General features: G+C 64.7%; 54 protein-coding genes and 3 pseudogenes (1 of these 57 only partly in view). 31 read left to right on the plus strand and 26 right to left on the minus strand.

Annotation, left to right across the window (positions count from 1 at the left end; all coding sequences use genetic code 11):
* Both XI08_RS25410 and XI08_RS25415 read left to right on the plus strand, forming a co-directional pair.
* Window positions 1-253, plus strand: a pseudogene (locus tag XI08_RS25410) (DUF308 domain-containing protein); the annotation flags it as partial.
* 138 nt (window positions 254-391) lie between these two features.
* Complete coding sequence (locus XI08_RS25415) at window positions 392-808, plus strand: MucR family transcriptional regulator (RefSeq protein WP_027544165.1); 417 nt, start codon at window positions 392-394, stop codon at window positions 806-808.
* Window positions 809-944: 136 nt separating this feature from the next.
* On the opposite strand, the gene XI08_RS25420 is transcribed toward XI08_RS25415, so the two are convergent.
* Together XI08_RS25420 and XI08_RS25425 are read right to left on the minus strand one after the other, a co-directional pair.
* On the minus strand, window positions 945-1373 hold the full coding sequence (locus tag XI08_RS25420) for a SufE family protein (RefSeq protein ID WP_027544166.1): 429 nt from the start codon (window positions 1371-1373) through the stop codon (window positions 945-947).
* 68 nt (window positions 1374-1441) lie between these two features.
* The gene (locus tag XI08_RS25425; protein ID WP_027544167.1) at window positions 1442-1876 is read right to left on the minus strand and encodes a DUF5330 domain-containing protein; all 435 of its coding nucleotides are present in this window, start codon (window positions 1874-1876) and stop codon (window positions 1442-1444) included.
* 389 nt (window positions 1877-2265) lie between these two features.
* On the opposite strand from XI08_RS25425, the gene XI08_RS25430 reads away from it, so the two are divergent.
* The 3 genes from XI08_RS25430 to XI08_RS25440 are packed head-to-tail and all read left to right on the plus strand — an operon-like array spanning window position 2266 to window position 5282.
* A complete protein-coding gene (locus tag XI08_RS25430; RefSeq protein ID WP_271576456.1) occupies window positions 2266-4182 on the plus strand; it encodes a PAS domain-containing sensor histidine kinase in 1917 nt (638 codons plus the stop codon).
* Window positions 4175-4882, plus strand: coding sequence for a peptidoglycan-binding domain-containing protein (locus tag XI08_RS25435; RefSeq protein ID WP_271576457.1), 708 nt, complete (start codon window positions 4175-4177; stop codon window positions 4880-4882). Before XI08_RS25430 ends, XI08_RS25435 begins: the two co-directional genes overlap by 8 nt.
* Before the next feature lie 55 nt (window positions 4883-4937).
* Window positions 4938-5282, plus strand: a complete 345-nt coding sequence (locus tag XI08_RS25440; protein WP_027544170.1) for a DUF1491 family protein — start codon at window positions 4938-4940, stop codon at window positions 5280-5282.
* Between the two features lie 199 nt (window positions 5283-5481).
* Here the strand turns inward: XI08_RS25440 and XI08_RS25445 are convergent, their stop codons facing one another.
* A complete protein-coding gene (locus XI08_RS25445; protein ID WP_271576458.1) occupies window positions 5482-6459 on the minus strand; it encodes a DUF2336 domain-containing protein in 978 nt (325 codons plus the stop codon).
* A gap of 256 nt (window positions 6460-6715) precedes the next feature.
* Between XI08_RS25445 and XI08_RS25450 the strand changes: the two genes are divergently transcribed.
* The 6 genes from XI08_RS25450 (at window position 6716) to XI08_RS25475 (ending at window position 13016) form a co-directional block, all read left to right on the plus strand.
* The gene (locus tag XI08_RS25450) at window positions 6716-6904 is read left to right on the plus strand and encodes a hypothetical protein (RefSeq protein ID WP_027531082.1); all 189 of its coding nucleotides are present in this window, start codon (window positions 6716-6718) and stop codon (window positions 6902-6904) included.
* A gap of 14 nt (window positions 6905-6918) precedes the next feature.
* On the plus strand, window positions 6919-7680 hold the full coding sequence (locus tag XI08_RS25455) for a hypothetical protein (RefSeq protein WP_271576459.1): 762 nt from the start codon (window positions 6919-6921) through the stop codon (window positions 7678-7680).
* 482 nt (window positions 7681-8162) lie between these two features.
* Window positions 8163-11579, plus strand: a complete 3417-nt coding sequence (locus XI08_RS25460; protein ID WP_271576460.1) for a CHAT domain-containing protein — start codon at window positions 8163-8165, stop codon at window positions 11577-11579.
* 29 nt (window positions 11580-11608) lie between these two features.
* Window positions 11609-12055 (plus strand): hypothetical protein, encoded by a 447-nt coding sequence (locus XI08_RS25465; protein ID WP_271576461.1) that lies wholly within the window; start codon window positions 11609-11611, stop codon window positions 12053-12055.
* Window positions 12052-12249 (plus strand): hypothetical protein, encoded by a 198-nt coding sequence (locus XI08_RS25470; RefSeq protein WP_027547280.1) that lies wholly within the window; start codon window positions 12052-12054, stop codon window positions 12247-12249. The genes XI08_RS25465 and XI08_RS25470 overlap by 4 nt, the downstream gene beginning before the upstream one ends.
* Before the next feature lie 2 nt (window positions 12250-12251).
* A complete protein-coding gene (locus XI08_RS25475; RefSeq protein ID WP_271576462.1) occupies window positions 12252-13016 on the plus strand; it encodes a hypothetical protein in 765 nt (254 codons plus the stop codon).
* 36 nt (window positions 13017-13052) lie between these two features.
* Here XI08_RS25475 and XI08_RS25480 read toward each other — a convergent pair whose 3' ends face one another.
* Complete coding sequence (locus XI08_RS25480; protein ID WP_271576463.1) at window positions 13053-13925, minus strand: LysR family transcriptional regulator; 873 nt, start codon at window positions 13923-13925, stop codon at window positions 13053-13055.
* Window positions 13926-14018: 93 nt separating this feature from the next.
* Between XI08_RS25480 and XI08_RS25485 the strand changes: the two genes are divergently transcribed.
* A complete protein-coding gene (locus XI08_RS25485; protein ID WP_271576464.1) occupies window positions 14019-14846 on the plus strand; it encodes an MBL fold metallo-hydrolase in 828 nt (275 codons plus the stop codon).
* 34 nt (window positions 14847-14880) lie between these two features.
* Here the strand turns inward: XI08_RS25485 and XI08_RS25490 are convergent, their stop codons facing one another.
* The 3 genes from XI08_RS25490 to XI08_RS25500 form a co-directional block, all read right to left on the minus strand.
* Entirely contained in the window at window positions 14881-15888 is a 1008-nt protein-coding gene (locus XI08_RS25490; protein WP_271576465.1) for a methyltransferase, read from the minus strand.
* A 78-nt stretch (window positions 15889-15966) separates the two neighbouring features.
* The gene (locus tag XI08_RS25495; protein ID WP_027547275.1) at window positions 15967-16374 is read right to left on the minus strand and encodes a GFA family protein; all 408 of its coding nucleotides are present in this window, start codon (window positions 16372-16374) and stop codon (window positions 15967-15969) included.
* Between the two features lie 184 nt (window positions 16375-16558).
* A complete protein-coding gene (locus tag XI08_RS25500) occupies window positions 16559-17638 on the minus strand; it encodes a Cj0069 family protein (RefSeq protein ID WP_271576466.1) in 1080 nt (359 codons plus the stop codon).
* 293 nt (window positions 17639-17931) lie between these two features.
* Here XI08_RS25500 and XI08_RS25505 point away from each other — a divergent pair, with 293 nt between their 5' ends.
* The 3 genes and pseudogenes from XI08_RS25505 (at window position 17932) to XI08_RS25515 (ending at window position 19288) form a co-directional block, all read left to right on the plus strand.
* Window positions 17932-18078, plus strand: coding sequence for a hypothetical protein (locus XI08_RS25505; protein WP_271576467.1), 147 nt, complete (start codon window positions 17932-17934; stop codon window positions 18076-18078).
* A gap of 59 nt (window positions 18079-18137) precedes the next feature.
* Window positions 18138-18371, plus strand: a complete 234-nt coding sequence (locus XI08_RS25510) for a hypothetical protein (RefSeq protein ID WP_271576468.1) — start codon at window positions 18138-18140, stop codon at window positions 18369-18371.
* Between the two features lie 37 nt (window positions 18372-18408).
* Window positions 18409-19288, plus strand: a pseudogene (locus XI08_RS25515) (DUF1259 domain-containing protein).
* A 197-nt stretch (window positions 19289-19485) separates the two neighbouring features.
* Here XI08_RS25515 and XI08_RS25520 read toward each other — a convergent pair.
* Both XI08_RS25520 and XI08_RS25525 read right to left on the minus strand, forming a co-directional pair.
* Complete coding sequence (locus tag XI08_RS25520) at window positions 19486-20178, minus strand: glutathione S-transferase family protein (RefSeq protein WP_271576469.1); 693 nt, start codon at window positions 20176-20178, stop codon at window positions 19486-19488.
* A 30-nt stretch (window positions 20179-20208) separates the two neighbouring features.
* A complete protein-coding gene (locus XI08_RS25525) occupies window positions 20209-20445 on the minus strand; it encodes a DUF1127 domain-containing protein (protein WP_271576470.1) in 237 nt (78 codons plus the stop codon).
* Window positions 20446-20571: 126 nt separating this feature from the next.
* On the opposite strand from XI08_RS25525, the gene XI08_RS25530 reads away from it, so the two are divergent.
* Complete coding sequence (locus tag XI08_RS25530) at window positions 20572-21552, plus strand: transcriptional regulator GcvA (RefSeq protein ID WP_049823760.1); 981 nt, start codon at window positions 20572-20574, stop codon at window positions 21550-21552.
* A 30-nt stretch (window positions 21553-21582) separates the two neighbouring features.
* Here XI08_RS25530 and XI08_RS25535 read toward each other — a convergent pair whose 3' ends face one another.
* Window positions 21583-22383, minus strand: a complete 801-nt coding sequence (locus XI08_RS25535) for an IclR family transcriptional regulator (RefSeq protein ID WP_271576471.1) — start codon at window positions 22381-22383, stop codon at window positions 21583-21585.
* Between the two features lie 181 nt (window positions 22384-22564).
* Here XI08_RS25535 and XI08_RS25540 point away from each other — a divergent pair, with 181 nt between their 5' ends.
* The 5 genes from XI08_RS25540 (at window position 22565) to XI08_RS25560 (ending at window position 27011) form a co-directional block, all read left to right on the plus strand.
* Window positions 22565-23725 (plus strand): aminotransferase class V-fold PLP-dependent enzyme, encoded by a 1161-nt coding sequence (locus tag XI08_RS25540; RefSeq protein ID WP_271576472.1) that lies wholly within the window; start codon window positions 22565-22567, stop codon window positions 23723-23725.
* A 19-nt stretch (window positions 23726-23744) separates the two neighbouring features.
* Window positions 23745-24653, plus strand: a complete 909-nt coding sequence (locus tag XI08_RS25545; RefSeq protein ID WP_271576473.1) for an amino acid ABC transporter substrate-binding protein — start codon at window positions 23745-23747, stop codon at window positions 24651-24653.
* A gap of 70 nt (window positions 24654-24723) precedes the next feature.
* On the plus strand, window positions 24724-25518 hold the full coding sequence (locus XI08_RS25550; RefSeq protein WP_271576474.1) for an amino acid ABC transporter permease: 795 nt from the start codon (window positions 24724-24726) through the stop codon (window positions 25516-25518).
* Window positions 25515-26204, plus strand: coding sequence for an amino acid ABC transporter permease (locus tag XI08_RS25555; RefSeq protein ID WP_271576475.1), 690 nt, complete (start codon window positions 25515-25517; stop codon window positions 26202-26204). The genes XI08_RS25550 and XI08_RS25555 overlap by 4 nt, the downstream gene beginning before the upstream one ends.
* Before the next feature lie 36 nt (window positions 26205-26240).
* Window positions 26241-27011, plus strand: a complete 771-nt coding sequence (locus XI08_RS25560) for an amino acid ABC transporter ATP-binding protein (protein WP_271576476.1) — start codon at window positions 26241-26243, stop codon at window positions 27009-27011.
* Between the two features lie 37 nt (window positions 27012-27048).
* Here the strand turns inward: XI08_RS25560 and arsC are convergent, their stop codons facing one another.
* From arsC to XI08_RS25595, 7 genes are all read right to left on the minus strand, one after another.
* Entirely contained in the window at window positions 27049-27450 is a 402-nt protein-coding gene (gene arsC / locus XI08_RS25565; RefSeq protein ID WP_271576477.1) for an arsenate reductase (glutaredoxin), read from the minus strand.
* Window positions 27447-28148, minus strand: coding sequence for an aquaporin (locus XI08_RS25570; protein ID WP_271576478.1), 702 nt, complete (start codon window positions 28146-28148; stop codon window positions 27447-27449). Before XI08_RS25570 ends, arsC begins: the two co-directional genes overlap by 4 nt.
* Window positions 28148-28675: an arsenate reductase ArsC gene (locus XI08_RS25575; protein ID WP_271576479.1), complete on the minus strand. Its 528-nt coding sequence runs from the start codon at window positions 28673-28675 to the stop codon at window positions 28148-28150. Before XI08_RS25575 ends, XI08_RS25570 begins: the two co-directional genes overlap by 1 nt.
* Complete coding sequence (locus XI08_RS25580; RefSeq protein ID WP_271576480.1) at window positions 28668-29030, minus strand: ArsR/SmtB family transcription factor; 363 nt, start codon at window positions 29028-29030, stop codon at window positions 28668-28670. Before XI08_RS25580 ends, XI08_RS25575 begins: the two co-directional genes overlap by 8 nt.
* Before the next feature lie 120 nt (window positions 29031-29150).
* Entirely contained in the window at window positions 29151-29693 is a 543-nt protein-coding gene (locus tag XI08_RS25585; RefSeq protein ID WP_271576481.1) for a hypothetical protein, read from the minus strand.
* Entirely contained in the window at window positions 29690-30913 is a 1224-nt protein-coding gene (locus XI08_RS25590; protein WP_271576482.1) for an MFS transporter, read from the minus strand. The genes XI08_RS25585 and XI08_RS25590 overlap by 4 nt, the downstream gene beginning before the upstream one ends.
* 55 nt (window positions 30914-30968) lie before the next feature.
* The gene (locus tag XI08_RS25595; protein ID WP_271576483.1) at window positions 30969-31295 is read right to left on the minus strand and encodes an ArsR/SmtB family transcription factor; all 327 of its coding nucleotides are present in this window, start codon (window positions 31293-31295) and stop codon (window positions 30969-30971) included.
* 148 nt (window positions 31296-31443) lie between these two features.
* Here XI08_RS25595 and XI08_RS25600 point away from each other — a divergent pair, with 148 nt between their 5' ends.
* From XI08_RS25600 to XI08_RS25620, 5 genes are all read left to right on the plus strand, one after another.
* A complete protein-coding gene (locus XI08_RS25600) occupies window positions 31444-31683 on the plus strand; it encodes a GDCCVxC domain-containing (seleno)protein (RefSeq protein ID WP_442869860.1) in 240 nt (79 codons plus the stop codon).
* Between the two features lie 81 nt (window positions 31684-31764).
* On the plus strand, window positions 31765-32082 hold the full coding sequence (locus XI08_RS25605; RefSeq protein ID WP_212233681.1) for an ArsR/SmtB family transcription factor: 318 nt from the start codon (window positions 31765-31767) through the stop codon (window positions 32080-32082).
* Window positions 32083-32131: 49 nt separating this feature from the next.
* Window positions 32132-33502, plus strand: a complete 1371-nt coding sequence (locus tag XI08_RS25610; RefSeq protein WP_271576485.1) for an NAD(P)-binding domain-containing protein — start codon at window positions 32132-32134, stop codon at window positions 33500-33502.
* On the plus strand, window positions 33499-34719 hold the full coding sequence (locus XI08_RS25615; RefSeq protein ID WP_271576486.1) for an MFS transporter: 1221 nt from the start codon (window positions 33499-33501) through the stop codon (window positions 34717-34719). Before XI08_RS25610 ends, XI08_RS25615 begins: the two co-directional genes overlap by 4 nt.
* 28 nt (window positions 34720-34747) lie before the next feature.
* Window positions 34748-35926, plus strand: coding sequence for an MFS transporter (locus tag XI08_RS25620; protein WP_271576487.1), 1179 nt, complete (start codon window positions 34748-34750; stop codon window positions 35924-35926).
* A gap of 254 nt (window positions 35927-36180) precedes the next feature.
* Here the strand turns inward: XI08_RS25620 and XI08_RS25625 are convergent, their stop codons facing one another.
* The 3 genes from XI08_RS25625 to XI08_RS25635 are packed head-to-tail and all read right to left on the minus strand — an operon-like array spanning window position 36181 to window position 39635.
* A complete protein-coding gene (locus tag XI08_RS25625) occupies window positions 36181-36765 on the minus strand; it encodes a DUF1254 domain-containing protein (protein WP_135172554.1) in 585 nt (194 codons plus the stop codon).
* On the minus strand, window positions 36762-37340 hold the full coding sequence (locus XI08_RS25630; RefSeq protein ID WP_027547263.1) for a DUF1214 domain-containing protein: 579 nt from the start codon (window positions 37338-37340) through the stop codon (window positions 36762-36764). Before XI08_RS25630 ends, XI08_RS25625 begins: the two co-directional genes overlap by 4 nt.
* 9 nt (window positions 37341-37349) lie before the next feature.
* On the minus strand, window positions 37350-39635 hold the full coding sequence (locus XI08_RS25635; protein WP_271576488.1) for a transglycosylase domain-containing protein: 2286 nt from the start codon (window positions 39633-39635) through the stop codon (window positions 37350-37352).
* 294 nt (window positions 39636-39929) lie between these two features.
* Here XI08_RS25635 and XI08_RS25640 point away from each other — a divergent pair, with 294 nt between their 5' ends.
* Both XI08_RS25640 and XI08_RS25645 read left to right on the plus strand, forming a co-directional pair.
* A complete protein-coding gene (locus tag XI08_RS25640; protein WP_271576489.1) occupies window positions 39930-40445 on the plus strand; it encodes a YcgN family cysteine cluster protein in 516 nt (171 codons plus the stop codon).
* Window positions 40446-40596: 151 nt separating this feature from the next.
* Complete coding sequence (locus XI08_RS25645; RefSeq protein WP_271576490.1) at window positions 40597-42183, plus strand: MDR family MFS transporter; 1587 nt, start codon at window positions 40597-40599, stop codon at window positions 42181-42183.
* Between the two features lie 3 nt (window positions 42184-42186).
* Here the strand turns inward: XI08_RS25645 and XI08_RS25650 are convergent, their stop codons facing one another.
* From XI08_RS25650 to XI08_RS25660, 3 genes are all read right to left on the minus strand, one after another.
* Window positions 42187-43830 (minus strand): alpha/beta hydrolase, encoded by a 1644-nt coding sequence (locus XI08_RS25650; protein WP_271576551.1) that lies wholly within the window; start codon window positions 43828-43830, stop codon window positions 42187-42189.
* A gap of 79 nt (window positions 43831-43909) precedes the next feature.
* Window positions 43910-46399 (minus strand): GAF domain-containing sensor histidine kinase, encoded by a 2490-nt coding sequence (locus XI08_RS25655; protein ID WP_271576491.1) that lies wholly within the window; start codon window positions 46397-46399, stop codon window positions 43910-43912.
* 106 nt (window positions 46400-46505) lie between these two features.
* Window positions 46506-48173 (minus strand): thiamine pyrophosphate-requiring protein, encoded by a 1668-nt coding sequence (locus XI08_RS25660; protein ID WP_271576552.1) that lies wholly within the window; start codon window positions 48171-48173, stop codon window positions 46506-46508.
* A gap of 340 nt (window positions 48174-48513) precedes the next feature.
* Here XI08_RS25660 and XI08_RS25665 point away from each other — a divergent pair.
* Window positions 48514-48687: pseudogene (locus XI08_RS25665) on the plus strand ((2Fe-2S)-binding protein); the annotation flags it as partial.
* Between the two features lie 25 nt (window positions 48688-48712).
* Window positions 48713-49390, plus strand: coding sequence for a type 1 glutamine amidotransferase domain-containing protein (locus XI08_RS25670; RefSeq protein ID WP_271576492.1), 678 nt, complete (start codon window positions 48713-48715; stop codon window positions 49388-49390).
* A 241-nt stretch (window positions 49391-49631) separates the two neighbouring features.
* On the opposite strand, the gene XI08_RS46065 is transcribed toward XI08_RS25670, so the two are convergent.
* Window positions 49632-49826, minus strand: a complete 195-nt coding sequence (locus XI08_RS46065) for a hypothetical protein (RefSeq protein WP_333928194.1) — start codon at window positions 49824-49826, stop codon at window positions 49632-49634.
* A 460-nt stretch (window positions 49827-50286) separates the two neighbouring features.
* Window positions 50287-53040, minus strand: a complete 2754-nt coding sequence (locus XI08_RS25680; protein WP_271576494.1) for a beta strand repeat-containing protein — start codon at window positions 53038-53040, stop codon at window positions 50287-50289.
* A gap of 343 nt (window positions 53041-53383) precedes the next feature.
* Between XI08_RS25680 and XI08_RS25685 the strand changes: the two genes are divergently transcribed.
* Window positions 53384-54829 (plus strand): hypothetical protein, encoded by a 1446-nt coding sequence (locus tag XI08_RS25685; protein WP_271576495.1) that lies wholly within the window; start codon window positions 53384-53386, stop codon window positions 54827-54829.
* Window position 54830: 1 nt separating this feature from the next.
* On the opposite strand, the gene XI08_RS25690 is transcribed toward XI08_RS25685, so the two are convergent.
* A protein-coding gene (locus XI08_RS25690; protein WP_271576496.1) for a class I SAM-dependent methyltransferase crosses the window boundary here: on the minus strand, window positions 54831-55410 show its 3' portion. It continues 104 nt past the right edge of the window; 580 of the gene's 684 nt are visible here — the last part of the coding sequence; the start codon falls outside the window, past its right edge; it ends in the stop codon at window positions 54831-54833.

A 55410-nucleotide genomic window follows, 5' to 3' on the forward strand; every position in this document is an offset into this window, starting at 1 on the left:
GCCGGCTGCCTCGCGCCGCCCGCCGCCGCGCTCGCCCTCGACCTTTGTCGAGGCGGCCCCGCCGCCTGCACCCGAGCCGGAGCCGCCGCCGGCGGTCGAGCAGGCGCCCGTGACCGTGCTCAAATCCGGCATCGTCGACGGCATGGCCTATTCGCTCTATTCCGACGGCTCGATCGAGGCGCAGATGCCGGAAGGTATGATGCGCTTTGCCTCGATCGACGAGTTGCGCGCGCATCTCGACCAGCGGTCCTGAGGACTTCCGCGGCCAAGTAAAGCCGCCACCGTTCTTGTCACTTTGTCAGTCGTCGCATTTTGGCCGAACGTATTGTTGACACGGAATACTTCGGCGTCGTCAATCCCGTGAGACGCCAGGCGGAGAAAGGTCGGGCCCATGTCGGATGCCGGGGCTAAGAATTTCATTGAGCTGACGGCCAGCATCGTCTCGGCCTATCTCGGGAACAATCCGACGCCGGCCGCCGAGATCCCGAACCTGATCAGCCAGGTGCACGGCGCGCTGGTGCGGGTCTCGTCAGGCCGCGTCGAGACGGCGCAGCTCGAGCCGGCCAAGCCGGCGGTGTCGCTGAAGAAGTCGATCGCGCCGGACTATCTGGTCTGTCTGGAAGACGGCAAGCGCTTCAAGTCGCTGAAGCGCCATCTGCGCACCCAGTACAACATGACGCCGGAACAATATCGCGAGAAATGGGGCCTGCCGGCCGACTATCCCATGGTCGCGCCGAACTACGCGGTGGCGCGCTCGCAATTGGCAAAGCAGATGGGTTTGGGACAGCAGCAGCGGAAGCGGAAGTAGAGCTGCATTAGCCTACAGCTTACTCGACCCTCATCCTGAGGAGCCCGCAAAGCGGGCGTCTCGAAGGATGGCCGCGGGCGAGAGCGGGGGCCTGCATGGTTCGAGACGCGCTTCGCGCTCCTCACCATGAGGGTCTTCAGGTGGCTTCCGCCAGCGCCTCTTTCGCGTCGGTCTTGATGCGTTCGACCATCGAGCGCAGGCCGTTGGAGCGCTGCGGCGTCAGGTGATCGCGAAAGCCGAACTCGTCGAACACCGCGATCGCGTCGGTCGCGAGGATTTCCTGCGGCGTGCGGCCCGAATAGAGCGCGAGCACGATCGCGACCAGGCCGCGCACGATATGAGCGTCGCTGTCGCCGCGATATCTGAGGATCGGCGCGCCGCCATCGCGCGCGACCAGCTTCTGGAGCCAGACCTGGCTGACGCAGCCATTCACCTTGTTGGCGGCGGAATGCTCGGCCTCGGGCATCGGTTCCAGGGTGCGGCCGAGCTCGATGACGTACCGGTAGCGGTCGTCCCACTCGTCCAGAATCTCGAAATTGTCCCTGATTTCGTCGATCGTCGTCATGCTGGCCCACAGTTCCTGTTCAGGCCAATATAGGGACGCGAAGCCGCGAAATCGATAGGGTTTGGGGGCTAATTCGCCGGCCCCGGTCCGCGCCATTCCAGCGCGAGGTCGTCCTGGGTCAGCGTGTCGCGCGGCGTCTCGCTCGCAGCAGTGTCGCCTTCGCCGGCCAGCGCGATCGAGCCGGTGTGGTCGGGCGCCTTCTTGTCGCTCTTGTCGTTCTTCTCGTTGGTGATGTGCTCTTTCTTGTCGTTGATGATCTGATAGATCTTCTTCGCGCCGTCCTGGGCGCGCTGGCCGATGATGGTTGCGGCCTGTCCGCCGACCTCGCAGGCTGTGGGCTGGCGCTTGCAGAACTGGGTCATGTCGGAGACGGCCGCGGTCGCAGCCTGCACCGCGTCGGCGGCGCCGATCTGCGGCAGCTTCTCCGATTCGGGCGTCTTGTCCCGCGGCAGGAGCACCAGCACCAGCCCGAGCCAGAATGTGATGCGGAGCAGAAAGCGCATCTTATCGACCTGTATGTTAGATCCCGCCGCGGCGATTTCCGCAGAGCGCGTCGGACCTAGCAACTCTCGATAAATCGCAAGTGATTGCCTTGAGCTTAATTCGCGGAAAATTTACGCAAAAAACTTCGAAAATGGCGGCCTCGTAAATTTTTCATTGATGCCGAGCCCCCGTGGCCTTGCGGTCTTCCGTATCCACCAATTCGAAACCATGCGGGCCGGGGGGAAACCCTGTGTTCACCATCCTCGCCGAAGACGTCGCCAAATCGTCTAAAAAGCTCCGCGATGACACGGTGTCCGGCACCGGGCCGCGCCGCCTTAGCACTCGTTTAAGGTCGCTCTGACACGGTGGCTCAACGACAAGGAGGCGTTCCGGCGCGTCTCTCCGACGAATGAGCCGAAGCGCGAGACCCGTGACAGTTTTGAGTATCATCCGCGATTGTCTCGATGCGCTGCTGCATCCCTCCGCGCGTTACGACGCGCTGACGCGAGCGCGCCATCGTGCCTTCATGGCGCCGCGTCTGCTCGGCAGCCTGGCCGCGTTTGCCGCATTCCCTGTTTATCTCGCCATGCGTGGCGCGCCGAGCGCGGTCGAGGTCGCCGCCCTTGCCTGGCTGATCGCGCCGATCATGTTGTCCTGGTTCCTGTCGCGCACCGGCCGCTACGAAGGCGCGCATGTGCTGTCCTCGCTCGCACTCGCCGGCCTGATCATGGCGGTCGCCCTCACGACCGGCGGCATCGGATCGTTCGCTGCGGTGTGGCTGATCGTCGTTCCGCTCGAGGCTGCGCTGTCGGCCTCGCGCCGCGTCGCGGCCTTCGCCTCGCTGCTCGCGCTCTCCTGCGCGGGGATACTGATCCTCGTCGGCCAGCTCGGCTGGCTGCCGCTGGACGAGCCGAGTGCCGCGCAGCGTAGCCTGCTGATGGCGTTCGGCGTCGCCTCGGCCACCCTCTATGCCGCGGCCCTCGCCTTCGGCGCGGAGTCGCTGGCGCGCACCGGCGTTGCGCTGCTGTCGCGCGAGGAGGAGCGTTATCGCCTGCTCGCGCGCAACATGAGCGACGTCATCTCGCGGCATCGGCGCAACGGCGCGGTGCAGTTCATCTCGCCGGCCGCCGAGGCCATGCTCGGCATGCCGGTTGCGCAGCTGCACGGCCACGGCCTGTTCGATCGCGTCCATGTCGCCGATCGCCCGGCCTATCTCACCGCTTTGTCGGATGCCGCGCGCGGCGACGTGCGCAGCGTCGAGTTCCGGCTGCGGCGGGAGCCGACCGGCTCGGAGCACGGCCAAGCCAATTTTCAGGTCGACTTCATCTGGGTCGAGATGCGCTGCCGGCCGCTCGACCAGGATCTCGGCCGCCAGCATATTGACCGCGATGCCGCACGCGAGACGGAAGTCGTCGCCGTGATGCGCGACGTCACCGATCGCAAGCTCTCCGAACAGGCGCTCGATCAGGCCCGCAGCGCCGCGGAGGCGGCCGACGCCGCCAAGACGCGCTTCCTCGCCACCATGAGTCACGAGCTGCGTACGCCGCTCAACGCCATCATCGGCTTCTCCGACATGATCGCGCAGGAGCAGACCCTGATGCTGGGTGCGGCCCAGCGCAGGGAATATGCCCAGCTGATCAACGATTCCGGCCAGCATTTGCTGTCGGTCGTCAACGGCATCCTCGACATGTCCAAGATGGAATCGGGCAATTTCGAGATTGCGTCGGAGCCGTTCGCGCCGCGCGCCTCGCTCATGCATTGCTGCAATCTGCTGGCGCTGAAGGCGCGGGAGAATGGCATCGACCTCGTCACCGACGCGCCGCAGGACCTGCCCGTCATGACCGGCGATCCGCGCGCCTTCAAGCAGATCGTGCTCAACCTCGTCGCCAACGCCATCAAGTTCACCGAGCGCGGCGGCCAGGTCTCCGTATCAGCCGCGGTGTCGGGGTCGCAGCTCACGCTGCGCATCAGCGATACCGGCGTCGGCATCGCGCCCGACGACCTCAAGCGTATCGGCGCGCCGTTCTTCCAGGCCGGCAAGACCTATCAGCGCCGTCACGAAGGCACCGGACTCGGACTTTCGATCGTGAAAAGTCTTGTGGCGTTGCATCTCGGCGATTTGACGGTACAAAGCAGGTTAGGGGAGGGCACCGCCGTCACCGTCAAGTTGCCGCTGGTCTACACGCCGCCGCAAGCCAAGCCCTTCGATGGCAAGGCGGCCGAGAGCAAGATCGCAACCTTGACGCCGGTCCCGCGCCAGGAACTTCACGACCAACATCACGACCAACTTCAGGACCAACCTGCTCCGGTGAAGAAAAGTGCCTAAGAAGTCTGCAAAGGGCGAAGCTGCTCCGCGCCGCCGTGGCGCCAAGGCCGCGGCCGTCGACATCGAGACCGAGCGCAACCTCGTGATGCGCGTGCTGCTGCACAGCCCCAAGGACACGCTGGCTGGCCTCGTCGCCGTTGCCGCCATCAGCGCGATCGTTGCCAATGCGCTGTTCCTCCAGACCGGCCGGCATCCGGCGCCGATGTTCGGCACCGTGATCAATCTTCCGATGCCGTCGTCCGTTCCGCAGGCCAATCCCTTGCCGCGCGCGCGCCCCGTCGGTGCAGATACGTCGCCGCTCGAGCCGAAGGCGACCGAGTTCCGCGTCGATCCCAAGCCTGCCGAGAGAGCGGCCGAGAAGGCGCCCGAGAAGCCCGTCGAGGCCACCGCATCGACGTCGCGCTCAGGCGATCCCATGACCAACCTGGTCAAGGCCACGACATCGCCCTCCGCTGCCGTCGCGCGCCCGCCGGCGCCGATCCCGGCGCAGCAGAGCCCGGCGGTGCGGCGCATCGCCGGCGTGCAGCGCGCGCTGTCCGAATACGGCTACGGCAATTTGAAGATCACGGGCACGATGGGTGCCGAGACCCAGTCCGCGATCCAGAAGTTCGAGCGCGAGCACAAGATGCAGGTCACCGGCCAGGTGTCCGATCGCCTGCTGCGCGAGCTCGCAGCCGCGATCGGCCATCCCGTCGAGTAAGCGTCACGCTCGCGGAGGCTGGTGCTGATCCCGGCACTGGCCTATCGTCCGACTCATGCGTTTGAAATCCAACATATGGGTCGCGGCCTATTTGCGCCGGTGCCAGACCGAGGGCGTGTTCGGCGCAGTGCGCCGTCGCGGCGCCGAGGAGGCGGGCGCGGTGTTCGTGAAGGTGTCGCTGCTCGACGGCAATGCGATGCTCTACGTGCCGGCGCCGCAGACCGTCTATGACGACGGCCGGCCGGTCGACCGCTTCTTCGTGCCGGTTGCGCCGCAGCCGCTGCCGGAGCCCGCCGTCGAGGAACGGCTGACCAGGGAAATCCGCTTCGATTCAGATGCCTGGATCGTCGAGACCGAAGACCGCGCGGGGCGGCACTTTCTCGAATTAGCGAAGACCTGATTGGCTCCCCCACCGTCATTGCGAGCCAACGGGTCCGCGCGAAGCGCGGCCCGATGACAGGCTCCGCGAAGCAATCCAGAATCTTTCCGCGGAGGGATTCTGGATTGCTTCGTCGCAAGAGCTCCTCGCAATGACGACCTCGGGGGCGTCGCGCGCCCTGCTCTCGATGTCACCGCCTGTGGAGCCGAGCGCCAGCGAACTACCGGTCCGGCGACCCGCCGGTGCCGGTCCGCACCGTCGGGCTGGAGCCGGGCTGCACGCCGGGCCGCGTCTGGCTTGCGCCCGCACGCGCACGCTGGCGTTCGCCATCGTGCAGCGACGACTGGTACTTTGCGCGCGTGACCGCGAGCGTGGAGCCGCGCCAGGCGGCCAGCATCACCAGCGCGGAGCGCTCGCCGAGGCGATCGTAGAGCCGCGACAGCCGGTACACGTTGTTCACGGAGTTGCCGATCTCCGGCTTGAAGAACAGGAGAATGCGCTGGAAGTTCGGGCTCGGCATGTCGAGCGCGCGCGCGGCGATCGCGAGCGCTTCGCCGCCGGGATCGTCGACGATCTGGGCCGCGACGCGCGAGGGCAGGATCAGGCTGTCGCCGAGCTCGTAGGTGAAATTCTCGACGTCGCCCGCGATCGCCGCCATCTCCAGGATCTGGATCGCGCGCTTGGCGCGCACGGTCGGAATCCGCGGCGCGGCCTTCAGCGGCGTCTGCTCCAGATTGTGCAGGATCAGCGCGCGCTGGGACGCATCGGCGCCGAAGAACATGTCGTGGATTTCGGCGGCGTCCGTCGGCTGCATCGCCATGTTCGAGGCCATGCGCTGCTCGGCCTCGGTCGGCGCGCGGACCGGGGAGGGCTCCGGCGCGGGCGCCGGGATTTCGCGCGCGAGCGGAACTCTGCGGCCTTCCTGGGCGGCGACCAGCCCGAGCTTCTGCAGGATCGGGACCGGCGTCGATGGATAGACCGCAAGCCGCGCCTTGACGGCCGCACGCGTCGCATCGTCGACCTGGTCGATCAATCGCGTGGCGAGTTCGACGAATTGCCGCTGTTCGTCCTCGCTGTGGACACGCGTCTGGACATAGAGGTCGGTCAGCACGCGCAGCAGCGTCGGGCGAACATCGACGCCTTCGCGACGGGAGAGGGTCATCAGACCGTCGAATCCGGGAAACAGCGACTTGGTCATGGAGGCGTACGCAACTCGGAAAAGAGACTCGCGGGCGAGCCTAGCGCAGGTTCTTTTAAAGCCTCGTTAAGGAAAACGAGGCGTGAAGCCGGCCCTGCAATTCCAGGCATTGTCGTGCCGCAACGGGACGGCGCGGCCGGTTCCGTGCGGTTACGGTCCAAAGGCCATCTTTACACCCCGTTAACCATGAGCTGATCTTAATGATCCGCATGTTGCTGGGGCGCGTTTGGTCGCGCGGCAATTGAAGAGAGCTGACATGGGGACCATCATCGAATTTCCGGCCGGTCGCCGGGTAGGCTCGTCGGGGGACGTCACACCGCGCGCGGACATGGGGACGATTCTGATCCTTCCCGTGATCCGCATCGAGCGCGAGGCGGACGAAACCAGCGGCGATCGTGGGCCGGAAGCGGGCACAGCGCCGGGGCGCCGTCGTCGTCGCCGCTAGATCCGGCTCTTGCAATGCCGGACACCATCCGCCAGATCCGGCCCTTCGTATCGGCCGTCCTACTCACGCTGCTCGGTGCGGCGCTCGGCGCCTGTAGTGGCGGCGATTTCGGCCGCACCCGCGAGAGCATGCGCAGCGACGACATGCATCGCTGGCTCGGCGCCGAGGTCACCGCGAGCGTCGGATTGAGGCCGTCGCAATTCCAGCTCACCGACGAGGAGCGCCAGCTGCGCGACCTCGCTTATCCCCTGATCGAGCCTCCGTTGTCGCGCCCCGCATGGAAGAGCGTGTTCGGCGACTACAAGGCCTTGCCGTCGCCGTGGCGGCAGAAGGTCGTGTTCGACCGCACCATGTACGGGCGCACGCTGATCGACGAGCCGCACCGTTCGCATTCCTCGCGCTATGCGCAGCTGATCGAGGACGTGCGCAACGACACCACCCGTTTCGAGCCGTTCTTCGCCTCCGCGATCCGCGTCATCGACCTCGACAAGAAGCGCAATGCCAGCATGGCGCGCGTCTCCTCCCTCTCGCCGAAGGAGAGGGAGGATGCGGTCGAGCGCATGCAGGAGAACTCGCTGATCATCCAGTGGGTGCAGCAGTGCCTCGAGCAGCGCGTCTCCTCCTATCGCTGGGCGCTGGAGCGCCTGGTGATCCAGGCGCCCGACGGCATGGCCGCCGACGCCGACCGTCTGATCGGCGAGCTCGCCGCCCAGACCGCCAACCCGCCGGTCCAAGCGCAGCCGCCCTACGGCCGCGCGGTCATCTCGAAGGGCTGACCCGCGGCAATTGCTTCGGCATCGCACGTTCGAGGAACGCGAACAGCCTGCGCTCGGAGTCCTGCGTGACGTCCGTGCAGGAGCGCGATGGCAGGGAACGGGCCGGCGCCGTCCGGCTTGAGCAGCGCCATGCGCGGTGCGACAAATTGGTCGATGCTCTCGGCTGCACCGGGAAGAACAAGGTCGGACGCAATTGTTGCTCCGCGGTGGATCGCCCGGCATCCCAGACCACAGGGGTCCATTGCAGCCCATCCTGCGCGGCGGCCCCGCCAGTACTCCAGGCTGCGACCACCCCTGCAACCAGCGCGACGAGCGCGCCAAGGCGCCACCGCTGCAGGGGGTTCGGGAACTCGTGCCTGGCGCAGCCGCCAGCCCCCTTGAGCATTATCCGCGTACCGATCTGATTGGCGCTTGTTCTTCGTCGCTATATCGATAGGATCATCTGGTTGCACCAAGTCATTTTTGCGCGAAGGAATTTTGGGATGAGCTCAGATTCCGGGACTCCGTTTGAATCCGCACCGAATTTTTCTCCACCGCGAATGCTGCTGGCATTTGCCCTCCTGCTGGGATCGGCCGGCTCCGCTGCCGCGCTGACCCAGGAGGCCGCGCTCGAGAACTGCCGGATGACGGTCGGCAAGCCGATCGTGCAAGCCTGCATGCAGGCTCAAGGCGGTCGCAAGGCCGGTGCCGATATCGAGGGATGCCGCGCCAAGGCCAAGCCGCAGGTCAAGGCCTGCGTGATGGCGGCTCTCAACGCCGCCAACGGCCGGGCCAATGTCGCCGTCGAGCTCCCGAAGGAAGCGGCGCCGAAGCTGGAGCCCGGCACCGCACTGCCGAAGGGCTTCATCGCGCCCCCCCGCACCATCGCCGACATCACTGCGATCCTCGATAGCGAGGAGCCGAACGAGAAGCTGATCGTGGAGCTGAAAGCGGACGCCGATTCCACGCCAAAGGGCAAGGAATCGCGCGAAGATCTCGCACGGTTCTATTTCGATCGCGCCAATGCGCGTGCTCAGCTCGGTCGGCTTGCTGAATCCATTGCGGATGCCAGCAAGGCCGTCGAGGTCGGCCGCGGCGCGGTCGAGCCTCAGCTGATGGGCCGCATGCAGCAGCTCCTCTCGCTGCAATACGCCGCAGCCGGCGATCCAAAGCGGTCGATGGAGGTGATCCAGAGGTTGTTGCGAGAGACCGCCACCCAGCCGGGCGCAAAAGGATACCAATTGAGCGCCAACCGGTCCGTCGTCGGCAACCTCATCCAGATGGGCGATGTCGCCCAGGCGGAAGCCTATCTGCGTCGCACGCAGGCCGCAATCCAGGAGGCGCGCACCAGCGGTCTTCCGGGGTGGCGCGCCTCCTATGCGCGCTTCGGGCAGAACTGGGAAGGGGAGGTCGAAGCGACAAGGGCGATGATCTTCGAAGCGCGCGGGCAGTTCGCGGAGGCCGAGGCTGCCTATCGCGTGGCCGAGCAGCGCAAGCGGGCCGGCATGAAGGGCGTGATGGAATCGGACAATCCCCCGGCAGAAACCGTCTTCCTGCAGTCGATTGACAACCTGGTGCTCAGTCAGGCCCGCATGAAGGCGCGACAAGGCCGGCTTGCCGAAGCCGAGGTCGACGCCCGTCGCGCTCTGCTGGCCCGACTGAAGGACACCGGCAAATACAATCCCGTGACGCCGCGCTACGTCATGGGTCTCGCCGGCATCCTGGTCGAAGAGGGCCGCTACGAGGAAGCCGAGCAGCTGGGCCGCGTGGCCCTGGAGATCAACAAGACCGTCGGAGTGCCCAACGATTCTCAATCCACCGTGCAGTTGCTCTCGCAACTGGCCGGCATCCTGGCGCTCCAGCGTAAGTCGCCGGAAGCCAACGGGATCTACGCGGCGATCGACAAGGCGATTGCCAATTGGGAGCCGCAGCGCCGCCAGGTGTTCGAGCTCAATCCGTCACGGATCCTCTCGCTGTATGCGTCCGGCCAGCTCGAGGCCGGCATCGCTGCGGCCGAGCAATTGGTGAAGAAGCAGGTCGGCCGCGTCGGCGAAAATCATTTCGATGCCGCCTCGGCGCGCGGTACGCTGGCGGTCGGTCTGATGCGAGCGCGGCGCGATGCCGAGGCCATCCGCGAGTTCAAGGCCGCCATCCCCATCATGATGGCGAGTGCGCGGGAAAACGCCGACGACGAGAACACGACCGTGGTCGCCGCGCGCAGCCAGCGCCTGCAGAGCATCGTGGAAAGCTATTTCGTGCTGCTTGCGCGCGCCGAAGCTGCGAGTGGCGGGGTCGGCGAGGAGACGTTCAGTCTCGCCGATGCCATCCGTGGTCACTCGGTTCAGCAGGCTCTGGCGGCATCGAGCGCCCGCGCGGCGGCCAAGGATCCGGGGCTCGCCGAGCTTGTCCGCAAGGAGCAGGACCTGACCAAGCAGGTCAACGCTCAGCTCGGCACGCTCAACAACGTGCTGGCGCTTCCCTCCGCGGAGCGCGATGAGAAGGGCGTTCAGCAGATCCAGGCGTCGATCGCCACCTTGCGCGGCGAGCGCGACAAGGCGCGCCAGCAGATCAAGCAGAAGTTTCCTGCTTACGCCGATCTCGTGTCGCCCAAGCCGCCGAGCGTCGCCGAGATTCGTGCGACGCTGGCCGACGACGAGGCCATGCTGTCGTTCTATTTCGGCCAGAACGGCAGCTTCGTCTGGGCCGTGCCGAAGTCAGGGGCGGTGGCGTTTGCCGCCGTCAACGCCAAGATCGGCGATATCGAGACCAGGATTCGCAAGCTGCGCGAGGCGCTGGAGCCGCAGGCGGCGATGATCTCGGACATTCCGCCGTTCGATCTGAAACTCGGTTACGAGCTCTACGAGCTGTTGCTGAAGCCGGTCGAAAGCGGCTGGAAGCCGGCCAAGAACCTGATCGTGGTCACCAACGGCGCGCTGGGCCTGTTGCCGCTGTCCTTGCTGCCGACCGCACCGGCGGAGGTGGCCGCGGACGAGGATCCGCTGTTCGTCGGCTATCGCAAGGTGCCATGGCTGGCCCGAACCCATGCCGTGTCGACGGTGCCATCGGCGGCTGCGTTGCGCACCCTGCGGCAGTTGCCGCCGGGCAAGCCTGGCCGCGGTGATCTCGTGGCGTTCGGGGACCCCTATTTCAACAGGGATCAGCAGGCCGAGGCTGAAGGCGGCGCCAAAATCGAGGTGGCCGACGCCGGCGGCAACGTCACGCGCGGCATGCCGCTGAAGCGCCGCAACAGCCCGAAGCTCGACGGCGTCGACAGCGCCGAGCTCGGTCTGCTGCCCCGGCTTCCCGACACGGCCGATGAGCTCAAGTCGATCGCGCTCGCCTTGCAGGCGGATCCTTCAAAAGTGTTGTTCCTCGGCAAGAGTGCGACCGAGAGCGCCGTCAAGACGATGAATCTCTCCGGCTTCAGAATCCTGGCATTCGCCACCCACGGTCTGGTCCCGGGCGAGCTCAATGGATTGACGCAGCCGGCGCTCGCTCTGTCGTCCCCGACCGTGACGGGCGAGGGCGGAGACGGCCTCCTGACCATGGAGGAGATTCTCGGCCTCAAGCTCGATGCCGACTGGGTCATCCTGTCGGCCTGCAATACCGGCGCAGGTGCCGGTGCGGGGGCCGAAGCGGCATCGGGGCTTGGCCGGGCGTTCTTCTATGCCGGAACGCGGGCATTGCTGGTGACGAACTGGTCGGTGCATTCGCAATCGGCGCGGCAGCTGGTGACCGACCTGTTCAAGCGGCAGGCCGACGATCCAAAGCTGTCGCGGAGCGAAGCGCTGCGCGAGGCGATGATGGGCCTCGTCGATGGCCCGGGCTATCTCAATGGCGAAGGCAAGACCGAGTTCGCCTATGCGCATCCGCTGTTCTGGGCACCGTACACGATCATCGGTGACGGCGGTGTACGTTGATGGCAGGTGAGGGAAGGATCGGACGGGAAATGAAGCGGACCATCTTGCTTGGGCTCATTGCGGGGGGCCTGCTGTTTTCGGGAGCGGCGCGAGCGGCAACACAATTGATCACCGAACAGGAAGCCAGGCTGCCGCCTCCGAAGGGGGCGATTGCCGCGGACCGGCGCGGCATCATGCGTGGTCCGAAGGTGGAATTCGTCTCGCCCGGCGATTCCGTCAACTCACCCCTGCGGCTGGTATTGAAGTTCGAGTCGTACGGTGGGGCGAAGATCGATCCGGAATCGGTCAAGGTGATCTTTCTGCGTTCGCCGAATGTCGATCTGACCGCCCGGGTCAAGCCGTTTGTCCAGCCCGACGGCATCAACATGCAGGACGCGGAATTGCCGCCGGGCGAATACACCGTTCGCGTCGACATCAAGGACAGTGACGGCCGGCCGGGCACGGCGATCTTCACGCTGAAGGTTGCGCCCAAGTGACGTGTCCGTACTGCCAGTCCGCCAACGCGGAAGGCGCGCTGGTTTGCGCGTCCTGTGGGCGTGATATTGCCGTTCCCGCCACGCTGATCGCGGAACGGGACGATCTGCGGCGCAAGCGTGACGAGCTGCGCGACGAGCTGAGGCAGGCCAGAGACGAAGTCGAGGCCATCATGCGGCGCAGGAAGCCGCGCTGACGATGGAATGTCCGTTCTGCGCCGAGACGATCAAGGACGAAGCCATCGCGTGCAAGCACTGTTCGCGCGATCTGCGCGTCGTGCGACCGACGCTTCGCGAGATCGACGACATCGTCGCCGACCTGGACAGGCTCAGGCGGGATCTCGATCGGGTCAACGTCCGCCTCGAGCGGTACAAGAATCCGCTGCGATATTTCGGAACGCATGCGGTTCTCTATGTCCTCATTCCATCACTGCTGCTGACGGTCGCGCATGTTCTGGTGACCATCACCTTCAACCTCTCTCCGATCCCGCTTCGGATCGCGTCGATCGTGATCCCGCTGCTGTTCGGGTTCGTGGCCTATCCCCTGCACAGGGTTTCGGCGGTGGGAGCGTTCGTGCTGGCGTTCCTGGCTGCGAGCGTCAGCATTCTGTCGATGCTGACGGTCACCGGCATCCACGATCGTGTCCCGATCCTGCCGGCCGTGTGGATTGAATGGCGGGAAGTGTTCGAATACGGAGCGAGCATCCTGCTGGCTTTCGTCTCCGGAAACATCCTGGGCGTCCTGATCTTCCAGGTGCTGCCGCGCGTGCTTGCCCAGGGCGGCAAGCCCAACGCGTTCGCCTTCAGGATGGCGCGCCTGCTTGGACAGCATGTCGGCGAAGAGCAATTGCGCCGCCGGGCTCGTTTGATCCAGGACCTCATGCAGACGGCGGGGCCGCTGGCCGGCATCGCCGCAACGGCCGTCGGCTCCATTTACGCCGGCCTGAAGGGCCTGCTCGGATAGTCGCGAGGATTGTGCCGGCGATGCGAATGATCGCGGTCAGCGTGCCGTGCCAGGCGTTTTGCGCGCGCCGGGCCGGCGCGCGGTTCGATCCGAGCTGCGCTGCTTCTGGATCTTTGCGACGAAGTCCTTCAGCGCGTCCGCCAGCGGCACTGACGCACGGTAGGCGAGGCCGACCTCGCGCCTGACCTTGACCTCGATCTCGCGCACGGCGACGTCTGGATTGCCCTTCGCCACGCCCTCCGGGACGATGGCGATGCCGACGCCGGCGGCGACCAGCGCCATGGCCCAATCCTCCGATTGCGCGATCGCCGCGCTCTGGCGCCGCTGCGCGGCGCGGCCGAAGAATTCGCTTTGCTCGCAATGGCAGCGGTCGATCATGGCAGCACCGGCGAGATCGGCGGTCCGGAGCCTGTCCTTCAGCGTCAGCGGATGCGACGGCGGCAAGGCGGCGACATAGCGCTCGCTCCACAGCGCGACGAAATGCTCGTCGGCGCGCAGCATGTTTTTCGAGATGATCCGCGCATCGGCGCGCTCGTCGCTGCCGACGAGGCGCAGCGCGATGTCGCTGCGCGCCGTCAGCGGCTTCAGCAGCGCGATCGTCCGGGGCACGTCGAGCGTGCGCATCAGGCCGAGCGTCACCGTCGTCCTGGTCGCCGGCTTCCTGAACAGGCTGCGCGCGGCGTCCGTCTCGTCGATGATGCGGCGGGCCAGCGCGTGAAACTGCTCGGCCGAGGCGGTGGGCGCGACGCCCTTCTTGTGCCGGATGAAAAGCGTGGTGCCGAGCTCGGCCTCCAGATTGGTGATCGCGGTGGAGATCGACGGCTGCGACACGAAGCAGGCGCGCGCCGCGGCGGTCAGGTTGCGCGCGCGATAGACGGCGGCGAAGTAGCGAAGCTCGCGGATGTCCATAGGATATACCTAGAGATATGATCAATATTCAATATTTTACCTATGGATCTGACGATGGCAAGAACGCCCTGGTCACAACGGGCGAGGACTTCCATGAAAATCCATCATCTCAACACCGGCACGATGTGCCCGATGGGCCGCCGCCTGGTGAACGGCACCGGCGGCCTGTTCCAGCGCGCCCGCATGGTCTGCCACTGCCTGCTGATCGAAACGGGTGACGGGCTTGCCCTGGTCGATACCGGCATCGGGCTTGGCGATATTGCAGCCCCTGACCGGCTCGGACGGCGCTGGCTGCGCCAGACCGCGCCACGGCTCGATCCGTCCGAGACGGCGGTCGAGCAGGTGAAGGCGCTCGGCTATTCGCCCGCCGATGTACGCCACGTGCTGCTGACCCATCTCGATCGCGATCACGCCGGCGGCGTGCCCGACTTTCCCCATGCCGCGATCCACGTCCATCGAGCCGAATACGACATGGCGGTGCAGCGCAAGCCGGCGCCGCCGGAAGGACGCTACGTCACCGGGCAGTGGAGCCATGGACCAAGCTGGACGTTCTATGGCGAAGCCGGCGAAGACTGGTTCGGTTTCAAGGGCGTGCGGGCGCTCGGCGACAGCGAAGCGGACATCCTGATGATCCCGCTCGCCGGCCATACGCTCGGCCATTGCGGCATCGCGGTCCGGTCAGGCGACACATGGCTGCTGCATGCCGGCGACAGTTATTTCCATCACGGCCAGCTCGCGGCATCCCCGCGCATGCCGCTGGTGCTCGGCTATTTCCAGCGCCGCGCCGACATGGACCGCAAGCAGCGGATCGCCAACCAGGCGCGGCTGCGCGCGCTGAAGCTCGACCACGGCGGCCGCGTGAGGATCGTCAACAGCCATGATCCCGTCGATTACGAGTTCTGCCGGTGTGGGACGCACTGAGAGGTGAGGGATCACGCAATGCGAAGCATCGCCGCTACGCGTGTGGCCGTGCCTCGATGACGTTGATGTTGCCCGCAGGGGCAATTTGGGTCAGTTCGAAGCCTGACTTTGACAAGAGGGTTCCAAACTCCTCCCGGGTTCGTTCTCGCCCGCCAGGCAGGACCAGCATGTTCAGATCGCTGAACTTTGTTGCCGGCATTTCGTTTGGGGGCGCGACAATCCGTTCGATGAGGATCAATTTTGCCGTCTCTGCCATTGCGCGCCGGCAGGATTTCAGAATCGCGATGGCCTCTTCGTCCTCCCAGTCATGGATCACCACGCGCATGACATAGGCGTCACCGCCCCCGGGCACCGCCTCGAAGAAGCTTCCCCCGACCACATCGCAGCGATCGATGACACCTTGCTCGGACAATACAGTCTTTGCACCGGCAACAACGCCGGGCAGATCGAACAACGTGCCACGCGTCTGAGTGTGGGCTCTCAGGATGGCGCTCAGCATCAATCCGCACCCGCCGCCGACGTCTACGACGCGGCCGAAGGAGGAGAAATCATAGGCGGCGATGACGGCCTCGGCGCTTCCACGCGACAGCTCGGTCATTGCCCGATCGAACACAGCGCCTTGTTCGGGACGCTCGGTGCGATACTCCCAAATTCCCTTGCCGTGGACGTATTGAAAGGCGTTCTCACCCGTCAGAATGCTGTGTTCGAGATTCCCCCAGGTTTGCCAGACATAGTCGCTTCCGGCGTATTCCGCCCAGGCTCCAAGGGGAGTCGCAGAGTTGGCACGCAGGCAATCGGCCATCGGTGTCAGCGCAAAGGTCCGAGTTTCAGCCTCATGGAAAACACCAATTGCGGCGAGTGCTCGCAGGAGCCGATAGAGCGAGCCGGCATGGCTGTTCGTCAATGTGGCCAGTTCCTCGACGGAGCGTGAGCCATCCTTCAGGTGATCGGCAACGCGAAGCTTGGCGGCGACGTGAAGCGCCTGCGTCACGTGGAAGCCGTTGATCAGTCCCAGTAAGTCAAGCCACGGTTTGGAAGTCATCTCTGCGCTCCCTAGGCTTATTGCTCAGCGCGGCGATTCCCCGCCGAATGCTTGCGCGGCCGGTATCACCTCCCGCTGCTACGGCGGCGGTGGATAGCGGTCGAATGTCGGCAGCTCGTGCGCGCGCTCCATCCAGCGGAGGCGCTCGGCGACCTGGATATGCACCGTCGCGGGGACAGCATCTGGATCGTCGTAGGTCGCGCTCTGGATATCGATGATTCCGGGCAACATGTTGGCATTGACGTAAAACAGACCGGTCCCGCAGTTGCCGCAGAAGTGCCGCCGACCATGTTCCGAGGAGCTGTAGACCTTGGGCTCCCCCTTGGTCACTGTGACAGCATCATCGGCGTACATCGTCCAGCCGACCACAGGTGCGCCGGCGTGGAGTCTGCAATCGCGACAGTGACACAGCGCATGCACGATCGCTTCGCCCTCGACCTGATAACGGATTGCGCCGCAATGACAGCCACCGTTGATGGTGCTCATGCCTTCCTCCCGATCGAAGCAGGTTTCCCGGATCGATAGCTCTGGAGACTCGCAGCTTCAACGGGGGCCATCGATCCGCGCTTGCGTCCTACTGTCGCGTGACAACTCCCGCCATCGCCTGCTGGGCGAGGGTGCAGCAGCCTCCGAGCCGCAGTGCGAGATGATGTTGCGCGCTCGCCGGTTTTTATCTGCCGGAACCGGTGCCTTGAGTCTGTAGAATGCGGCATTTCACCGTCCGTGCGATGGCCGCCGGCGCCTCCTCGGGGATCGCAAAACAGGAGCTCGCGTTGATTTCACACAGGACGTATGTGTCGGCGCCCGCCGCGTCGCGAGGTCCGTAGAGGAAGTCCGCGTCCCAGATCACCGGCAGCGAGGATTCATCGATGCCGAGCGTGTCCATCATCCGCGGCGTCCATTCGTCCTCCATCGACCTTCGCAACGCCTGGAATTGCGGAGCATCGGGCCCGTGCATGATCCGCGGGCCCGGTTGCGCCTCGGGCGAGTCCACACCTTCCGGCGGCGGCGGGATCAAGGCCTTGATCAGTTGGTGCCCGAAGCCCGCGACCTTGGACCCGCTCATGTAGCAGCGGATCATGCCGTCGGGCAGGCGAGGCTGAAACGCCTGATCGATGATGCAGCCGCCCCAGCCGAAATAGGGCTCGCAACGCGCGAGGAAGCCATCGAGCGGAATGTCCTCGGGCAGGCTCCCGCGCTGCGCGTGGAGCACCCGAACCATGGTGCCCGCGTTCGAGACGGCCTCGACCTTCCAGACGCCTTGGCCTCCGTTGCCGCGATTTTGCTTGAGCACGCGGGGGCCGTTCGCGCGAAGCCGCGACGGGAATTCGGCGCGGAAGGAGGCCGCGGTGTCATAGCGATGCGTATCCGCGCCCCAGCCCAGGTGACGCGTGCGGTAGAGCACGTCCTTGACGCCCATTTTCAAGATGACGTCCGGATGTGCGCTCACCCAAGGCCCTCGCGCCGCAACGCCACGGAGCAGGGGATCGAGCTCAGCGCGCGTCTTGCCTTGATGGATCGGGTCGACCCAGACGAGCACGCCGTCGACCGCGAGCAATTGATCGCGGACGGCGTCGGCAAAGGTCTCGTCGTAGATGACTGGCCGGGCTTCGATGCCGATAGCGGCGAGTGCCTCGAAGACGCGGACGAAGCGGCTGTTCTGCGGTGTGGCATCCGCCCGCGCGGCGGCATCGCCGCGTGAGAGGATGGCAACGGTGGATCGGAGAGGAAGGTGTTGTTCGGTGTCCATGCGCAAGCTCCACGAAGTGCGTGCTGCGCAGAGCTTGGACCGAAGTCTCTTGGGGGGTCTGCATTTGCCCCCATGCGCACGACCTTACGTGAGATCGTCCTCGGCTTTCAAGACGGTAGCGCGGTTCCATTCGAACGGCGAACGCCTCATGGAGCCTGCCTGGCGCTTTCGCGCAATGCGCAGGTTGACAGCTTGGCGTTCCGGGTTTTCTATTTCCGGCAACGGGGATGTGCGATCTCCCCGTGAGGCGTCATGCCCAAGAATCGCGTCCTGATCTTCACCAAGGGCGCAGCATGTCACCTTACCTCCGAATTCATCCGACAAATCGTTTCGGCCCCTCGCTCCAGCGCGGCGCGCCGGAGCTTGTCGGCGCGCATACCGACAAGGGCGTCCCGGCGGACCTGCGTCTGGGGCGTGACCTCTCGGTCTGCGCCATTTAGAAGGGCAGCGTCGCAAAAGCGGACTTCACCTGGGGCGGGAAATGACCGGGAGAACGACCATGCGAACACGGACAATCCTTCTCACCCTCCTGTTTCTGGCGATCGCGGCTGGCATGTCGACCGCACGCGCGCTGACTCAAGATGAGTTGATCGCCAGGATCCAGGCGGCCGGCTACACGCAGGTCAGCGAGATCAAGTCGACCGCGGAGGGGACGACTGCCAAGGCGGTCAAGAACGGCAAGCCGGTGCGGCTCCTCGTCGACGGTGCCGGCCAGATCAAGGAACAGAACTGAACTCCGGAAACCGGATTTCGCTTGAGGGAGCAGATCAATGCGAAGAACAATTTTGCTGCTGATGAGCATCGGCGCATGCTTCATCGCGACCGCTCACGCGCAGGATGTCGACTGGCAGAAGGTCGATGATGCGCTGGGCCGAAAGCCGGCCGTCACCGGCGACGTGCATCGCTATGGTTTTCCACGCACCGACCTGACGGTGACGCTTGACGGCGTGACCATCAAGCCGGCGCTGGCGCTCGGCGGCTGGGTCGCGTTCAAGCCTGCACATGGTGGCGTCATGGCGATGGGCGATTTGGTGCTGCTCGAATCGGAAATCAACCCGGTCATGCAGAAGATGAGCGAGAGCGGGTTGGAGATCACTGCCGTTCACAATCATCTGCTCGGCGCGAGCCCGGCGACGTTCTACATGCACGTGGCCGGGCACGGTGATCCGCTCAAGATCGCGACCGCCATCAAGACCGCGCTTGCCGACGCCCATGTCGGCGCCGGCTCCGGCGGTCCCTCCGCCTGCCGTCGATCTCGATACTGCGCAACTCGACCAGATCATCGGCGTCAAGGGGCAGGCCAACGGCGGCGTCTACCAGTTCAACGTTCCCCGCCGCGATCCGATTACCGAAGAAGGGATGCAGTTGAGCCCCGTCGGTCCGCTGGGCGTCGCAACCGCCATCAATTTTCAACCGACTGGCGGCGGCAAGGCGGCCATCACCGGCGATTTCGTAATGACCGGCGACGAGGTGAACGCCGTGATCAAGGCGCTGCGCTCGCATGGCATCGCCGTGACGGCTCTCCATAGCCACATGCTGGATGAACAGCCGCGCCTCTTCTTCATGCATTTCTGGGCGAACGACGACGCGATCAAGCTTGCCAACGGCTTGCGTGCCGCGCTCGACAAGACGGCCAGCACGAAAAGCTGACGCCGGATGGCGGCTGCGCGCGAGGATATTCGGCGAAATGCAGGTCGGGCCATTCATGCGCAATCGCCTCGAAGCATCGAGCGTTGCGCAGAGCTTGGGCGGAGACCGTCTGACGGGGAGGCTGCGGTTCCCCGCGTGATCAACTTAGTCGTGTCAGGTGCGCTCGGCAAAGCACCACGGGCAGAGTGCAGCTGAGATCAGCATTTCGGCCGATGCGAGGTCGCCCATTCGCGCGCGTGCGGGATAGGCTCGCGTGGCGGCAGGCTTGCACGCAGCGTCCGTGTGGTCGAGAGGTTCTCCATTCCGGCGCGCCAGCGACAAAACGATGGGAATTTCCGATACATGGATTGGCCTTCGTCGGTCAGTCCAAAGGCAAAGGTGCACGGCAGCATGTAGAAGTCGGCAAGTGTAAGCTCGGACCCGAGCAAGTAATCCCCGTCATGCGCCAACTCGCGCTCCATCGCGCCCAGCGCAATTTCGATCTTCGGGAGCGCGTGAGCCACGACTTTCTCGTCGGAGGCGATGCCAAGCTCCGGGAAGACCAGGCGTTCGTGGGTCACGTGGTAGATCATGTACGGATAGAAGTAGGAGTTGACGGCGCTGATCCATTGGTTCATCCGCGCCCGCGCGCGGGGTTCTTTCGGCGTGAGGCGGGGCTCCGCGAAAACCTCGTCGATGTAGTCGACGATCGCGTCGGTCTCATAGAGGATGAAGTCGTCGTGCCGCAAGATGGGGACGCGATTGAACGGGTGCAGCGCCAAATGTTCGGCCTTGCCCATGACGGGTTCGAGGTCGTTGAAGACGTAGGACACGTCCTTGTGCGTAAGGACGAGCCGGACGATGTTGACGAAGGTGCTGCGAGGAAACCCGTAAACGATAGGCTCGGCCATGATTCTCCTCCCGTGTGTAGCTAGGTTCGTCTATTGCCAGAATGGTTTATCCGCCTGCTCTAGAGCTTCGTCTCGGGTGAGCCCGAGGTCGGCGAGCAGGTGTGGGTCATCGGCGATGTTGCGCAAGCCGGCACGCTGATGCGCTCGCTCGCTGCAGGACAACCACTTGTCCAGGAGTTTCACCCATGAATTGGGTTGATGATCTCCGACTGCTGCCCTGCGTCCAGCGCGCTGGAGAAGAGCGGTATTGGCAAAAAGGATTGACATCAGACGGCTCCAAACCTCATGATTTCGATAAGCTGACTGCCTCATAGGGCAAGTAAGGCCCAGGCCGCAAAGCATCGTTTCTCAGGCCTGCCTGAATTTTTCTAATGACCTGCCGGATGTTTCGCGATGCGCCCGCATTTGCCATCTCTGAACGCGTTGAAAGCCTTTGAGGCGGCGGCGCGGCATGGGAGCTTCACGCGCGCAGCGCAGGAGCTGTGTGTCACGCAAGGTGCAGTGAGCCATCAGGTGAAGGCGCTGGAGACGGAGCTTGCGATCAAGCTGTTCAATCGCGAGCGCCAGCGTCTGATCATCACGGAGGCAGGCCGGGATTATCTCGCCGTGGTGCGCGATGCGCTGGACCGGATCGCCGCCGGGACCGAGCGATTGCTTCAGCGGCAAAGCGCAGGCGTTCTTACCGTCAGCACCTCGCCGGACTTTGCTGCCAAATGGCTGGTGCACCGGCTTGGTCAGTTCGCCGAAGCGCATTCCGACATCGATCTGCGCGTTTCCGCGACGCTGCATCACGTCGATTTTGTGCGCGAAGATGTCGATCTTGCCGTGCGTCACGGCGATGGTAATTGGCCGGGCCTGGACGCGGTCAGGTTGTCGGCGGAGCGGCTCTTTGCCGTATGCAGTCCGAAGCTCCTGTCGGGACGTCGCCGTATCGGCGGGGTCGCTGACATCCTGAAGTTTCCGCTCATTCACCTCGACAGCCGATCCGATTGGGCAAACTGGCTACGCGGTGTTGGCATCGATGATGCCGATGTCAGTCACGGCCCGGTGCTCAACCGCGCGAGCATGGTGATCGATGCGGCGATCAATGGACAAGGGATTGCCCTTGCGCGCACGACTTTGGCGGCCTGGGATTTGATCAACGGTCGGCTGGTACTGCCTTTCCCGGAATCCTCGCCGCTGTCGAAGACCTACTGGATTGTTGGTCCGAAGGCGACCGCCGCCCTGCCAAAGATTGCGATCTTTCGCGAGTGGCTTTTGGCAGAAGCGGCCGCCGATTTACGGCAGCTAAAGAGCGTAGCTCCGCGGTCAGGCGCGAGGACGGCAGGCCGAAACAATCGTTATGGTAGCCCGCGCTCGTCCAGGCCCACATGATCGCTAGGACGCCTGCGATCAAGTGCGCTATCAGAATTTCTCAGATGCATCGCCTGCTCCATCCTCGTCATCCCCGAGGATTGTTTCCGACAGCAGCGCAGCGGCTTTCTGCAGTGGAGCTATAAACCGATCCAACTCGGCGAAGCTCACGCGTGCCACGGGAACGGAGACGCCCAGGCACGCGATCAGTTCGCGATCCGGAGACACGATGGGGACGGCGCAGCCGACGACCCCTCTCACATATTCTTCATTGGTCTTGGCCCAGCCGCGTTTGCGGGTCTCGTCGAGGACCTTCATCAGGTTTTCGACGTCGATGATGGTCGTCTCGGTGTACCTGGTGAGCGAAAGTGCGCGGCACAGCTTCTCGCGCGCTCGTTCGGGCAATCGGCTCATGTAGATCTTGCCGGTCGAAGTGCAGTGGAGCGGTGCCGCTTCGCCCGGATTGAATTGAAGCCCCTGCGGTTGCGACACGCGGACGCTGTCGACATAGGCAACGACATTGTCCCGCACGACACCGATCTCGCATTGCTCGCCGATTTCAGCCGCGACTGCGCGGAGCACGGCGTGCCGGCGTGCGGTCCGGAAAGCTGCGCCGATGACTTTGGCCGACAGCGTGACCAGTTGGTTGCCAACCACGTAGCGCTTCGTGCCCAGGGCTTTCTGGAGAAGCCCGCGCTGCTCCAGATTTCCGATGAGACGATGCGCGGTGGGCAGCGGGAGAGCGAGCGCATTGGCGATTTCTGCGACCGAGACAGCTCTGACTTGACCCGCGACATGGCCAACGATGGCGAATGCCCGGTCGAGTGGTCCGTCGGAATTGGTTTGCTGCATCTGCCGGTCCTCGATTGACGAGCCAAATAATTATCATTTTTCGGAATAAATACTATTGAAATATGAAAATCACTCTTGGCCGCGTCCGTAGATTGCTCATATCGTTGGCGTCGCCGAAAGGTGATCAGGATTTGTGCAGCGCAGCCAGAGCCCTGCCGGGTGCGCTCATCAGGAGAGTGGGATGTCTCGCCATTACGACGTCGATGCCGTGCGGAAGGAGTTTCCGGCTGTCGAGCGCATCACCTATCTCGACTCCGGCTTCCAGACGCCGCTCGCGCGCCCGGTCAAGGCGGCGATCGATCTCTTCCTCAGCGAGGGCCTTGAGACGGCCGGCCCCAAGAGCGTGTGGCTCGACCGCGTCGAGCAGACCCGCAAGAAGCTGGCGCGGTTTCTTGGCGCATCGGCCGATGAGATCGCCTTCACCAAGAACACCTCGGAAAGCATGAACATCGCCGCCAACGCGCTGCCCCTGCGCGCCGGCGACAAGGTCCTGATGATCCATGGCGACCATCCCAACAACGCCTATGCGTTCCTCAATCTGCAGCGCAAGGGCGTGACGGTCGAATTCGTGCCGATGACGGAGGTCGTGAACGCCGAAAGCCTTCGTCCGTACATCGATGCGAGCACGCGGGCGGTCTCGATGTCGCAGGTGACCTTCCACGCCGGCCATCGCTTCGACATCGAAAGCATCGGCGCCCTCTGCGACGAGAAGGGGCTCTATTTCGTCGTCGACGTGATGCAGGCGATCGGCGTCGTGCCGATCGATGCGAAAGCCATGCGCGCGACCTTTATCGGATCGGGCAGCCACAAGGGATTGCTCGTGCCGCAGGGGCTCGGGCTCCTGGTTTGGGACAAATCGAGGATCGAGCTCGAGCCCGCCTATCTCGCTGCCGCCAGCCTTGCGGAAGTTCCGGCCGATCTCATCGCCCGGCCCGACGAGCTCGAGCTCGCCCCGAACGCGCGCCGCTTCGAGCTCGGCAACTTCAATCTTCCGGCGATCCATGCGCTCGGTGCCTCCCTCGACATGATCGAAGCGCTGGGCGTGCAGAACATTCAGAACCATTGTCTCGATCTCGGCGATCATCTCATCGCGGGGCTCGACGCGCTGGACGTTCGCCTCGTCGGTCCCCGCGATCGGCAGCACCGCGCGCCGCACATCTACGTCATCGCGCTCCCTGCGGCCGAATGGCTCGGTCATTTCGAGCAGAACGGCATCCGCGTGTCGCCGGAGCGCGATGGCATTCGCGTGTCATTCGGGATGTTCAACGTTTTCGCCGATGTCGATCGCCTGATCGACATCATCAAGCGGCGCGGCGTGAAGCCGTCGTCCAGGGCTGCCTAGGCTGTTCTTCAGAGGGGAGATGCACATGACGAGTTTTGCGCGTGTAGTGGGCGGCCTAATCGGCCTTGCGGCCGTCGGCATCCTCGCTGGACCGTCGATCGCGGCCGACAGTCCCACGCTCGCCAAGATCAAGTCGAGCGGTGCCATCACCATCGGCCACCGCGAGGCCTCCATTCCGTTCTCGTATCTCGGTCCCGATCAAAAGCCGATCGGCTTTTCGCTGGACCTCTGCGCTGCAATTGTGGAGCGCATCAAGACGGAGCTCAACCTGCCCAATCTCGCCGTCAATTACACGCCGGTGAACTCGTCCAACCGGATCCCGCTCATCCAAAGCGGCACCGTCGACATCGAGTGCGGTGGCACGGCAAACGACAGGAAGCGGCAGGAGCAGGTCTCGTTCTCGGTTGCCACCTTCGTCAGCCAGCCGCGCTGGCTGGTCAAGGCGGACAGCGGCGTGAAGGTGGCCAGCGATCTCAAGGGCAAGACGATCGTCGTGACCCAGGGCTCTAATGCCGTCGGCTTCGCGCAGGGCGTGAATGCCAAGGCGCAGCTCGGCTTCAACATCGTCCAGGCGAAAGACCACGCGGAATCCTTCCTGATGCTGAATACCGGCCGCGCGGCCGCCTTCATGGAGGACGACATCCTGCTCGCCGGCCTCAAGGCCGCAGCTCCGAAGCCGGATGCGCTGATCTTCCTCCCCGAGGGCTATGCCAAGATCTATTATGGCCTGATGTTCACCAAGGGCGATGCCGGCTTCAAGGCGCTCGTCGACGACGTTCTGTCGAAGCAGATGGCGTCGGGTCAGTTCGAAAAGACCTATGCGAAGTGGTTCACCCGGGCGATTCCGCCCAAGGGCGAAAACCTCGCTTTCCCGCTGACGGACGAACTCAGGGACCGGATCGCTCATCCGAGCGACGCGGTCGATTAGTCGGAGCATCATACCGGGGAATTTGTCCGCACGCTGATCCTCTCTCGCATCCGGAGCCTCGAGGTTCGCCATGTTCGCAGTGCTTTTTGAACAGACGGCGGATGGCCAGCGCTATATCGACTGGCTTCTGTCGGGCCTCGGCTGGACCCTGGCCCTGGCTTTCTTCGGCTGGTGGATTGCCTTTGCGATCGGGATCGTCGTCGGGATCGGCCGCACTGTGCAGAACCGGGCCATCGCTGCGCTTGCGCGCCTGTATGTGGAAATCTTCCGCAACATCCCCGTCCTGGCGCAGATGTTTCTCTGGTACTTCGTCCTGCCGGAGATTGTTCCGACCGCGCTCGGAAACGCCATCAAGCAGATTCCGCCGCCCTGGGGTTCATTCGTCCCGGCGCTGGTGTGCCTCGGCCTCTACACCGCGGCCCGGATCGCCGAACAGGTTCGGGCGGGGATCGAGGCCCTGCCGAGAGGGCAGATCGAGGCGGCAAGCGCACTCGGGCTCACCGGCTATCTGACCTACCGCCATATCATCGTGCCGCAGGCGCTGCGTTTGATCGTGCCGAGCCTGACCAGCGAAGTAATGGGCATCTACAAGAACACCTCGGTCGCACTGACGATCGGGTTGATGGAGCTCACGGCGCAGGCGCGCCAGATCAGCGAGGCGACGTTCCAGACCTTTACGGCTTTCGGCGCTGCGACCTTGATCTATCTCGCGCTGGCGCTGATCGCCTACCAGGCGATGGCGCTGATCGACAGGGCCGTGCGCATCCCCGGCACCGCGCGGGCGGAGGATGCGATCGAACCGAGCCTGGCGGACGATGTCCAGCGCACCGGCTCGTTGCCCGCGGGGATGGAGGTCGTGAAATGAGCAGCCTCGATTTCTCGATTGTTCTGCAGGCGTGGCCCTATCTCTGGTCCGGATTGCTGCTTTCGCTCGCACTCACCGCGGCAGCCTTCGTGGTCGGCATGATCCTGGGCACCTGCTTTGCGCTGTTGCAGCACTTCGAAGTGCCCGTGATCGGGAAGGTCGTGCGCGGCTACATCGCCCTGATCCGCTCAATCCCCCTGATCCTCGTCCTGTTCTGGTTCTTCTTCCTGGTGCCGATCGTGCTCGGCCATCTCGCCGGCAACGGTCGCCCGATTCCGATCGGCGCCACCTGGACGGCCTTCATCACCTTCGGCCTGTTCGAGGCGGCCTACTATTCCGAGATCATTCGCGTCGGATTGCGCGCCGTGAACCGGGGGCAGTTCGAGGCGTGCCAGGCGCTCGCATTGTCCACCTTCGAGACCTATCGGAGCGTGATCCTGCCGCAGGTGCTCCGCGTGGCGAGCCCGATCATCCTGAGCCAGACCATCATCCTGTTCCAGGACACCTCGCTGGTCTACGTGCTTTCGCTCACCGACCTGCTCGGCGCGGCCTCGAAGCTCGCGCAGCTCAACGGCCGTCTCGTCGAGATGTATCTCGTGGTCGTCGTGGTCTATCTCGCCATCAGTTCGGCGGCATCGCAAGGCGTCGCGCTGTTGCGCAAGCGCTATGCCATCGCGCGCCGCTAGGGAATCGCACGAGAAGCGCTGTTTTGGGAGATGAAGATGGTTCAGGAGATCGCCGTGAATGAGATGAGCCGATGTCAGGCCATCGTCGCCGTGGAGGGCCTCGTCAAGCGGTTCGGGCATTTCACGGCCCTGAATGACATCAATCTCAGCGTCACGACCGGCGAGAAGATCGTCCTTTGCGGTCCCTCGGGCTCGGGCAAATCGACGCTGATCCGTTGCATCAACCATATCGAAAAGCATGATGCCGGCCGGATCGTCGTCGATGGTGTCGAGCTGACGGACCGGATGGCCGATATCAACAGCATCCGCCGCGAGGTCGGCATGGTGTTCCAGAGTTTCAACCTGTTTCCGCATCTCTCCGTCGTCGAGAACTGCATGCTGGCCCCGATGAAGGTGCGCGGCCTGTCGCGCGCGGAGGCGCATGAGCGTGCGATCGGTGTATTGCGCAAGGTGCGCATCCACGACCAGGCGACCAAATATCCGGGACAGCTCTCCGGCGGCCAGCAGCAGCGCGTTGCCATTGCCCGCGCCCTCTGCATGCAGCCGAAGATCATGCTGTTCGACGAGCCGACCTCTGCACTCGATCCGGAGATGGTCAAGGAGGTGCTCGACACCATGGTGGAGCTCGCGCGTGACGGCATGACCATGGTGTGCGTCACGCACGAGATGGGCTTTGCCCGCGAAGTTGCCGACAGGGTGGTCTTCATGGATCGCGGCGCCATCGTCGAGGAGGCCGATCCGGACACCTTCTTCCGCGCGCCCAAAACTGAACGCGCGAGGAATTTCCTCGGCCAGATCATTCATTAGGGATGATGTCTGGTCTGGCGCGCAAATGAGGAGGAGCCTACTTAGCTTCCACCACCTCGCCGTCCTCTTTCACGAATCGGCCGACGGGATCGTTGAGGAGATCGACGACGGCTTCGGAGGGCCGGCACAATCGCGTGCCTTTTGCAGTCACCACGATCGGACGGTTGATGAGAATGGGATGCGCCATCATGAAGTCGAGCAGTTCATCATCCGTCCACTTGGGATCGGCGAGGCCGAGCTCCTTGTAGGGTGTACCCTTCTCGCGCAGCAATGCGCGGACGGAGATTCCCATCGCAGCGGTCAGTTGCTTGAGCGTTTCGCGCGATGGCGGCGTCTTCAGATACTCGATGACGACAGGCTCGACGCCGCTCTGCCTGATCATGGCGAGGGTGTTGCGCGAGGTGCCGCAGTCGGGGTTGTGGTAGATCGTGACGCTCATTGGTTTGTTTCCGCGATGGGGATAGGGCCGCGCGCATTGGGCTGTCCGAGCAGCCAGTTCATCAACAGCATGCCGGCGAACGCTCCGCAGAGTTCCGCAAGGATGAATCCGGGCAGGTCAGTGGGGCGAATGCCCGAGAATGTGTTTGTGAGCGACCGTGCGATGGCCACCGCAGGATTGGCGAACGAGGTGGAGGCGGTGAACCAATAGGCTGCCGTGATGTAAAGGCCGACCAGCCAGGGGACCGCCGTCCGCTGAAAGCGGATACCGGCCAGGATCGTCACGACAAGCCCAAAGGCGGCGACGGCTTCGGCGAACCATTGCGGCCCTCCCGTTCGAACCTTCATCGAGACATCCAGCAGGGGCAGTCCGAACATGAGATGTGCCGCCATGGTCCCCGCGATGCCGCCGGCGATCTGCGCAATCACGTAGAGAGCCGCCTCATTTACCGGCAGCTCGCGCTTGCCGGTGAAGACGAGCGTGACCGCAGGATTGAAGTGCGCGCCGGAGATCGGGCCGAGCACGGTGATCAGGACAATGAGAATGGCCCCGGTCGGCAACGTGTTGCAGAGAAGCGCAAGAGCGACGTCCTTGGTCAGCGTCTCGGCCATGATGCCGGACCCGACGACGGTGGCGACGAGAATGCCGGTGCCGAGCGCTTCGGCTGCGAGGCGTCGCGAGAGGTCGAAATTGTCCATCAGCCGGCCTTTGGCGCTGGACGTGTTGCGCCTTCGGATCGGCCGATCTCGCGTAGCTTGGTCCCGAGGGAGAGTTTGTCGATACTCCTGAGCGGGAGGCTTACAAAGGTGTCGATCCGATTCTTGAGGTAGCGGAACGCGGTGACGAACGCCGCCTGTTTCTCCAGATCGGTGCCTTCGGCAGAAGCGGGATCCTCGATGCCCCAGTGTGCCGTCATCGGTTGTCCCGGCCAGATCGGGCAGGACTCGCCTGCGGCATTGTCGCAAACGGTGAAGACGAAATCCATCACCGGCGCATTGGGAGCGGCGAACTCCAGCCAGCTCTTCGAGCGCATCCCGTCGGCCGGATAGTCCATGCTCTCGAGCGTGCGCAGCGCCAGCGGATGGACAGCGCCTTTCGGCGTGCTGCCGGCGGAGAAGGACTGAAAGCGGCCGGCTCCGTCCTTGCGGAGGATCGACTCGGCGAGGATCGAGCGCGCCGAATTGCCGGTGCATAGAAACAGGACGTTGTACATCTGGTCAGGCACGGCTTCGCTCCTTTCGTTTTGGCGAGCAGCAGGCTTGGAGGCTGTCGACGACCGGCTCGCAAACTTCCGGCCGCCCGCCGCAGCAATCGCGAAGCAGGAAAACCGCAACGTCCCGGAATTCGGCGAGGTTGGCGCGGTAGACGATCGAACGGCTGTGCCGCTCGGATGTGACCAGACGCGCCCGCGTCAGGATCGATAGATGAGCCGAGAGCGTGTTCGGCGGCACCTCCAACAGGCGCGCGAGGTCGCCGGCCGCAAGGCCGTCGGGCTCATGCTTGACCAACGTCCGGAAGGCTTCCAGCCGGGTCGATTGGGATAGGGCCGCGAGGGCGAGAACGGCTTCTTCGGTTTCCATATATCCAGACTTATGGAATTATGGGGTGGACGTCAATCCGAAATCCGGAGAATCCGTCTCACATCGGAAGGAGCTATTCGGCAGCATTGGCTTGAGGATATCGATTGGCACATCGCAAATTTACCGCATCAAGTGAAAATCATGGCGGGCTGGCGCCAACGGCGGCCACAGAAGCGCGCGAACGATGAGCGGAATACCGATGGCCAAGGGTATCAGCCAGTACATGAAATGGGGCAGGTCCTTCCAAAGCGGAAGCTGCCTTCCATTGTCGACGTAGAAAGCGACCAGCATCAGCATGTACGACAGGCCCATCCCCGCGATATGCAGCCTGACCCAATACCACCAGCGGCGCCGGAGCGCGGTGCGCCCGATCCAGGCGCAAGTGAATGACAACGCACCGAGTGCGAACAAGTGATAGTTTTCGGCCCAGCGCATAAGCGACAGTAACGTCGCGGACGCGAAGAGCGCCAGCAGGGACCAGAAATAGGTCGTCCCAAGTCTCGAATGACGCCCGCGACGTTTCTGACTCAGCATCGCGATTGCGCCGATCGCAACGCATGCAAGGCCCAGGGGAATATGCACTCCGAGGACCACCGCCAGAAAGAAGGGGTCGGTCGAAGGAATTTCGATGCCCGCCACGATGGTCGTTTCTACGCCCGTCATGGCGTTACTCCCATCTTGCAATTCATCATCGAATCGGCCGACATGGACGGTCGCTTGACGGCGAATGCTCCGGCGCCGCAGACAATGCAAAGCACGCAGCAACCGATCAGGACGGCCGCATAGTTACCCGTCCAATCGACGCTTGCTGCGAAAGGCAGCGGGCCGAATGCTGCGCCGGCAATACCGAAGACGAACGACGCCCCCCTGATTGCGCCGAGATGGTCGCGGCCGAAATACTGCGCATAGCCGGCGGCGTTGACGGCTTGCTGCGAACCGTACGCCCCTCCCAGGCACAGCGCGTATAGCACACTGATGGCGACGCCGGTGCCAAACGCCGGAAGAGCCGTCGCCAGCGCAAGCATGAACATCGCAAGCGGAACCAGGTGCCGGGGTTCATGGCGATCCACCAGAAATCCTGTGCCGAGTGTCGCAACGGCTTGAACGCCGGCAAGAAGCGACAACAATAGCAGCGCGTCGCCATGTGCAATTCCGGCCGTCTGCATGATGGAGAAGTGATTAAGCAAGAGCGCGGTGCCGATGGCATTGGTCAGAAAGCCGGCCGCGCAGAGCAACCAGAACACGCCGGTACGGAGCGCCTGTTCGCGCGTAAACGAAGGCTCCTCCCGTGGATGTTCTGCCGCCGGCAGCAGCCCGGCGTCCGTGCTGAGGCCGAATTTTTCCGGCCGATCGCGAAACAGCGCCGCAGCAACCGGCAGAATGGTGAGTGCGACAAGTCCGGCCAGCGCGAGATAGGCGCCTCGCCAGCCGTAGAGCGAGATCAGGCTATCGATCAGCTTCGGGAAGGTCATGGAACCGGCCGCGAGGCCGAGACTGGCTGCCGCAGCTGCAATCCCGCGACGACGTACGAACCATAGATTGACGACCTGCTGACTGACGAGGCTAAGGCCGCCGATCGCAGCGCCGCGCAACAGCGCGAAGCCGATGAGCAGCATCGCTGCGGATTGGGCTGTCGCCATGAGTGCGCATGCCAAAGCAAGGCCTCCGGCGATGATGGTTGCCGTCAAGCGAGGTCCTCGCCGATCGATCCAACGACCGATCACGGGCGCTGGCAGAATTCCAGCAAGAGTCCCCACTGCATAGGCGATCGAGGCTGATGTGCGCGAGATGCCGAGGTCGGCCGTGATAGGATCGAAGAAGACCGAAACGCCTGCTGTTTGGCCGGGCAGGGTCATGAAGGAGCCGAAGGTGCCCGCGCCCAATATGACCCAGCCAAAGTGGAGAGCCGACGTTTGGGGGCTCTCCATCCGCACGGCATTAACTCGCTCGACGCGCTGCTGGCGCTACCAGGTCGCTCTCAAATCCCTCGCAGCAATGCTCGCGCAAGAAGGCGATGACTCCGTCCATGCGATCGTATTGAGCGCGGCAGATCACCGTGCGCCCGTTTTTTTCCTGGGCGACGAGGCCCGCGTTGACCAGCCCGCGCAGATGAAAGGCGAGCGTTGAGGCCGGTACGTCGAGGCGAGTCTGGATGTCGGTGATGTTGAGGCCGGGCGGCCCGGCGCGAACCAGCAGCCGATAAATGTCCAGGCGCGTCAAATTGCCTAGTTCGGCCAAACAGCGTGCAGCGATCTTGCGGTTCATGGGCTCCCACCTACCGCAAATTCCAAAGAGTTACAACTATAATACTAGTTTTATAGTTTGGTGAGTTGGACGCCCGAAGCCAATGCAGTGTTTGTCGGCGGTGGTCATTCCGGGCGTTGAATTTTCGAGCTGGCCGTGCCTGTGCTGAATGATTAGAATCCGGCGCGCCTTGCGATCGAGGGAGCCCGTGCAAACGCAATCGATTATTACCTGTCCGGTCTGTCGTCATGCGTCGTCTGAGACGATGCCGACTGATGCTTGCCAGTTCTTCTATGATTGCAAAGGATGCGGAGCCCGGCTCAAGCCGAAGAGCGGCGACTGCTGCGTCTATTGTTCGTACGGATCAGTTGCTTGTCCGCCGATCCAACAGAACGGAAAGTGCTGTTGAGACCCGCGGGCAAGTCGTCATTATTTCGAACATTCTAGAAATACGGTTGACAGGGGCGCGAACAGGCGCAATGTATGGGCCATGAAGATCGACGACGCAGCAGCACGTTTGGAAGCGCTGGGTAACCGGACCCGGCTTCAGATTTATCGCGCCCTGGTTCGGGCAGGACACTCCGGCATGCCGGTCGGTCGCTTGCAGGAGAAGCTGAAAATTCCGGCGTCGACGCTGTCTCACCACATCAAGTCTCTGGTCGCGGTTGGGCTCGTCAGCCAGGTCCGCGAATCCACGACGCTTGTTTGCCATGCGAACTACGACGCGATGCGAGGGCTGGTGGATTTCCTGGCAGCGGAGTGCTGCGCGGACGAAGCCGAGTGTGGGGGCGCTCAATCGGCGGCCTGATTTTTTTGGCCGAATTATTCGATGATTCTAGAATGATGGGAGTAGCAAGATGAGCGACGGAAAGACGGTAGCCATCATCGGGGCAGGGCCCGTCGGCCTCGCTGCGGCCGCGCATGTGCTCGAACGGGACATGTCGCCCGTCGTGCTGGAGGCCGGGCCAGAGGCCGGACACGCCATCCGCCAGTGGCAGCAGGTCCAGCTCTTCTCGCCGTGGGAATACAATGTCGACAAGGCAGCCGCGCGTCTGCTCGCGCCGACGGGGTGGAACTCGCCGGACCCTCAGGCCTATCCGACCGGTGGCGAGCTGCTTGACCGATACCTGATGCCGCTCGCGACGCGAACGCCGCTACGCGACGTGATCCGGACCTCCAGCCGCGTCTCGGCCGTCAGCCGCGTCGGCTTCGACAAGGCAAAGACCAAGGGCAGAGAGCAGGCGCCCTTTGAAGTCCGCTACCAGAACGGCAAGGGGCCCGAGGTTCTGCGTGCAGATGCCGTGATCGATACCTCAGGCACATGGTTCTCCCCCAATCCGGCCGGCGGCAACGGCTTGCCGGCGATCGGCGAGCCCGAGAACGCTGACCGCGTCGCCTACGGCATGCCCGACGTGCGGGGTGCCGGCCGTTCCAGATATGCCGGCAAGATCGTTGCTGTTTTGGGCGCCGGTCATTCCGCGATCGGTACGCTCATCGACCTCGTGCATCTCGCGGGCGAGGTGCCGGGTACGCAACCTGTCTGGCTCTTGCGTGGCGCTGACCCTGCCAAGGCTTTCGGAGGCGGCCGCAACGACAAGCTCGCTGCGCGCGGCGAACTTGGCGCTGCCTTCGCTGCGCTCGTTGCCGCCGGGAAGATCAGGATCGAGACTGAATTCGGTGTCACGCACCTTGCGGAGTTCGAAGGCCGGCTCAAGGTGGCCGCCGGCTCCTGCAGCGGTGCGCGAAACGTGATCGTGGACGAATTGATCGTGTCGACGGGTTTCCGTCCCGACTTCTCGTTCCTGTCCGAACTGCGGCTGCGGCTCGATCCGGCCATCGAGGCGCCTGTCGCCCTGGCGCCGCTGATCGATCCCAACGAGCATAGCTGCGGCACGGTGCGCCCGCACGGCGCCCGCGAGCTCGCGCATGATGAGCCGGGTTTCTACCTGGCCGGCATGAAGTCGTATGGCAGGGCCCCGACCTTCCTCATGATGACGGGCTATGAGCAGGTCCGCTCGATCGTGGCCGATATCGCCGGCGACAAGCGCGCCGCGGCGAGAGTCGAGCTTGTGCTGCCCGAGACCGGCGTCTGCACGCGTGGTGGTGTCGAGACTGCCGGGGCTGCATCGGGATGTTGCGGGGGCCCGGCGAAGGAGGAGACGTCAGCCTGCTGTGCCGCCGATGAAACCGCCACGAAGGCCGGTAGCGCGGGGTGCGGTTGCTCATGACGCAAGTCACTGCGGGCCAGGCTGCGGGCCCGCTCGCTGTCGTCGCCGCGCTCGGCACCGCGCAGACCGTTGCGTGGGCGTCGAGCTACTATCTCCCTGCTATCCTGGCCGCGCCGATTGCGCGCGATCTTGGTCTCGCGCCGACTTACGTGTTCGGCGCGCTGTCGGGAGCGCTCGTCATCTCTGGCCTGCCCGGCCCGCGCGTGGGGCATGCCATCGATACCTTTGGCGGGCGCAGCCTGCTTGCCATTTCGAACCTCGTATTTGCAGCTGGCCTGCTCCTGCTGTCCGTGGCCCATGGTGTGGCGGTGCTGATTGCGGCCTGGGCGTTGCTGGGAATCGGCATGGGCATGGGCCTCTATGAGGCGGCCTTCGCGACGCTTGCGCGCATCTACGGTACCAATGCGCGACGAACCATCACCGGCATCACGCTGATCGCCGGTTTCGCCAGCACGCTCGGCTGGCCACTCACGACGTGGCTGGATTCCGAGTACGGCTGGCGCGTGGCGTGCCAGGTATGGGCGGCGATCCATCTCGCTCTTGCGTTGCCACTCAATCTCTCGCTGCCGCGCGCCGTCCCGTTGGACCAGCAGCCTCGACCGGGCACGGGCGCTAGCCAACAATCCGGACGCCAGAGCGAGACTTTCGCAATGGTGCTGCTGGCTTACATGTTTGCAGCAGCAAGTTTCGTCAGTTCGGGAATCTCGGCCATTCTGCCGACCATGCTTGTTGCGTTCGGCGCGACACCGGCACAGGCCCTGCTCGCGGCAGCGTTGGTTGGGCCCGCGCAAGTCGGCGCGCGCCTTCTCGAGGCAGGATGGCTCGCCCGGTTTCATCCGCTTCTCTCGGCTAGGCTGGCCATGCTGATGAATCCAATCGGTGTCGTTGCGCTTGTCGCGGGTGGCCCCTTGCTCGCGTCGACCTTCACGGTGCTGTATGGCGCGGGCAACGGCATCATCACTATTGCCCGTGGTACGCTCCCATTGGCGCTTTTCGGGCCTGCCGGGTTCGGCAGGCGCGTCGGTATGATCTCGCTTCCGTCCCGTCTTACGGGTGCCGCCGCGCCGCTCGCATTGGGGCTGATGGTGGAGCACATCGGCAGCGGCGCGCTGTGGATCAGCGCGCTCGTCTCGGTCTCGGCCTTCTTTGCGCTTCTGCTGCTTCGTACGGAACAGACAACATCAAAGCCGCTTCAGGTGGGAGAACAAAATTCGTAAGCTGACCGGCCGCTCTCTGATTGCGGTGATGTGCATCGGCCAGGTCGGCAACCTGTTGCCGCATGTGACGCTGTCCGCGAATCTGGCGCAGCACCTGATGCCGGCGTGGGGACTCTCCGCGGCCGAAGGCGGCCTGATGGCAAGCGGCTATGCGTTCGGCTACATGCTCGCAGTGCCCGTGTTGACGACGCTGACCGACCGGATCGATGCGCGGCTCGTCCTGCTCTGGGGCTCGATCGTCAGCGGTCTTGCCACCGCGGCGTTCGGCATCTTCGCGCAAGGGTTCTGGTCGGCCACAGCGATCTGGTCTCTTGCAGGACTGGGATTTGCAGGCGCCTACATGCCCGGCCTGAAAGCCCTGACGGACCGGCTTCCCGCAGGCGACACCTCGCGGGCCGTCACGCTGTACACGTCGAGCTTCTCGGTGGGGGTCGGCCTCTCGTTCCTGGTGGCGCAACTGATCGCCGACAGCTGGGGTTGGCGGACGGCTTTCGTTGTGACCGGCTTCGGCCCGATCGCAATGGTCGGCGCGTGTCTCCTGATCGACGCGCGGCGACCCGTGCCGAAGGCCGGGCGTCTGCTGGACTTCGCACCCGTCTTCGCCAACCGCGAGGCGCTCGGATACATCCTCGGCTATGGTGCGCACTGCTTCGAGCTCTATGGCATCCGCACCTGGCTGGTGGGGTTCTGGACCTTCGTCGTCGCCCATCAAGGCGCGCCTGCGTGGCTGAGCCCCGTCGTGTTGAGCTTCTGCTTCGCGGTGATCTCGATGCCCGCGAGCATCCTTGGCAACGAGGCCGCGCTGAAATTCGGCCGCCATCGGGCGATCACGATCGTGATGATCGCGTCGGCTTGCGTCGCGCTGATCATTGGCCTCAACGCGACGGCCCCGGCATGGGTGCTTGCGTTGCTGCTGCTCGTCTATGGCCTGACCGTGCCAGCCGATTCCGGCGCGTTGACAGCGGGCATGTCGGCCGCCGCCATACCCGAACATCGCGGCGCGACGCTCGCCTTGCACTCGACGGTCGGCTTCGGCCTGTCGGCGGTTGGCGCGTGGGGGACCGGTGTTGCGCTCGACGCGGCTGGCGGCCCGCAGAGCGCGACCGGCTGGCTGCTGGCGTTCACCGTCCTCGCCGCCGGCATCGCGCTGGGGCCGTTGGCGCTGCTGTGGGCGCGGACGGCTCAGCCGGGGAAGCAACTGCCGTGAGTGCCCTTGCGCCGGCATGAAAACACCCGCGACGGATTGCTCCGCGCGGGTGTTACGAACTTTTCGATCTTGCCATTCTGCCAGTGTTTTGCCCGACGTGTCAAAGCTCGACATCGCGGCGCTCCGGCGCGGATGCGCTTGTACGAGGAAGCGTGTTTGGCGCGAACTCAAAACAACAAATGATTTCAATGCCCCCGCTACTGTGCATGGGGTTGTTTTTTCAGTTTGGTTTTGAGCCTGCCTTAACAGCCCGCTCACCGCCGTCCGCGCGGCGTCTCGGCCTTGGCTGGCGGCTCCGTCTGCGGTGCGCAGGTGGCCGCCGCGAGCGTCGCTTGCGCCTGCGGCATCAGGCCGGGCTCGGCGGCGAGCGCCTTCATCACGATCAGGCCGGTGGTCGCAGGGGAATCGATGATCAGGCGGTCGGCCGCGGTGATCTCCTCGTCCTCGGGCAGCTCGTTGTGCTGCGCTTCCGTCATCAGGTCGAGCTCGATCACCTTCTTGCCCGCGGAACGGTCGTTGATGGCGTAATAGGCGATCTCGTTGCGGGTGTAGAACGACACCGACGTATAGGCCTGGCTCACCGGCACGGTGAGCTTGATCGGCCCGCCCGTGAGGTCGTAGCGGCAGATCGCCAGCGCAAAGGCCGGGTCCATGAACGGCATCGGCGAGGTGTTGGGATCGGCGAGGGGCAGCTGGGTGACGCCGTTGAGCTTCGTCATCGGCGTCAGCCGCGAATAGGCGTCCTGCGTCGCGATCCGCGGCAGCGCCAGCACGCTGACGAGATGGACGACGAGGCCGAGCACCACACCCGCGACGATGGTGAAGACGAGCCGGATCATGAGCAGCCCACCGTCGAGATCGTGGGCATCGGTGCATCGCGCTGGGTGCGCGTCGCAACGCCGACCGGGGTGTCGTAGAGGCGCAGCATCAGCGCGTAGCGCTCGATGCCGCCGGTCGGCAGCCAGTTGCCGGCGCGCGAGCGCGAGGCGATCCGGATCTCGAACGTGCCGTCGGACTGCCGCACGATCTCCTGGCTGGTGAAGCCGTAGCGCTGCAGCGAATTGGCGACGAGGTGGCCCTTGCGGTCGTACAGCGTCAGCGTCCAGAACCGCGCCGGTGGCGTCACGCCGGAGACGACGACATCGCAGCGGCCGTCGAGCGCCTTCTTCTTGTCGTCGGCGGTCGCGGTGAAGGCGACGCCATCGCCGGTGCCGATCGGCAGCTCGCCGTTGCGCACGATGGTGGCGCGCGAATAGGGATCGACGTCGGCGGTGCCGGTGCGCGGGCGCGCGGTCCAGGGGCCGATGGTCAGCGCGCCGATCTCGGTGCCACGCGTCGTCGTCATCCAGGTCGCGCCGACACCCACTACTGTCGCGAGCAGGAGGGCCGTCAATGTGGTCAGGATCAGCCGCACGGGTTTCGATCAGTTCTTGCGCGGAGCGGATGCATTCGCATTCTCTTCCGCATAGTTCTGCGGGAAGGCGAGCGCGCTCGTCGACGAGGCCGGCTTGGCGGGCTTGCCGTCGTTGGCGGACGACTTGTTCGCGGTCTTGGCCGCGTCATCCAGCAGCTTCTCGACGCGCACCAGGATGTCGGCGCCGCGCTTGGTCAGCACGGGCGGCGGACCGGGCTTGGTCTCCAGCACCTTCGGCGCGGCATTGGCTTGCGCGGCCATCGGCTGCGGCGGCAGCTTCTGGCCCATGCCGATGCCGGGGATTTCCCGGACCTCGACGCCCTGATGCGCCGCGACCATGATGTCGTGCCAGGTCTGCGCCGGCAGCGAGCCGCCGGTCATGCGGTTGGTCGGCGAATAGTCGTCATTGCCGTACCAGACCGCGCAGGTGAAGTTGCCGGTGTAGCCGACGAACCAGGCATCGCGATACGCATTGGTCGTGCCGGTCTTGCCCGCGGTCGGAATGCCGTCGAGCGCGGCGCGGCGCGCGGTGCCTTCGCTGACGACATGGCTCATCATGCCGGCCATGTCGGCGGCGATGTTCGGCGGAATGGCTTGCTTCGGCTTCGGGCCGTCGCGGTCCCAGCGCCAGACGAGATCACCGGCGCCGGTGCGCACTTCCAGCACCGAGTGCGGCGTCACCGACTTGCCGCGATTGGGGAAGGTCGCGTAGGCGACGGCGTGCTCGAGCACGGTGACTTCGTCCGAGCCGATCGGCAGCGACGGCGTGTCGGGCAGCGGCGCCTTGAGGCCGAAGCGGCGGGCGACCTCGACGATCTTGGCGCGGCCGATCTTGGCCGGGTTCGGCGCCTTCGGCTGTTCCTTCTGCCCGATCGCGATCGACAGTTTTACGGGGACGACGTTGATCGAGCGCGTGATCGCCTGCGTCAGCGTCACCGCGCCGGAATAGGAATGGCCATAGTTCTGCGGACACCAATTGCCGATGCAGACCGGGCCGTCGACCACGATCGAGTTCGGCGTGAAGCCGTTCAGAAGCGCGGTGGTGTAGACGTAAGGCTTGAACGAGGAGCCGGGCTGGCGGTAGGCGTCGGTGGCGCGGTTGAACTGGCTGGCGCCGTAGTCGCGGCCGCCGACCATGGCGCGGATGCCGCCGTCGAGATCCGACACGACGGTCGCGGCCTGCGTCGCGTGATAGTCGCGGCCGAACTGGCGGAGCTGGTTCTCGATCGCGTCTTCCGCGGCCTTCTGCACGTTGGCGTCCATCGCGAGGCGCACCACGAAGACGCGCTCGGTGTACGACTTCGGGAAGGTGTCGACCAGCTTGCGCATCTCGTCGAAGGCGTAGTCGAGATAGTAGTTCGGCGAAGCCTCGTCGCGGCGGTCGACGGCGAAGGCGGGGTTGCGGCGGGCGCCGAACACCTGGCCCTCGGTCATGAAGCCGGCATCGACGAGGTTGTCGAGCACGACGTTGGCGCGGGCACGCGCGGCGGGCAGGTTGATGTGCGGGGCGTATTTGGTCGGCGCCTTGAACAGGCCGGCGAGCATCGCCGCTTCCGCCAGCGTCACGTCGCGCGCGGATTTGTTGAAGTAGAAATGCGCCGCGCCATCGACCCCGAAGGTGCCGCCGCCCATATAGGCGCGGTCGAGATAGAGCTTGAGGATCTCGTTCTTGGTCAGGCGCCATTCCAGCCAGACCGCGAGGAAGGCTTCGTTGACCTTGCGCTCGATGGTGCGCTCGTTGCTCAGGAACAGGTTCTTGGCGAGCTGCTGCGTGATCGAGGAGCCGCCCTGGCGGACGCCGCCGGCCTGGGCGTTGGTGACGAGCGCGCGCGCGGTGCCGGCGATGTCGATGCCGAAATGCTCGTAGAAGCGGCGGTCTTCGGTCGCCAGCGTCGCCTTGATCAGCACATCGGGAAAATCTTCCAGCGGGATCGAGTCGTTGTGCTTGATGCCGCGGCTGCCGATCGGGTTGCCGTAGCGGTCGAGGAAGCTCACCGCGAGATCGGATTTCTTCAGCCAGTCCTCGTCCGCGGTCTCGCGGAAGGCGGGGATGGCGAGCGTGAGCATGACGACGAGGCCGCCGAGGCCGAGGGTCGCGGCCTCCGACAGCGGCTCGATGAACACCCAGCGCTTCCACCGCCCGACATAGAAGCGGTCCATGAAGGTCGAGTAGCGCTCGTAGAGCTCGCGGATGCCCTTGGCCGAGGAGAACAGCGAGGAGTCGATGCGCGCATCGAGATCCAGGAAGAAATTCCGGACCCTGGCCTTCCAATGCGGTGGTATGATCTGGCGCACCTAGAACCCTTGAGGCTCGGTTCGAAAGCGTTCAAGCACCCGGCCGGGGCGGCATCGAGACGTCTTGAGGGAATGTTACGGCAAACCCAAGGCGCCCGGTTCGCGTCCGAGGGGACTTGCTGTTCCTTCTAGCCGAGCAGGGCCTATAAACCAATGGTCAGGCTCGCGATTTTGAACAACAGGCCTAATTGACCCCGGTTCATTACGGGCCTCTCGGAGGGGTTGCTTGCAGCATCGCAGGCACACGCCCTAGATGGGGTCAGCCGTAGCTCTTTCGAACCCTTGTTGAGGCGCATGACCGCAGCTCCCAAACGACCTTCAGGCCAGGAAGGATTCTTCTGGAAAACCAAGACGTTGGAAGAGATGTCGGGGGACGAATGGGAGAGCCTGTGCGACGGCTGCGGCCGCTGCTGCCTGAACAAGCTCGAGGACGAGGACACCGGCGACATCTATTTCACCCATGTCGGCTGCAAGCTGCTCGATGCCGGGACCTGCGGCTGCAAGGACTACCCGAATCGTTCCGACAAGGTTCCGGACTGCGTCCGCCTGACCCCGGCCAATGTCCGCACCCTGAACTGGCTGCCGCCGAGCTGCGGCTACAAGCTCGTCGCCGAGGGGCGCGACCTCTATTGGTGGCATCCGCTGGTATCCGGTGATCCCAACACCGTGCATGAAGCCGGCGTCTCCGTGCGCGGCCGGGTCGAGGGCAGCGAGGAGGAGATCCCGGACGCTGATCTCGAGGACCACATCGTGCAATGGCCGGCCCTGCTGCCGAAACGGGCGCGCGTGAAGCGACGTCCGAAGGACTGACCCGCCGTACGGATCACGTGTTCGGGATGACCCGGCGGCGGGATGCACCCATGCGCCGCGGTGCCTGCCTGGGAAGAATTTTGCTGTCTACATTGGGCTGCATAGAACGAATCCCTCGCGGCGTTGCGCCGCCCCACGGCTTCCGATCGAGATGAACAAGTTCGACCGGCAGAGCAGTTCTGCCGACATCCAGGCGTTGCCCGACGACATTGCCGAAGAGCTGTCCCGCCTTCCGAGCGAGGTCATCAGCGTCGATGACGCGCCGTCCATCGCGCCGCCGGTGCCGCTGACCTCCGACGAGGTCCGCACCATCGTGATCAGCCTGATGCTGACGATGTTCCTGGCGGCCCTCGACCAGACCATCGTCGCGACTGCGCTGCCGACCATCGGGCGCCAGTTTCAGGACGTCTCGAACCTGTCCTGGGTGATCACGGCCTATCTGCTCGCCTCGACCGCGGTCGCGCCGGTGTTCGGCACGCTCAGCGACATCTACGGCCGGCGCGTCATGATCATCATCTCGCTCAGCCTGTTCGTGGCGGGCTCGGTGCTGTGCGCGATCGCGCCGAACATGCCGATGCTGATTCTCGCGCGCGGCCTCCAGGGGCTTGGCGGCGGCGGCATCATGCCGGTGGTGCAGACGGTGATCTCCGACGTCGTGAGCCCGCGCGAGCGCGGCCAGTACCAGGCCTATTTCTCCAGCGTCTGGATGGTCGGCGGCATCCTCGGCCCGGTCATCGGCGGCGTGTTCGCCGAGCATCTGCACTGGTCGATGATCTTCTGGATCAATCTGCCGCTCGCCGCCGCGGCGATCGCAATGCTGCTGCCCAAGATGAAGAAGATTCCGGTGTTCCATCGCAAGCGCAAGGTCGACTGGCTCGGCGGCGTCCTGCTGATGGCCTCCGCCGTCGTCTTCATGCTGGTGCTGACCTGGGGTGGCACGCGCTACGCCTGGCTCTCGCCGACCGTGCTTGCGATGGTGGGCGGCGCTGTCGCGCTCGCGGTCACCTTCGTCTGGCACGCGCGCCGCGCCGACGAGCCGTTCCTGCCGCTGAAGCTGCTGACGGGATCGGTGGCGCCGTTCGCGCTGACGGCCGGCGGTTGCGGGCTCGGTGCGATCACGGGCCTCACCGTGCAGCTCCCGCTCTACTACGAGTCGGTCTATCATCTCAGCGCCAGCGAGGCGGGGCTTGCGCTGATTCCGCTCGCGGCGGTCTCGACCTGCGGCGCGGCGATTGCCGGCCGCACCATGGCGCGTGCCAAGCATTACAAGCGCGTCGCCATTGTCGGCACGTCCTGGGCGGCGATTTGCGCGCTGGGCCTGACGCTCACCACCTTGCCGCTCTGGGGCCTGCTGACGCTGATGGCCGCGTTCGCGCTCGGGCTCGGCACGACCTTCCCGGTCTGCGTGGTCTCGCTGCAGAATTCGGTCGCGCGTCCGCAAGTCGGCACCATCACCGGCGCGATGAACTTCTTCCGCTCGCTGATGTCCTCGTTCACGGTCGCGGCCTTCGCCGCCATCCTGCTGATCGCGCTCGGCACCGACATTCCGCTCGCCGGTGAGCATCACGCGGCAGGCAGCATCCCTGCGATCCCCACTGAGGACATGCGGCACGCGTTCCGCTACGTCTTCGGCGCCGCCACCGCGCTGATGGCCACCGCCTCGCTCTGCCTGATCATGATGGAGGAGCGGCCGCTGGCAGGCCCGACCGTCGCAACGCAGGTGGATATGGCGGAGTAGCAGTTAGCCGCCGCGATCGGGATCATCGTCGGCATTGCCTGCGCCCGTCTTTCGTGCTTTCGCAGCAAGCTGCTCCTTGAGCTGCGCCAGCGCGTCGGCAGACCAATCACGGACATCGGTAACCGCGACCCAGGCATCGACGTAATGCTCGGGTGCGTAGACATGGCCAAAGCCCATCGGTGTGCCGTTCGCGACCGCCATGTCGACGGCGAGCTGCAGCATCGTGACGATGGGATACCATCGCAGCTCGGGTGATACGTCGGGCCCACGCGGCGCCCTCATCCAGGCCGGAGCCTGATAGGCGTCGCGGTAGGCAAAGAACGTGATCGCGTCACTGGCATATTGCAGATAGACGACGCGCATCGGACCCCAGGGCGCATCTGCCGGCACCGTCGGCCCGTTCTGGTTCATGAAGCGGACGACGCGGCCGTCGCGGAATTCCGGCAGCCAGGCCGGCGAACCCTGATTGCGGTTCGCGGTGACCGAGCGCCAGATGCGGCTTTCGAACGGCGGCCCGCTCCATAGCGCGCCAGCGATGGGATCGCCGATCGTCTCGAACAGTTCTGCGGATTTCTCCGAGTTGATCGCGCCGAGGCTGAGCCCGTGCAGATAGAGTTTTGGCCGCTTGTCCTTCGGCAAGCGCGTCCAGTAGCCATAGATTTCCGCGAACAGGGTGCGCGCCGCCTCCGCGCCGTATTCGGGCTGAAACATCAACGACAGCGGGCTGTTGAGATAGGAATATTGCACCGCGACGCTGGCGACATCGCCATGGTGGAGATATTCGACCGTATCCATCGCGGCCGGGTCGATCCAGCCGGTGCCGGTCGGTGTAATGACGATCAGAATCTTTCGCTCGAAACCGTGCTGGCGCTTGAGCTCATCAAGCGCGAGCCGGGCGCGCGCTTGCGCGGTGTCGCGGCTGCCGAGCCCTACATAGACGCGCACAGGATTCTGCGCGAGCCCTCCCGTAACGGCGCCGATTTCCGTCGCGGTCGGGCCTGAGGCAATGAACCGGCGCCCCATGCGCCCGAGCTCCGTCCACTTCACCAGCGACGCTGAACTTCCTGTTTGATCGGGGGCGGCCGGTTGCGGCCGCTCGGGCTCTTGCAAGGCGTCGAGCTCGCGGAAGGAGGAGTCGAGCGCATTGAACGCCGTGCGGACCAGGACATTGCTGGCGATCGACCAGAACAGCAGGCCTGCGACCAGCACGCCGAGGACGTTGGCGACTTTCCGCGGAATCACGAGCCTCGCGCGCGTAGCGAGGAAGCGGACGACAACCGCGAACAGCCGCCCCAGCACCAGCAGCACTGCGAACATGATCAGGGCAATGACGCAGACCTTGAGTGGATGTGCGGTCTCGACCGGAGCCATCTTCATGACAGTGCGGATCGAGTTCTGCCATTCGGCGGCGCGCCAGAGGAAGACGATGACGATGAGCAGGCAGATTGCTGCGGCCAGCGCATTCGCAATCGATCTCGCGCGCGCCGAAGGCTCAGGCAGCTCGAGATAGTGCCACAGCCGGCGCCACAGGATTCCGGCGAAATAGCCGATCGCAAAGCAGCCACCGGCGAGGGCACCTTGCGTGAGATAGCTGCGCGGGATCAGCGTCGGCGTCAGCGCGGCCGCGAAGAACAGCGCGCCCAGCATGAGGCCGATACCTGATAGCGAGAGGAGTTGTCGCCGAATGAACCACGCGAGACTCTTCAAGGCACCCTCCGGAGTGATGCTATCCCTTGTTGTTCTCCGCAAAGCTGCTCTTCCGCGGCAGCAGGATCGTGAATTCCGTGAACTTGCCCGGCTCTGTCGTGACGTCGATCGTGCCGCCGTGCTGCTTCACGATGATGTCGTGGCTCATCGACAGCCCGAGGCCGGTGCCTTCGCCGGCCGGCTTGGTGGTGAAGAACGGATTGAACATCTTCTCCCTGACCTCGTCTGCAATGCCGGTGCCGTTGTCGCGGATGCGGATCTCGATGGTGTCGCCGCGGTCGCGCGTCGCCGCGATCACCACCGGCTCGTAACCGGATGCACCGCCATCGGCCTTGCGCTTGGTGACGGCGTGGAAGCCGTTCGAGATCAGGTTCAAGAGCACCCGGGTGATCTCCTGCGGAAACACTTCGGCCTGCCCGGCCGCCGGATCGAGCTCGCTCCTGAGCGTCACGTCGAACTGCGGCGTCTCGGCGCGGGCGCCGTGATAGGCGAGGTTGAGGCTCTCCTCGACCAGAGCGTTGATGTCGCTCAGCCGGTGCTCGCCGCCGCCCTCCCGCGAATGCAGCAGCATGTTCTTGACGATGGAATCGGCGCGCCGACCGTGCTGCACGACCTTCTCCAGATTGTCCTTCAGGAGCGCGGTCAGCTCGTCAACCTCGGCACGGACGTCGCCGGCGAGCGGAACCGGCGCGAGCACCTCGTTCAGCTCGTCCGTCAGCTCGGCGGAGAGCGAGGCAAAATTGTTGACGAAGTTGAGCGGGTTCTTGATCTCATGCGCGATGCCGGCGGTGAGCTGACCGAGGGAAGCAAGCTTCTCGGTCTGGATCAGCCGGTCCTGCGCTGCGCGCAAATCGTCGAGCGACCTGGCGAGCTCCCGCGTGCGGTCCTGCACCTCATTGAACAGGCGTGTGTTCTCGATGGCAATCACGGCCTGGTCGGCAAAGGTCTTGAGCAGGTTGATCGCCTTGTCCGGGAAATGGCCGGCCTCAGGGCGCGTCACGCCGATGGTGCCGATCGCAGCGCCATCGCGCAGCATCGGCGCCACCAGAATGCTGCGATAGCCTCTGGTCCGCGCCAGCTCCTTCATGGCGTCCGTGAGGCCGGCTTCGTTCTGCATGTCGCTGCGGAACGCATATTCCCCGCTTGCCGCCACCCGGCTGTGGATGCCCGATGCCGACAGCGGCACCGGGAAGGAGCTGAGCAGATCGGCGTTGCCCGCTTCGTTGTCGGTGGTGAAGGCGGCCAGATGCAGCATGCCGTCGATGAGGCGGGTGACGGTGGAGGAATGTCCCCCGATGAGCGCCTTGGCACTGTCGGAGATCGCCTGGAACACCGGCGTGACGTCCGCCGGCGAGGCCGCGATCACCTTCAGGATGTCGGCGGTCGCGGTCTGCCGTTCCAGCGCTTCCCGGGTCGCGTTGAACAGGCTGACATTCTTGATCGCGATCACCGCCTGGTCGGCGAAGGTCTGGAGCAGTCCGACATGGTGCTCGCCGAACGCGCCGGTCTCCCGGCGCGTGGCAATGATGACGCCGATGGCATCGCCCTCGCTCATCAGGGGGGCGAACAGCATGCTGCGGTAGCCGCGGGCGCGCGCGATGTCGCGTGCGGCCGGCTCGAGCTCGGTGTCGGGCAATTGCGCCGCCGCACCATTGGCCACAAGCTGGTAAGGCGGAAACCGTGCGAACGGCACGGGGAACGAGGCCTGGAGCACGCGATCGCCGGCCGGATCGGTCGGCGTGAACGCCGCAAGGTGCGCGGCGCCGTCGACATAGCGCAGCACCGCCGTGGAGAAGCCGCCGATCAGCCGGTTGGCATTGGCGGCGATGGCGTCGAACACCGGCTGCACGTCGGACGGCGAGGCGGCCATCACCTTCAGGATGTCGGCGGTGGCGGTCTGGCGCTCCAGCGTTTCCTTCGTCTCGTTGAACAGCCGCGCATTTTCGATCGCGATCACGGCCTGGTCGGCGAAGGTCTGGAGTAGCTGTACGAGATCGGGCGCGAACGCGCCGGGCTCGGCGCGTGTGACACTGATCATGCCGACCGCCGTGCCCCGGCTCATCAGCGGCATGAAGAGCACGCTGCGGAAGCCGCGCAGTCGCGCCAGATTGCGGTTCAGCTCCGGGACGTGCTCGGCCTCGCTGTCGGGAAACTGGATCGTCTCGCCGCCGCGAACGAGGCCAAAGGTCGGAAAATCCTCGATCCGGCGCGGGAACGATGCCTTCAGCCCTTCGTCCCCGTCCGGGCTGGTCGGCGTGAACGCCACGAGGTGCAGCTCGTCGCCGATGAACTGAAGCACGGTGGCGGAGAAGCCGTCGAGCAGGCGCTTCGAGCTGGACGCGATCGCAGCGAACACCGGCCGGGCATCCGAGGGAGATGCCGCGATGGTGCGCAAAATCTCGGCGCTGGCGTTTTGCCGATCGCGCAGCCGCGTGTTCTCGGCGGCGGCCGACTGCAATTGCCGTTTGAGCTCGTCGATCCCGGCGACATTGTTGGAAGGGGTGGTCATTCGCAATCCGGCTTGGTGCCGCGACGGGCGCGGCACCGGGCCGGATTATCACATCTTCTGCGGCCGGAGCCAGCGCCCGCGGCCCTGCCGCCGAGACCCGGCTGCCTCACGTGCCCGGCCGCGACACCTCGGTCTCCTTGCTGGTGATGAACTCCAGCAGCACCGGCACGCCTTCCTTCGTCTTCTGGATGCCGCGCCTGATCGCCGGGACGATGTCCTCCGGCTTCAACACCCGCTCGCCATAGCCGCCGAAGGCGCGCGCCATTGCGGCATAGTCGCCGGAAATGTCGGTCGAGCGATATTTCTCGGTCGAGACGGGCATCACCTTCAACTCGATCGCCATCGAGAAATTGTTGAGCAGGATCGACATGATCGGGATGCGCTCGCGCACCGCGGTCTCGAAGTCCATGCCGGTGAAGCCGATCGCGGCATCGCCCCAGACATTGATGCAGAGCTTGTCGGGCCTTGCGAGCTTTGCGCCCATCGCGAGGCCAAGGCCGTAGCCGAGCTGCGTCGTCTTGCCCCAGCCGAGATAGGAGAGGGGTTCCACCGCCTTCCAGAACGGCGAGAGCTGGTCGCGCGGGCTGCCGGCATCATGGGTGATGATGGTGTTGTTGATGTCGACGGTGTGTTGGAGGTCCCACAGCACCCGATAAGGGCTCAACGGCGCGTCGTTGCTGGTCAGCTTCGGCATCCACTTTGCCAGCCATTCCTTGTGCGAGGCGGCGATCTCCGCCGCGACGGCCGAGGCGTCGCGATCCTTCGTGACGGTCCTGGCGATTTCCTCCAGCAGCGCATCGAGCACGAGGCCGGCATCGCCGACGAGGCCGATCCTCGCCTCCACATCCTTGTTAAGGTGGTTGGGATCAAGCGTGGAGTGGATGATGGTCTTGCCCTTCGGCATCGCGATGCCGAAACTGGTCTCGGTGAAGGAGCAGCCGACGCCGAAAATCACGTCGGCCTCGCTGAGGAACTTCGGCACCGCGCGCGGCACCGCAAGACCGCCGGAGCCGAGCGACAGCGGGTGTGTCTCCGGAAACGACGACTTGCCTCCCAGGCTGGTGGTGACGGGAATGGCGAGACGCTCCGCAAGCCGTTTCAGTTGCGGCCACGCCTGCGCATAGTGCACGCCCTGGCCGGCATAGATCACCGGCCGTTTGGCGTTGACGAGCAGGGCGGCTGCTTCCTTCACATGCACGGGATCAGCGCCGTAGCGGGTGCGCAGCACCGGCGTGTAGTTCAGCGGTTCCGGCACCTCCTCGTTCCACATGTCGGAGGGGATTTCGACGATCACGGGCCCGCCGCGGCCGTTCTTGAGTTTCGTGAAGGCGCGGCGGAAGATGTTGGCGACTTCCGCGGCGAGGATGATCGGCTCCGAGGACTTTGCGAACGGCTTCATCGCCTCGCTGGAATTGAAGTTCGGCTCGATGTGCGCCAGCCGGCGCTGATAGCCCATCGGCAGCACCAGCACGGGCACGGATTCGCCGAAGCACTGCGCGACGCCGCCCATCGCGTTCTCCGCGCCCGGCCCATGCTGCATGCAGAACGCGCCGATCGTGCGCCCCGACGTCACGCGCGAGATCGCGTCCGCCATGTGGATGCCGACGCGCTCCTGCCGCACCATGACGGGGCGGATCTCGGCCTGCGCCGCATACTCGATCAGATGGTTGACGGGATAGCCGCAGAGGATCTCGATGCCTTCGCGCCTCATGATTTCCGCAATGGCGGTGCCGAGCTTCATGACGTCTCTCTCTCCCTGGCGAGGCCGGTTGATCCGGCTGATTGGGGAGAGAGGATCAGGAAATCGGAGAGGCGTAAAGCGCAGTTGATCGCGCCCGCAGGTAGGTCAGCCATGCAGGAGGCGCGATCGCTACTCTGCGGTTCGCTGGGGCGTCTCGACATTGATCAAAGTGTCGCGCGACGAGAAGGCGCGCCTCATGCGACGAGCTGCTGTCGCAACGGGCAATAAAGCGCATGCAGCTTGCCTCCAACTCAGACCCGCGACCTTTATCGTGCGAATTCGAAACTGAGGGCCGGTGCCGCAGGGTTTGGGTTTGACACTCTTGAAACTTCGAGCGCACGCTAACCGCACTATTGCGTAGGGACACGTCGGCATGATTGAGCTCACCGTCAATGGGATCAAGCACAGGGTCGACGTCGTTCCCGAGATGCCGCTCTTGTGGGTGCTGCGCGACGAACTCGGCATCACCAGTCCCAAATGCGGCTGCGGGGTCGCGCAATGCGGCGCCTGCACCGTTCACATCGACGGCAAGGCGGTGCGGTCCTGTCCAGCGTTATCGAAAGGAGAAAACCATGACCCAACATGTCCTCTGCATCGTCACCAACGCAGCCGTGCTCGGTCCGCATAATCGCAAGACCGGCTTCTTTTTCGCCGAAGTCGCCCATCCTTTCGAGGTGCTCGACAAGGCTGGGGTCGCGGTGGAGTTCGCGTCCCCAGCCGGGGGATGGACGCCTTACGATGCGTACGACGAGAAAGATCCCGCTCAGAAGGAGTTTCTCGCGAGTAAAGCCTTTCGTCGCCTAAATCACAGTCGCAAATTGTCCGAAGTGGACGCCGCCGACTACGACGCCATCCTGGTGCCCGGCGGTCTTGGGCCCATGGTGGACATCCAGCGCAATGCAACGGTCCAGAATGCCATCGTGCGCGCCTGGAGCACTGGCAAGCTCGTTGCCGCTGTTTGTCACGGGCCGTGCGCGCTGCTTGGCGTTAACCTTGGTGATGGCACTCCTTTCGTGCGCGGCAAGAAGCTCACGTCCTTCTCAAAGAAGGAAGAGTACGACTACGCCCGCGATGATGTGCCTTACGAGCTTGAGGACGCGTTAAGGGCAGAAGGTGCCGAGTACTCGTCTGCAGCCAACTGGCAGCCTCACGTCGTGGTCGATGGCCGGCTCATCACGGGGCAGAACCCCGCTTCGGCCGGACCGCTGGGAAAAGAGTTGCTGTCCGCCCTCAAGCGACAGGACCGGTGACGCGAACATCTGAAATGTCGGAGTGGACGCAATTTACCTGGCCAAAATTCCCGAACTGGCTGATCGGACGGCGGTGGTTCTGGAAGCGGTCGAGGTTGGGGGGCAGGTGAACGGCGTCAGCAAACCTTCGAAGTAACTGCATCCGCTGGAACTGCTCCCCGGATTTCGCTGCGCTCCATCCGGGCTACCAGCTTTGCGAACTGCCACAGCCGCAGTTCGGGCTGGCCAGTGGACAAACGTCCTATTTGCAGTTCTGGCAGATCATCAGCTTTCGCTTCAACGCCTCATCTTCCTGATCGAGGCCGTCGGCATCCGGATTGGACCTGGAGTCCTTTGCGGCGCGTGACCTCACTGGCGGCGTCACCTGGCGCGAACTGTCATTGTCATCGACGACGCCGACGCTGAAGCCGTCGTAGTCGGCGGCCGGATTCGACATCGGTTGAGGTCCGCCAATCACGGGTGTCGAAGTCTCCCTGCCGGACGCCGCCGACGGAGTTCTGTTCGTCGTCCCCCGAGCGGGCTTGGTGGCAGTCGGGCGTGGCGGAGATGCCTTGGGCGGAGCAAGCGAAACCGGCGGCGCGGCCGAGGTCTGTCCTCTCGCGCTGTCGTGCGACCATGCGCCGACAAACATGAGGCCGAGAGCCAAGAGCGTCACGCTTCTCATCCGCATCCTCTCGGCAGCTCTGGTTCAACGATCGATGGCATGGCCCGCCGAGCCACAACGGCGTGCAGAGTATCAGGACTCGCATGGCCGTCAAAGCGCCGTGGCCCGGATGGTGAGCGGCCTAATCCGGGACGGCCGCATCGATTCGCGGGCCCGCGATTGCCTTCCGCGCCATCCGGGCTGCGCCCGACAGGCAAAACACGCGATCGCCGGGCGACCGCGATCGTCGGCCTCAGATCAGCGTCCCCGAGTGGACGCTCGCATGGGCGAGCAACGACTGGATCACGATGTTGTCGCCGGGGCCTCCGTCCAGCACGTCGACGCCGCCACCGCCGATCAGCACGTCATCGCCAAGCCCGCCGAGCAGCGTATCGTTGCCCGCGCTGCCGATGAGCACGTCGTCGCCGGCGCCGCCGTCGAACACGAGGTGCGGCCCGCCGGGACCGACGCCCGACGCCTCGATCACGTCGTCGCCGCCGAGTCCGTTGATGGTGATGGTGTCGTTAAAGTCGAAGTTCTCGATCACGATCTGGCTTGCGAGACCGTCAATCACCAGCGCGCCATTGCTGTTGAGCGAAAGCGAGATGACGTCGTCCCCGCCCGTGCCGTTGATCACGATCTTGTCGGCCGCGCCGTCGCCGCCTGCGGTGCCGGGAACGCCGGCCAGATCGATCTTGACCTCCGTCACGTCGGTGCCGCTCATGTCGCCGACATTGATCGTGTCGGCGCCGCCGCGGGCATTGAACGCGATCGTTTCGACGCCGTGCGTGTCCATCGTGATCGAGGCGACGTCCCGCGTCAGCTCGGCACGCCCTCCATTCGCGAAGATGTTGATGGTTTCGGCGATGTTGGCGCCGTTGAACAGCAACGTGTCGGTGCCGCCCTGACCCTCGACCGTGTCGTTGTCGTCGCCCGGATTCCAGACGAAGGTGTCGTTGCCCGCGCCCATCAGCGCGACGTCGTTTCCATCGCCGCCATTGATCAAGTCGTCGCCCTGACTGCCGCGGATGGTGTCGTTGCCGAGTCCGCCGTTGATCGTGAGTTGCAGCACGCCGGCCGCAAGCCCGCTCGCATCGATCACGTCGTCGCCGCCGAGGCCATTGAGTGTCAGCTGGTCGGTCGCATCCATGAAGGTCAGGTTGGTGGTCGCATGGAGGCCGAAGACGGTCACGCCGCCGGCATTGCCGGTGACGCCGAACGTGTCGGCGCCCTGGGTGGCATCGACCGTGACGGTGTCGACGGCGCCGTCGGGCGTTCCGGCCGAACCGCCGAGGTCGATGTTCACCCGCGTCACATCCGTCCCGGTCAGGTCGCCCACCACGACATGGTCGGCGCCGCCCAGCGCGTGGATATCGACATGCTCGACCCCGTGCAGGTCCATCGTGATGTTGCCGACGTCGCGCGTGAGCAGGGCGTGATCGCCGTTCGCCGTTATGGTGAGGTTCTCGGCGATGTTGGCACCGGAGAACCGCAGCGTGTCGACGCCGGCGCCGCCTTCGATGGTGTCGCTGCCATCGCCCGGATTCCACTGGAACACGTCGCGGCCGGCGCCGAGCTGCACGAGGTCGTCGCCGCGGCCACCGACGACAGAATCATTGCCGTCGCCGCTGATCAGCGTGTCGTTGCCGGCGCTGCCGACGATCGTATCGTTGCCGGCGCCGCCGTCGATCGTCAGGTGCACGATTCCCGCGGCAAGCATGGCCGCCGAGATCGTGTCGTTGCCGCCGAGGCCGTCGATGACGAGCGCGTCGTTTGCGCCTTCCGCGTTGGTAATGGCAAGAGCGGCGGGCAATCCTGTGACCGAAACTGACGTGCCCGAGCCGGACACCTGGATCGTATCGGCTGCGCCCGTGCCGTTGAGCGTCACCGTATCGGCCGCGCCGTCCCCGGTCCCGTTCGATCCGAGATCGACATTGACCTGCTTGACATCGGTTCCAGCGAGGTTGTTGACGACGATGTTGTCGCTGCCGCCGCGCGCATTGATCGTGATGGTCTCGATGCCGTCCAGGTCCATCGTGATGTTGCCAACATCGCGGGTCAGCAGCGTGCGTCCGCCATTTGCGGCGGAAACAACGATGTTCTCGCCGATGTTCGAACCATTGAACAACAGGGTGTCGGCTCCGGCCTGTCCTTCGACCTTGTCGCTGCCGTCGCCCGGGTCCCACTGGAAGGTATCGTTGCCGGCGCCGAGCAAGGCGGTGTCGTTGCCCTGGTTGCCGTCGATGAAATCGTTGCCGTCGCCGCCCAGCAGGCGGTCCGCACCATTGCCGCCGAGGATCGTGTCATTGCCGGCACCGCCGTCGATCGTCAGATTGATGAGCGCGGCGAGATTGCCGGTGGCGGTGATGACATCGTCGCCGCCATTGGCATGGACCACGAGGTTTTCTGTGGTGCCGATGTCCAGCGAGAACGGCGCGGGGTCGACGCGGTCGAAGCGCACGCGCGTGCCATTGGCCGTGATGGCGAAGGTCTCGCTGTCGTTGCCGCCGTTCACCTCGGCGGTGTCGATGCCTTCGCCGCCTTCCATCAGGTCGCTGTCGTCGCCGGGGTTCCAGATCATGCGGTCGTTGCCGGCCTCACCGAACATCTGGTCGTTGCCGTCGCCGCCGATCAGCACGTCATTGCCGGCGCCCCCGAACAGCAGATCGTTGCCGCCTTTGCCGAGCAGCGTGTCGTTGCCGGATTGCCCGAACAGCATGTCGCCGCCGGACCCGCCGGTCAGCGTATCGTTGCCGGCGCCGCCGAACAGATTCGCCGCAGGCATCGCGCCGTTGCTCTCGTCGATGGTGATGGTGTCGTTGCCGTCCTGGCCGAAGGCCTGGATCAACTTGGTGTTGGCGACCGTCGCGGGGCCGCCTTTGATCGCGACCGCGCCTCCGTTGACGACGATCGTTCCGGCCGCATTGCGGCCCAACGCGATCGTGTTGTTCTGGCCGTTGCCAAAGGTGGTGAGAATTCCGGCGGAAAAGTTTGCTGTGACAGCCATGTGCGCTTCTCGCTCGCGTCATCCTCGGAACGGACCGTATGGCAGGATCATGACGCGTTTCGCGATGCCACCGGGGGTGAACGGCAAACGACAACGGCTGTAGGCCGAGACGCAAGTTCCTGCTTGGCCGAATCCTCCGGAAGGGCTTCTGTTTGTCTTGAGAACAGCTTGATTTTCCGGAGAGCGCCGCATTCCCGGCTGATGGATCTTCGCGGCGGGAAGGATGCGTCCGCCCAGCGTCAGGAACATGGTTCACAAACAGTAACCAGCCCGCCCTGCGCCCGGCCGGGCGCGGTGAACGTCGAAGAAGAATTTAACGCTTGGGCCTTAACTTGCGCTCGCCATGAGTGAGCAGGTCGTGCACAGCGAGGTTCAACCGTTTTCGGCGCGTGCGGCGCTGCCCTGGCTGGTGAGCCTTGGCGTCTATGCCGTGGTGCTGATCCTTGGACAGCGGCTGCTCAACGATCCCGACAGCTATTCTCATATCGAGGTCGGCCGCTGGATCATGGCGCATGGCGCCCTGCCGGCGAGCGACCCTTTTTCCTTTTCGATGCACGGCGCGCCCTGGATCACTTTCGAATGGCTTTCGGAGATCGTCTACGCCGGAGTCCACGCGCTTGCCGGCTGGCCGGGCGTCCTCGTCGTCGCCGCGGCGGCGATTGCGCTCGCCTTCGGCCTGTTGACGTTCTTCCTGCTGCGCGAGTTTTCGCCAACCCTGACGCTGATCATGGTGATCGCGGCCATCATCTTGTCGGCGCCGCATATGCTGGCGCGGCCACACGTGCTGGTGCTGCCGGTGATGGTAACTTGGGCGGCCGCCCTGGTGCGCTGCATGGATCGCGGGGGGCCTCCGCCCTACTGGGCCCTGCCGCTGCTGGTCCTGTGGGCCAATCTGCACGGCAGCGTGGTGCTGGCGCTTGGGCTGATCGGCCCTGTTGTGCTCGAGGCGCTGCTGCGTGAGGGGCGAAGCGGATGGTCGCACGTGCTGTTGCGGTGGCTGCCATTCACGGCGCTTGCACTCGCAGCCTCCTGCCTGACGCCCTACGGGCCGGAACCGCTGCTGATGCCGCTGACGACACTCGGCCTCGGCCCCGCGCTCGCCTGGATCTCGGAATGGCGGCCGCAGGATTTCAGCCGCATCGGTGGCTTCGAGTTACTGCTGCTGGCCGGCATCTTTGCGCTGTCGCGCGGTGTGACGCTGCCGCTCGTGCGGGCCCTGGTGGTGATCGGCCTGCTCCATTTCGCACTGGCGCAAGTACGCAATGCGGATCTGCTAGCCATGCTGGCGCCGCTTTACCTGGCGGCTCCGCTGGGTCGGAAGTTCGGCGGACCGACCGGGGATGATGCGGCCGGCTCGTCGCGCGGCCTGATCCTGGCCGCGTTCGTTGGGTTGATCGCGGTGAGCGGGGCGGCGCTGGCCCGTGACATCCGGCCGGCTCCGATCATCACCCCTCAGGCTGCCATCGCTCAAGCCGACCTCGCCAAGGCGGGGCCCGTGCTCAACGATTATTCCTTCGGCGGCTATTTGATCTTCGCCGGCATTCCGACCTTTATCGATGGTCGTGGCGAACTGTACGGGGGACCGTTCATCGACCGCTACAACCGCGCCGTAGCGCTGGTCGACCTCGGAGATTTTCTCAAGTTGCTCGATGAATTCAACATCGGCGCGACGCTGCTCGCACCGCGGACACCGGCGGTCGCGATGCTCGACCGGCTGCCCCACTGGCAGCGCGTCTACAGCGACGATGTGGCGGTCGTGCACAAGCGGCGAGATGCGCCGCAGAGGTAAGTCAGGCGGTCCCGAACGCCGCGTATTGGCCCCCGAGCGACACGCCGCTCAAGGCACCTTCCAGACGCCGCGCCGGTTTGGTGTCCCAGGGGAGCAACAGGAAATGGCGCGAGCCGATCTCGCGTAATCCGTCCGCAGCCATCAACTTCCGGGTCGTGCCGGCGCTGAGCAAGACGGCGTCCCGGTCGAACTCACAGCGCGCCACGGCGAGGCGTGTCAGCGGGTTGTACGGATTGTGCTCGATCACGCAGACGAGCCCCCCGGGGCGCGTCACGCGCCGCATCTCGGCGATGAACTGCGCCCATTCGGCCGGCACGACATGGTGCATCACGCAGACGGCCGTGACCAGATCGAAGCTGGCGTCGTCGAAAGGAAAGGTGCGGCCGTCGAATTCACGGTAGTCGACCCCGCGGTTGTCGGCGCGAGCCTGCGCCAGGCTGGCCGAAGACACGTCGATACCGCTCAAGCGGCCGACCATGCCGTGCAGCAGGGGATGAAGGCTGCCGACGCCGCAGCCGACGTCCAGCATTTCGGGCCGCTCTGCGTCCAGCCGCTGCGCGATCAGATCGCGCAGGAGATCG

Source organism: Bradyrhizobium sp. CCBAU 11361 (assembly GCF_028128935.1).
Taxonomy (GTDB): Bacteria; Pseudomonadota; Alphaproteobacteria; order Rhizobiales; family Xanthobacteraceae; genus Bradyrhizobium; species Bradyrhizobium niftali.

Bases quoted from the DNA above. Each gene is read 5' to 3' on its own strand.
- XI08_RS25415 (WP_027544165.1), top strand. From the start codon at position 392: ATGTCGGATGCCGGGGCTAAGAATTTCATTGAGCTGACGGCCAGCATC.
- XI08_RS25420 (WP_027544166.1), bottom strand. From the start codon at position 1,373: ATGACGACGATCGACGAAATCAGGGACAATTTCGAGATTCTGGACGAG.
- XI08_RS25425 (WP_027544167.1), bottom strand. From the start codon at position 1,876: ATGCGCTTTCTGCTCCGCATCACATTCTGGCTCGGGCTGGTGCTGGTG.
- XI08_RS25430 (WP_271576456.1), top strand. From the start codon at position 2,266: ATGAGCCGAAGCGCGAGACCCGTGACAGTTTTGAGTATCATCCGCGAT.
- XI08_RS25440 (WP_027544170.1), top strand. From the start codon at position 4,938: ATGCGTTTGAAATCCAACATATGGGTCGCGGCCTATTTGCGCCGGTGC.
- XI08_RS25445 (WP_271576458.1), bottom strand. From the start codon at position 6,459: ATGACCAAGTCGCTGTTTCCCGGATTCGACGGTCTGATGACCCTCTCC.
- XI08_RS25450 (WP_027531082.1), top strand. From the start codon at position 6,716: ATGGGGACCATCATCGAATTTCCGGCCGGTCGCCGGGTAGGCTCGTCG.
- XI08_RS25455 (WP_271576459.1), top strand. From the start codon at position 6,919: ATGCCGGACACCATCCGCCAGATCCGGCCCTTCGTATCGGCCGTCCTA.
- XI08_RS25460 (WP_271576460.1), top strand. From the start codon at position 8,163: ATGAGCTCAGATTCCGGGACTCCGTTTGAATCCGCACCGAATTTTTCT.
- XI08_RS25465 (WP_271576461.1), top strand. From the start codon at position 11,609: ATGAAGCGGACCATCTTGCTTGGGCTCATTGCGGGGGGCCTGCTGTTT.
- XI08_RS25475 (WP_271576462.1), top strand. From the start codon at position 12,252: ATGGAATGTCCGTTCTGCGCCGAGACGATCAAGGACGAAGCCATCGCG.
- XI08_RS25480 (WP_271576463.1), bottom strand. From the start codon at position 13,925: ATGGACATCCGCGAGCTTCGCTACTTCGCCGCCGTCTATCGCGCGCGC.
- XI08_RS25485 (WP_271576464.1), top strand. From the start codon at position 14,019: ATGAAAATCCATCATCTCAACACCGGCACGATGTGCCCGATGGGCCGC.
- XI08_RS25490 (WP_271576465.1), bottom strand. From the start codon at position 15,888: ATGACTTCCAAACCGTGGCTTGACTTACTGGGACTGATCAACGGCTTC.
- XI08_RS25495 (WP_027547275.1), bottom strand. From the start codon at position 16,374: ATGAGCACCATCAACGGTGGCTGTCATTGCGGCGCAATCCGTTATCAG.
- XI08_RS25500 (WP_271576466.1), bottom strand. From the start codon at position 17,638: ATGGACACCGAACAACACCTTCCTCTCCGATCCACCGTTGCCATCCTC.
- XI08_RS25505 (WP_271576467.1), top strand. From the start codon at position 17,932: ATGTCACCTTACCTCCGAATTCATCCGACAAATCGTTTCGGCCCCTCG.
- XI08_RS25510 (WP_271576468.1), top strand. From the start codon at position 18,138: ATGCGAACACGGACAATCCTTCTCACCCTCCTGTTTCTGGCGATCGCG.
- XI08_RS25520 (WP_271576469.1), bottom strand. From the start codon at position 20,178: ATGGCCGAGCCTATCGTTTACGGGTTTCCTCGCAGCACCTTCGTCAAC.
- XI08_RS25525 (WP_271576470.1), bottom strand. From the start codon at position 20,445: ATGTCAATCCTTTTTGCCAATACCGCTCTTCTCCAGCGCGCTGGACGC.
- XI08_RS25530 (WP_049823760.1), top strand. From the start codon at position 20,572: ATGCGCCCGCATTTGCCATCTCTGAACGCGTTGAAAGCCTTTGAGGCG.
- XI08_RS25535 (WP_271576471.1), bottom strand. From the start codon at position 22,383: ATGCAGCAAACCAATTCCGACGGACCACTCGACCGGGCATTCGCCATC.
- XI08_RS25540 (WP_271576472.1), top strand. From the start codon at position 22,565: ATGTCTCGCCATTACGACGTCGATGCCGTGCGGAAGGAGTTTCCGGCT.
- XI08_RS25545 (WP_271576473.1), top strand. From the start codon at position 23,745: ATGCACATGACGAGTTTTGCGCGTGTAGTGGGCGGCCTAATCGGCCTT.
- XI08_RS25550 (WP_271576474.1), top strand. From the start codon at position 24,724: ATGTTCGCAGTGCTTTTTGAACAGACGGCGGATGGCCAGCGCTATATC.
- XI08_RS25555 (WP_271576475.1), top strand. From the start codon at position 25,515: ATGAGCAGCCTCGATTTCTCGATTGTTCTGCAGGCGTGGCCCTATCTC.
- XI08_RS25560 (WP_271576476.1), top strand. From the start codon at position 26,241: ATGGTTCAGGAGATCGCCGTGAATGAGATGAGCCGATGTCAGGCCATC.
- arsC (WP_271576477.1), bottom strand. From the start codon at position 27,450: ATGAGCGTCACGATCTACCACAACCCCGACTGCGGCACCTCGCGCAAC.
- XI08_RS25570 (WP_271576478.1), bottom strand. From the start codon at position 28,148: ATGGACAATTTCGACCTCTCGCGACGCCTCGCAGCCGAAGCGCTCGGC.
- XI08_RS25580 (WP_271576480.1), bottom strand. From the start codon at position 29,030: ATGGAAACCGAAGAAGCCGTTCTCGCCCTCGCGGCCCTATCCCAATCG.
- XI08_RS25585 (WP_271576481.1), bottom strand. From the start codon at position 29,693: ATGACGGGCGTAGAAACGACCATCGTGGCGGGCATCGAAATTCCTTCG.
- XI08_RS25595 (WP_271576483.1), bottom strand. From the start codon at position 31,295: ATGAACCGCAAGATCGCTGCACGCTGTTTGGCCGAACTAGGCAATTTG.
- XI08_RS25600 (WP_442869860.1), top strand. From the start codon at position 31,444: ATGATTAGAATCCGGCGCGCCTTGCGATCGAGGGAGCCCGTGCAAACG.
- XI08_RS25605 (WP_212233681.1), top strand. From the start codon at position 31,765: ATGAAGATCGACGACGCAGCAGCACGTTTGGAAGCGCTGGGTAACCGG.
- XI08_RS25610 (WP_271576485.1), top strand. From the start codon at position 32,132: ATGAGCGACGGAAAGACGGTAGCCATCATCGGGGCAGGGCCCGTCGGC.
- XI08_RS25615 (WP_271576486.1), top strand. From the start codon at position 33,499: ATGACGCAAGTCACTGCGGGCCAGGCTGCGGGCCCGCTCGCTGTCGTC.
- XI08_RS25620 (WP_271576487.1), top strand. From the start codon at position 34,748: ATGTGCATCGGCCAGGTCGGCAACCTGTTGCCGCATGTGACGCTGTCC.
- XI08_RS25625 (WP_135172554.1), bottom strand. From the start codon at position 36,765: ATGATCCGGCTCGTCTTCACCATCGTCGCGGGTGTGGTGCTCGGCCTC.
- XI08_RS25640 (WP_271576489.1), top strand. From the start codon at position 39,930: ATGACCGCAGCTCCCAAACGACCTTCAGGCCAGGAAGGATTCTTCTGG.
- XI08_RS25645 (WP_271576490.1), top strand. From the start codon at position 40,597: ATGAACAAGTTCGACCGGCAGAGCAGTTCTGCCGACATCCAGGCGTTG.
- XI08_RS25650 (WP_271576551.1), bottom strand. From the start codon at position 43,830: ATGCTGGGCGCGCTGTTCTTCGCGGCCGCGCTGACGCCGACGCTGATC.
- XI08_RS25655 (WP_271576491.1), bottom strand. From the start codon at position 46,399: ATGACCACCCCTTCCAACAATGTCGCCGGGATCGACGAGCTCAAACGG.
- XI08_RS25670 (WP_271576492.1), top strand. From the start codon at position 48,713: ATGACCCAACATGTCCTCTGCATCGTCACCAACGCAGCCGTGCTCGGT.
- XI08_RS46065 (WP_333928194.1), bottom strand. From the start codon at position 49,826: ATGTCGAATCCGGCCGCCGACTACGACGGCTTCAGCGTCGGCGTCGTC.
- XI08_RS25680 (WP_271576494.1), bottom strand. From the start codon at position 53,040: ATGGCTGTCACAGCAAACTTTTCCGCCGGAATTCTCACCACCTTTGGC.
- XI08_RS25685 (WP_271576495.1), top strand. From the start codon at position 53,384: ATGAGTGAGCAGGTCGTGCACAGCGAGGTTCAACCGTTTTCGGCGCGT.